Source organism: Neobacillus sp. K501 (assembly GCF_053749995.1).
In genome coordinates this window covers 115,343-173,013 of the sequence record NZ_JBSLYA010000007.1, presented here as the reverse complement: position 1 = coordinate 173,013, position 57,671 = coordinate 115,343, and the positions used below count along the sequence as shown (strand labels likewise).

Genomic DNA, 57,671 nt, shown 5'->3' with positions numbered 1-57,671 from the left:
TAACCTCGGCGATTTGGAAGGGAGCCTAGACCCTAAGTAGGTTAAAGGGACAGCGACAATGTCTAGTTAAAACTTCATCACTCCACCAGTATTAGCGGATGTTACTAACTTTGCATATTTTGCTAGATAACCAGTTTTAATTTTCGGTTCTGGTTTTTGCCATAAGCGTCGTCTTTCTGACAATATCTCGTCATCGACGACTAGCTCAATGGAGCGAGCCTCAAGGTCGATTAAGATTTTGTCACCATCTTCTACGAAAGCAATTGGACCACCTTCAGCAGCTTCTGGTGAAATATGGCCGATTGAAATTCCGCGGCTTGCACCAGAGAAACGGCCATCGGTAATGAGTGCCACTTCTTTATCAAGTCCACGTCCGGCAATTGCGGATGTTGGTGCGAGCATTTCTGGCATTCCTGGTCCGCCTTTTGGACCTTCATAGCGGATGACAACAACGTGTCCTGATTTTACAGTTCCGTTATTAATATTTTCTAAGGCTTCTTCCTGAGATTCAAAGACAATGGCTTCACCAAGGAAGGTTTTTATCGATGGATCAACAGCACCCACTTTGATGACACCGCCATCAGGAGCAATGTTTCCAAAGAGGATGGAAAGACCTCCAACCGGACTATAAGGATTTTCTTTGGGACGAATGACCCGCTCGTCTGTGATTGTTGCTTCTTTCACATTTTCTTCAAGAGTCTTGCCAGTAATGGTTATACAATCCTTATGCAATGCACCCTCAACCTGATAAAGTTCGTTGATGATGGCACTGACACCGCCAGCTCGATGGACATCAGACATGGAGTAATCGGATGCTGGCATGATTTTTGAAAGATATGGAACCTTTTCAGCAATTTTATTAATATCACGTAAATCGTATTCAATTCCCGCTTCATGAGCAATGGCAAGGGTATGTAGAACAGTGTTGGTCGAACCACCCATGGCCATATCTAGAGCGAATGCATTATCAATTGCTTCACGTGTGATAATATCCCGAGGGCGAATATCGTTTTTCACTAATTCAATTAAGTGTCTTGCAGCCTGTCGAATCAATTCATGTCTTTCTTCAGAAGTAGCAACAATCGTACCGTTTCCTGGTACGGTCATTCCCAAAACTTCCATGAGACAGTTCATCGAATTCGCCGTGAACATGCCTGAACATGATCCGCAGGTAGGGCATGCATTTGTTTCAATGTCGAGCAATTCCTGCGCAGTCATTGAGCCTTTATGGTAAGCACCCACACCTTCAAAAACGGAAGTGAGGGAAAGGTTCTTTCCAGTTGAGGAAATACCAGCTTCCATCGGACCGCCTGAGACAAAAACAGAAGGGACATTGGTTCTGGCTGCAGCCATTAACATTCCAGGTGTGATTTTGTCACAGTTCGGGATGTAAAAAACACCATCGAACCAGTGAGCATTAATTACTGTTTCTGCACTATCGGCGATAATCTCACGGCTTGGAAGGGAATAGCGCATCCCGATATGTCCCATGGCAATTCCGTCATCGACACCAATGGTGTTAAACTCAAATGGTATACCGCCGGCTTCCCGGATTGCTTCTTTGACAATTTCACCGAAATGATTAAGGTGTTTATGTCCAGGGATAATTTCGATAAAGGAGTTACAGACCCCGATAAACGGTTTATCTAAGTCCTTCACTGTTACCCCAGTTGCGTATAGTAGACTGCGGTGGGGGGCACGGTCAATCCCCTTTTTAATCATATCGCTTCGCATTACTTGACTGCCTCCTAACTAACTACTTCAAGGTTTGAAGTGTCAGGGTAGCATTTTACCCCGTCTGTTGTAACGATTCGTCTAAATTCTTCTAATAATTGGTTTGTAACCTCACCAGGTTTCCCACCATTAATGACACGGCGGTCGACTTCAATAACCGCAATGACTTCAACGGCTGTTCCCGTTAGGAATACTTCATCTGCAACATATACATCGTGACGAGTGAAAGGTGTTTCCTTTACTTCAAAACCTTTTGCTCTAGCCACATCGATAATGGCATTTCGGGTAATTCCTTCTAATGCCCCTAAATATACAGGTGGAGTGTAAACAACCCCGTTTTTCACAATAAAGATATTATCCGCAGAACCTTCAGTAACATAGCCTTGATCATTCAGCATTAATGCTTCATCGACTCCAGCCTGATTAGCTTCCAGTTTTACGAGGATATTATTAAGGTAATTTAGCGATTTTACTTGTGGACTTAAGACATCCGGGCGATTCCTTCTGCTAGCAACAGAGGCAATTTTGATGCCGCGCTCATAAAATTCTTTTGGATACAAGGCTAATTGCTCTGCGATAATAATGACATTTGGCTTGGAGCAGGAGGAAGGGTCCAGACCGAGATTTCCTTTGCCTCGTGAAACAACGACACGAATATAGGCACTTTCTAGTTGATTCTTTCTTATCGTTTCGACGATTAAGTGTGTCAATTCTTCCTGTGTGTATGGAATCTCCAGCATAATGGATTGTGCTGATTCAAATAGTCTTTTTAGGTGTGCATCGAGTCTGAATACATTTCCGCTATAAACACGAATGCCTTCAAAGACTCCATCACCATATAAAAAACCATGATCAAAAACTGAAACGACAGCATCTTCTTTCTTGACGAAATCTCCGCCAAGGAATATCCATTGACTTCCCAACTCAACCACTCCTTTTACGATAAGACGCTTTAAATGATTAAACATTTATTTTAAAAAGAATTGCCTTCTTCATCTCCATTAGGTATTGAACAAAGGCTGTGTAAACTTATGGAAGATTATTTTCGATAATCATACAACCAAATAGGAACATGGTCAACACAAAAATCTGACAATTCAAATAAATCAAAATAATTGTTAGCGTTTACATTCTTGTCGTAATAAGGTTAAGGGGAGAAAAAATTTTTTAAAAAATTTTTTCTGAGAAATGGAAATTTTAAGTTTAGTAGGGGAAAAGCGAAGGGGAAAGATAGATTAGGTGATAAAAATCTAATTGAATGGTCAACGTAATGAGAAGGCTTTTACTATACTGATATTGTGATTCTATTTCGAGGCAAGGAATTCATAAACTTCTCGAAGATCGTGATAGCCGAGCATTTTGGCACGTTCTACATAATAACTCCAAATTTCTGCCGTCATGATCGCATCTCCAAGGGCGTGGTGGCGCCTTCGGATTTCAATCCCGCATTCTATGCAAACATCCTCAAGTGACATTGATTTTAGCTCGGGATTTGAAAGTCTCATGAGGAAAGATGTATCAATAATCCGATGCTCAAATCTTGTTTTAAATAAATCCCAAGATAATTTTTGCATAAAGGATTGTTCATGCTTAGAGTGATGGGCGACAAGAACATGATTATCTACAAATCTTAAAAATTGCATAAACACATCAGGTGCTGAGGGGGCAGTTTGTAAATCCTCCGCATGAATATTGGTTAAGGCCGAAATCTCCTTAGGTATTGGAACCTCTGTTTTTACAAGAGAATAAAATGTTTCTGTTCTCTTGATTTCATGTCCGGCCATTTTTACTGCTCCAATGGAAATAACTTGATCGCCTCTCTCTGGATAAAAGCCAGTAGTTTCAATATCAAAAACGACAACATTTAATTCGTGGAGAGGGGCCTCTAAAGCATCCTTTTTCCGCATTTCTTTTTGCAGCTGCCGAAGGAATGAAATGTTTTGAGGGGTGGATTGACCTTGGACGCCGGCATAAATACCCGATCCGAGTTTTCCTGATATCTGTCTGAAAAATTGAATCATATCATTCATTCCCATTTTCCTTCTCCTTTTCAATGAATTTTTTTACATACCGGTAAAGGGCTTCACCATTTTTAAGGATTTCTCTAAAGTCTTTTTTCTGTTGTTTTGTTAGGCTGCTAATTCGTAAATAATGTCCAGTTACATAGGTTTTATGGTCACCCAAGGCTAAACGGAAGTTTAATAATCGTAGAAACTGTTGTTTCCATAAATGTTTTTTGGTAAGGGGGAGGTATTTCACTGGTAACAGTTCTAATCTTTCCAACGTGGAGCTCTCGATGATATTTGCTTTGATTGCTAAGATTCGAATGGCATTCACATATGGAAGAAAGGCTGTTTCTTTCATGTTGATTGCACCGGTATTCAGTCCATGTGTTTCCGGTAAAAATTGACCAAGCACTCCCATTCCTCTTTTATGGTATAGGGTATTTTGAAGAATCTTCCTTAAGAGATGTTCCTTCGACACATATTGATAGACATATTCTTTTAAGTGTTTAACGAAACTCGGCTCTCCAAAAATAGAACGGGCGTCGATAAAAATTAATAAGTGTCGAATGGATTCCCATGAGGATTCGAGCATCCAGTTTGCCAGCTGCTGCTGCCATTCTAATAGGGATTTACACCATAATGGATTGTTCGCCATAACCGCACCGTCGCAAAATGGATAGCCGGCATGATTTAATCCATTTGAAATTTCTTCGCCTAAGGCTAAAAAATAGGCTTTCGTTTCTTCCGTTTGCTCGTGATAAATGATTCCATGATCTTGATCGCTCCAAATCGATTGTTCAAATCTACCCGCACTGCCCATGACGAAAAAGGAAAAAGAGCAGGGAGGGGGGCCGTATTGTTCTTGTATTCGAGAGATGGCTAGTTTCACAACTTGTATAATGATGTGATCATGGTGTTGATTTAGTAGAAAGTGATCCAAGGAAACGGCAGACTGCTGTTGCTCTCTTAGTTTTCTAATCAATAAATAGCTGTTGTTATCCAATATCCTCACCTCCTAAAATGAAAACAGCACCTACCATCGAGAGAATGGTAGGTTTTGAATAAGTGTCTGTTTAAACTTGATCGTTGATTTCCGCTCCAATCAACTAAGTTAGAAAAACAAGTTTGACCTTTAACACGTCCATTTTAAGCATTAAGATTTGTTTTAGCCTTCATTAATGCTTCAGCGGTATTTCTATTTTGTTCTGCTTTTACGATTTCTGGGTAGCCGTAGCTTCCGTGTTCGCTCATATCGAGACCGATGATTTCTTCTTCTTCTGTAACCCTTAATCCATTCATAACAGCTTTCATGATAGAGAGCAGGATATAAGATACGATAAAAGCGAAGGCCCCGCAAACGACAACTCCTAATGCTTGAACACCAAGCTGATGGAAACCGCCACCATAAAATAATCCAGGCTCACCGACAGCTGCTAATTCTGGAGTAGCAAAGAATCCAGTTGATAATGTTCCCCATATGCCCGCAGTTCCGTGTACAGACAAGGCGGCAATCGGATCATCAATTTTTCTGCTTTCAAAGAAACGAATGCTATAAAATACTAAAATTCCGGCAATAAATCCGATAAGAACAGCAGCCCATGTATCGACAAAAGCACAGGATGCGGTGATAGCAACTAAACCTGCTAACGCACCGTTTAACATCATTGGTACATCGGCTTTTCCTAAAACAATCCAAGAGATAATCATCGCTGCGATGACACCTGCACCAGCTGCTAAGTTTGTATTGACAGCAACAAATCCAAAGAATGCGCCATCTACTGAAACTGTACTACCAGCGTTAAATCCAAACCAGCCTACCCATAAAAGTAATACACTTAGCGCGGTAAATACTTGGTTATGGCCTGCAAGGTTATTAGCGGAACCGTCTTTATTGTATTTTCCAATCCGTGGTTTTAGGATTAACGTTGCTGCAAATGCCGCCATCGCACCGGTTAAGTGAACAACCGTTGAACCTGCAAAGTCTTGTTTGCCATGCTCTGCTAACCAGCCGCCACCCCAGATCCAATGGGCAATAGGTGGGTATACAATGACGGAGAAAAGGACTGCAAATACAAGGTAAGCTCCAAGTTTTGCTCTTTCAGCAAATCCGCCAAAGGCGATCGTTAAAGAAATTCCTGCAAAAGCTAATTGGAATAAAAAGAAAACGGCTCCGGAAAGAGATAAGCTTTCGATATCATATCCTGAATAGAAGAAGTCTGAGAAACCTAGAAACGCATTTCCTTCTCCAAAGATTAATCCAAAACCAACTGCCCAAAAGATAATCGAACCAATACCAAATGTTAGAATGGTTTTTCCAGCGATATGTCCGGCATTTTTCATTCTTGTTGATCCTGTTTCAAGCAGGATGAACCCTCCGATCATTAGGATAACAAGTACTGCGCTTACCATAACCCATAAACTGTTCATTAAGAAAGTTGTATCCATCATTTCTCCTCCTTTTTATAATGTTAATTTTCTTAACATTCTTTGTATTTGTATTTTTACATGGATACTCATCGTTATCTACATTCTTGTGAGGATATCTAACATTGTTTTTGGAGGAGAACGTAAAAAAGCCCGCTTCTGGCTAAGAAGACGGACCTTTTCGTAAACCGAATTGGGCATTCAATTGTCCTTGGATCATTTTTCTTCTGACATCCTCTTGATTTTGTTTCTTTTGAGCTCGGAGCATTTCTTTCCTGATTTCATGTGTTTGGACACCATCTTCAATTTTGTTGGCAATTTCCACTAATAATTCAACATCTGAAAAGGAGTACTTTCTGCTCCCGCCGGATGATCGTTCGGGGAAAATTAGCTTTCTTTCCTCGTAATAGCGGATTTGACGTTCTGACAAGCCAGTTAGGTCTCTCACGATTCCGATCGTAATTACCTTTTTATCTTTATAAGAAGAATCATTTCCCATTGTATCACCACGCTCTATTGTTAGTTTCCTATATTTATAAATATGTCAAATTTCCTTACATTGATTGGATTTGTGTACGATGCTTGATGTATTAGAGGGGAATAACTTATTAAAAATCGTTTCAAGTTCACTTAATGTGAGGGAGTGCAATTGATGTTTTGAAGCGTTAAACTCACCAGATTCCATTAATCGATTAATGTAAAATAGTTTAAGTGTTTCGACTCCTTTACGCAATTGATTTGTCATAAGATCACCACCCTCTTTTAATGATTTTGAAGTGCTCTTAGTAACTCCACGGCCCGTGAGCCAAGTTTTTTCATCAGTTCTTCATATAATTCATCTCGTAATTGATCTAACTGAAGAATTTTTTTCGCGAGGTTGATCTCATTTGTCTTATACATCGGCAAACTCCCTTTCTTTTAATAAAAAATTACCTAATTTCTTTCATTTTGTCAGTGGATGTGTTAGAAACACTGACATCATTTTTGGATTGATAGCAGGAAATCTAACTATGTACAAATAAAAGAACCGGGCAGCACCCGGTTCCAATAATTCTTTAATATTCGCCATCAAATGGTGAGAACGGGAAGTTAAAGCGTCTTTCTACTGCGCGTAGACGTTGGTTGACACGTTGGAGCCGGCGTTGCAGCTGATTGACATCACGTTGAAGTTGATTGATTTCTCTTTCTTGACGCTCATTTTGTCTTTCAAGCTGATTGACTCTCCGCTCCAGCTGTTGAGGCTGTCGATCGGGATCATACTGATCTGCTTGTGCATATGGATCATATTGATCATAAGGATTGTAATCATATTGCGTTTGCGGAACCTGTGGTACTTGATAATAGCCATAAGGATACATTAGGCAACTCTCCTTTTTTGGATTAATACCCTATACAATATGTTGATGTATTTGGGGAGTGTGGGCATTCGCCTAAATCGTTTATAAATTTTGGGTTTTATTATTGGCAATATACTAATTCACCGTATTAGTATAGTAATCTATTAAAGTTTTTAATTAGAATATTGAATATTTAATGATTAAAAGTTATAATTACCTATATTCAAAAAATTTGAAATGTTTTAAAGATTAATTTTCCAAAAAAGTATTCGGGGGGTCAAAAATGAAGAAGTTTAAAGTTTTAGCAACGGTTATGGTTTTAGCATTCATGTTTGTGCTAACAGCTTGTGGGACAAGCGAGACAAGTAGTAATGGTTCTGGTTCTGAGGATGAGAAGAAAAAACTTAAAGTTGTAACCGATGCAGCTTACGCACCATTTGAGTATCAGGATAAAGGAGAAGTTGTCGGCTTTGATATTGATTTCATTAAAGCAGTGGCCAAAGAGGCTGGATATGAAATTGAAATCGCTCATACTGGATGGGACCCTCTTTTTGTAGAATTAGAGAAGAAAACGGCGGATATTGGTATTTCAGCGATTACGATTAATGATGAGCGTAAACAAACCTATGATTTCTCTGTACCATATTTCTTATCTACTAATAAAATTATGGTTCCAGAAGGCAGTGATATTAAAAGTGCAGAAGATTTGAAGGACAAAACGGTTGCGGTTCAAAACGCTACAACTGGACAGGAAGCAGCTGAGGCTCTTCTTGGTAAAAACAGCAGTCAGATAAAAAAGTTTGAGAACAATAACTTAGCGATCCTAGAGCTTAAAGCAGGCGGGGCGGATGCCGTTGTTGCGGATAACACAGTTATTGAAGAATATGCAAAGAATAATCCAAATGATAAATTCGTTATCATTGAAGATAAGGATGCATTTGCTCAAGAATTTTACGGTTTGATGTTCCCTAAAGACAGCAAATTAAAAGCTGATTTTGACAAAGCAATAAATGAAGTTCTTGACAATGGCACGTATGCTGAAATCTACAATAAGTGGTTTAAGGTTGATCCAGACGTTCAGACATTAAAAGACCAACAATAAAAGCAAAGAAAAAATTGCGTAACTCTCAAATGCTAGCAGTTACGCAATTTTTGGTTTAATAGTCGCTTTTACAAAATTTAACTACATAGAAATGGATTAACGTTTTTATAGGGGGATCAATATGGATATTCGATGGGACATATTAGCCGAATACGCACCCTTTTTTCTAAAAGGGACATTGTTGACAATAGGGCTATCAATTGCTGGTATTTTAATAGGAACGATACTAGGCTTATTTGTCGGCTTAGGTAAAATGATGAGAAACAAAATTCTTGCCCTGCCATTTGGCATATATATCACCTTCTTCCGCGGCACACCATTACTCGTACAAATTATGCTTATCCACTTTGCGGTTGTCCCGCTTTTCTTAGGTGAAACAGATGCGATTATCGCATCGATTGTTACACTATCCCTTAATGCCGCTGCCTATATTGCTGAAATCTTTCGTGCGGGAATTCAATCCATTGATCGCGGGCAGATGGAAGCTGCACGCTCCTTAGGAATGAACCATGTACAAGCAATGCGTTATATCATTCTTCCACAAGCATTTAAACGGATGATCCCGCCACTTGGAAATGAATTTGTTGTTCTAATTAAAGAATCATCATTAGCATCACTAGTAGCTGCTCCAGAACTACTTTATTGGGGACGAGCCATGCAAGGACAGTATTTCCGTGTTTGGGAACCGTACCTAACAGCTGCACTAATCTACCTTGTGTTAACACTTTCCTTAAGCTATCTGTTAACACGTCTTGAAAGGAAGCTGGCGACAGAATGATTCAAGTAAAGAATTTAAAAAAGTCATTTGGAAAAAATGAAGTCTTAAAGGATATTAATGTAGCGGTGAAGCCTCAAGAGGTTGTTGTGGTGATTGGTCCATCTGGATCTGGTAAATCTACCTTTTTACGTTGTATCAATCTATTAGAAACGATTACCGATGGTCATATTTATATTGAAGGTGTCGATCTAGCCGATAAAAAGACGGATATTAACAAAGTCCGTACTGAGGTAGGAATGGTGTTCCAGCAGTTTAATCTTTTCCCGCATAAAAGTGTGATTGAGAATATTATGTTAGCTCCGATGAAGGTAAGAAAGGTATCTGCAGAGCAGGCTAGAAAAAAAGGCTTGGCACTTTTAAGAAAAGTAGGCTTGGAGGAGAAGGCCGACGCCTATCCAGATTCCTTGTCAGGCGGACAAAAGCAGCGCGTTGCAATTGCGAGAGCATTAGCGATGGAACCGAAAATTATGCTGTTTGATGAGCCGACTTCAGCACTTGATCCAGAAATGGTCGGTGAGGTATTAGAGGTTATGAAGCAGCTAGCGAAAGAGGGCATGACCATGGTTGTGGTCACGCATGAAATGGGCTTTGCCAGGGAAGTTGGCGACCGTGTTATTTTCATGGATGGCGGCCTTGTCGTTGAAGAAAATCTTCCAACTGAATTATTCGATAACCCTCAAGAAGAGCGTACAAAAGCCTTTTTGAGTAAGGTTTTGTAGCAAGGAGGGAGACTGATGCAGGTCTCCCTTTTATTCATACTTAAACATAGATAACTCGACTTTGAGAATGGTCTAGCTCCAGTCTAAACGCCACTGACCAGGGCGCTTCCGCTTTTCTTTTTTGTCTCCAAAATGAAATATAACTGAAACGGGTTTTAAAAATTCCTTTGATAAAATTGTAATATTGGGACTTAAAATAGGTCTATAGTTCGAATCGTATAAGGAATAATTCTGCCTCTTTTCCATATGAATGACAAAGAAGTGGTGGTTATTGGGGGGAAAGTCATGACAATAGAGAGTCAGTTAATTAACAAAACCTATTATAAAATGTACATAAATGAACATGAAGAGGTTCATCCGATTCGTGTCTTAGGGGACGTATATCAGGAGGAACTGCAGAAGGATATACCCGATTTATCGTCCATTCGTTTTGCACAAGGAGAAGTTTATTTCCATCATCGAGATTATGAAGCAGCCATTTTTAAATGGGAAAACATTGCAGGGGATCTCGAAGCTTGGGCGAAGAAAAATATTGCTGATGCCTATTTTGAAACAGAGCTTCTTTCCAATGCCGAAGATCTTTACTTATCGATTGAAACGGATAATCTTACATTAAACACGGAAATCGCACTGCATTTATTTTCGTTATATATTAGACGAGGAAAACTGGATGCGGCAGTTGATATAATCAAAAAAACCATTCAATCAAATCCAGATTATCCAGATGTGACTAGACTTGCCAAGGAATTTTTTGAGGAGCAGAGAGACTGGGATAACGCGATTGAACTGGCTGTAAATGAGGCAAAGCGGACATACTCCCTTGATTGGTATGAAACGGTGACAAATTATGTGGGGAGAGGGTTAACTAAAACATTAGCACCAAACTATTTTTCCCAAGCATTATTTGAATTGTACAGCATAGACCGGGAACAGTTTGAAAAACTCGCAGCGGCCTTATGGAATAGTTATCAAGACGAAGATACCCGTTTTACATGGTTAAATGAAGTAAGTCATCTCCTTTTAAATCTTGATATTGACCGGAATGAAAACTTCTACCAATTATCCATGCTTCATAAAGAAGTCTATTTTAACTTGATTAATGGTAAGTATTTTATTAAACAGCTGGAGGATATCATACCTGATCTTTTAACGAATTGGCTGCGATTATCGGTTCCAGAACACATTGTGCTGGCAACTGCTTCCGTCTTAGCGTGGAATGAGCTATTTCCAGCAAGCATAAGTATGACCATTGTAAGGGAGGCGGAAAATCTTCTTGCTGAATCCGAAGATCTTATCGAAGAACTTGAGGAGTGTTTAAAGCTATTTGCTGCAATTTTGAAATGGGCAAGAGAACATGATATGGGTGAGAACAATCAGTTACAATGGATGGTACAGCAATTAAGTAACTTTGATACCCATCATTTGCTCATTTCAGGGCTAAGCGGTACGGGAAAATCGACCTTCGCAAATGTCATTCTTGGCGGGGAATTTCAGGACAGTCCAACATCGTCCATTGTGATGTTTAAAGATGATGAGGAATTAAATATTTGCGAAATTACTGATCAAGAGACGGTTGGTCTTGCAGAGTTTTCACAGTTCCAGGAGCGGATGGATCGACGGAGGAATGCGCTAGAATCGATCATTGAATTTAGACAGCCGTTGCCTTTCTTATATGAGCAGCGCCTAGCCCTTATTGATACACCAGGCTTAAAAGGAAACTACGAGGATCGTTATGAAGTACTAAAGTATTTGCATATGGCTGATACGCTTGTATTTGTATTAGATGCCAATGCGCCGTTTACGGATAAAGAGAGATCCATCCTATCACAAATAAGTGATTTAGCACCTGATATTCCAGTCCATTTTCTTTTAAATAAGATGGATACTATTGCGGATGAACAGGATGCCGTCAGGGTCTTTGAAGAAACAAGGACAGCGATCCACTCCTATTTACCGGATGCAAAAATATTTCCTTTCTCTGCTCAATACGAAAGCGGTCAGCAATTAAGTGAGCTAAAAGGATTTATTCAATCGATCAAAAACACGAGGAATATCGCGGATAAACGTCTGGCAAAGCTGCTATTTTATATCCGAACAACGATTTCAAGTCTGCTGCAAAAACGGATTGATGTCGAGAATCAATTAGTAGAATCGGTCCGCTGGAATGAATCGCTCGTAATGAAGTTAAATGGTGCTCTTAATCAGTTAATGGATACCGAGGCACAAAAGATAAAGGCAATTACAAAATCGTATCGTTCCATCAAGGAAACGATAAGAAACGATATTTCTGGAGAGGTCCCGAAAATGCTTCAGGAATGTTCTGAGTTAATCAAAGAAGACAGTAATTTCAGCACTATCCATACAGACTTAAATGATGAAATGAATCGGAGAATTCAGGATTATTTAGAAAGTGAAGTTATGCCGGCGTATTTCACAAAATTGCAAGGATGGATTGAAAATTCTAAAGAAGTATTTGAGGAAAGTAAATTGTTTTTAGATGAAATGGCCGAGGGCTTTAATAGTCTATATGGGGAAGAAAAGATTAACCCTGTATGTGATTTTAAAGTTTTAGATGATTGGGGCCGGGATACAGACCGGATGACTAGCCGTTTCCGAATGGAAAAAGTGAATATCTTGCTGCGCAACACGCCAGCACAATTATTGCTAAAAAGCGCAGGGAGGCTGTTAGGCGCCATCTCCCAAAATAAAGCGATGATCTTTAACAAATACAAATCATTTGTAAAAAATGAGGAGTATACAGAAGCGACAGAAAATGTGATTGAACAATTTTTTCAGCAGTTTGAGCTGTTTGAAAAATCGATTGAGCGCGATATTACCATGTTCTTTAAACAGCCATTGAGTATCCTTTCTCAAGCGATAGAAGAATCACGTTCTGAAATTACGACGAATCAAGATATCTTGAAAAAAATGAACACCAATCCTGAAATGTTCCGTGATCCGCTGACGCTATTCGAAGTAAGATTACGCCAATTCGAATGGATGACCCTAGCGGGCAAAGGTGTGCAGACGACAAGCTATTAAATGGTAAAAAGAGGCTGATCCAAACAATCAATTGGATCGGCCTCTTTCATTTTTTATTAAACAAACGCAGCGATAATAATGCCCATGATGGTTAATGACACAATATGATAGCCGGCACTAATAAAAAATAAAGTATAGCTGCGGCTTTCAAAGTAAGTTGGAGACAGTTCTCTAAACGAGGCAATCAGCCCGATGAGAAAACCAAATAAGGCACCATCTAAGATGGTGACGGTATTTAATAAATGAATAAAAAGTGATAGGACAATAGCGGTAAAGATACCACCGAGAGTGGTTAAGCCATAACCAACCTTTGCACCTTTCGGGTCAATATCCTCCATCTTCTTTCCAAGGGCTTTCACCCAAATATCTGAAAATAGAATCGGAGAATACCAAAGCGCTCCAATTCCCATATTAGCCATAACTGCTAATATAATCGCTATAATGCTGACATTCGTAAAATCCATCCGAAACCTCCCCTTTTAAATTTCATTATTTACCTTTATTCACGATTTCAAGCAATAAATCAGGTCGATTGGTCAATATTCCATCTGCACCAGCATCAATCAGTTTTTTCATTGTTTCGGGATCATCAATCGTCCAGTAATGGATGTCCATACCAAGCCTGTGGGCACCATCGATTAATTTTTGATCGGTTAAATCAAAGCCGCTATCCTCAGTAGGGATTTGGAAGGAATCGACTTTAGGGGAATAAAGATTTCGCAGGAAGAATTTATGGAAAACAACAAAGCTTTTTACCTCAGACCTGCCTCCAGAGGTAGCAACTTGCCCTTTTGAATAGTTTTCAAAGGTATTAAGAATCTCCTGGTCGAAGGAGCCAATAATGATTTTATCTTCCATTTTGTATTTTTTTATGAGCTCCCAAAGTTTTTCTGAAATTTCTTTTATTCGTTCCGGAGGATTGTCATCTTTAATTTCAATTTCTATTTTAATATCCGTAAAAGTCTGAAACATTTCTTCGACAGTAGGGATATAGACACCTTTACCACGGAAACTGAAATTCCCATCTAAATCCTTAAAATGGTATCCGGCATCTAGTTGTTGAATTTCTGCTAGTGTCATTTCTGCGACTTTGCCAGTACCATTTGTTGTTCGGTCAACGGTTGGATCATGGATCGTAACAAGATGGCCATCCTTTGTGATATGGATATCCGTTTCAAGCACGTCAACTCCCATTCCAGCCGCATTCGTAAATGCCGCCATTGTATTAGACGGAGCTAATTTCTCACCACCTTGATGAGCAATCACCATCGGACCATCGTTGTTAAAAAAGCTTTTCTCTTCAATTTGTTTTACAGGGAAAAAGTTTACCATTAATAAAAAAATAATAAGGACAGAAAGAAATATTTTTAATATAAGATACTTTCTTTTCTTTCTTTGGACTGTAACAGGCTGCATTAAGTTCTCCTTCCATTTAAATGTTATTTTCTAAATAAATGATAACATGTTTACTTCCCGATTACTTATTTCTTAATTTCCTTTTTCGAGCTTTTGTGGTATTATTTAGGAAATCGAAATAAAAATAAATTGGCCCAATCTTCATTAGGAAGATTTTTTTTTTGATAAAAAGGGAGTGGTATTTTTGAAGGAGCGCTTATGGACGAAATCCTTTATTATGCTCATGTTCGGAAATTTATTTGTGTTTATGTCCTTTCAAATGCTTATTCCTACGCTGCCGCCTTACATAAAATCGATTGGTGCTTCAGGTCTGGAAATCGGATTAGTTACCGCATTGTTTTCCATTGGGGCCGTACTAATACGGCCATTTATCGGATATATGCTCAGTTACAGAACGAGAAAAGCACTTGTTATATTTGGGGCGATTATTCTTTTCGCCATCACCATTCTTTACCCCATTTCGCAGTTAGTGATGATTTTCCTCTTAATTCGCATTGTTCATGGTCTTGCATGGGGATGGTCGACGACCGTGAATGGTACGGCAGCAGTTGATGTAATTCCGTTTTCCCGGCTAGGTGAAGGGATGGGTTATTTTGGACTGTCAACGACAATTGGAATGATTATCGCTCCCAGTCTGGGTATCTTCTTATATAATGTTACGTCCTTTACGAATCTGATTATCATCTCAAGTATATTAGGCTTCATCGCCATTATTCTGCTAGCACTTGTGCATTACAATACACCAGAAGCGGTTTTAAAGACAAAGAAAGAGGATGTAAAATTTACTTACCTCGGTTCGCTTGTAGAAAAATCAAGCTGGTATCCTTCATTCATTACGATTGTTATGTGTCTTGGTTACGGTTCAATCACTACCTTCATCGTAATCTTTGGAGAGGAAAGAGGACTTGATCAAATCTTTTTATTTTATATTTTTAATGCAATCCTCGCTACGGCTGCAAGACCGATGGCTGGTAAATGGTTTGATGATAAGGGTCCAATTGGGCTGGTTTTATTCTGTATTACTACTACTTTTGTAGGTATGTGGATTCTGTCCTTTGCTCATTCTAATTGGATGATTGCCGTTGCTGGCGGATTGTTTGGCTTAGGTTTTGGCTGTGCCTTGCCGACCTTACAATCCTGGACACTATCAATGACACCAGAAAACAGACGTGGTGTGGCGAATGGAATGTTCTTCTCGGCCATTGATTTAGGTATTGGTTTGAGTGGTCTTATCTTTGGTGCCCTAGCACAATTCGTTGATACGGCAAACCTCTTCCGCCTTGCCAGTCTCTTTCTGATAGCTGCATTGATCCTAACCGTTACGGGAATAAGGAGAAAAAGAGTGGCAGCCAGCGAAAGGACGATTGCATAAAGAAAGGTCAGATCCTATGTTTCAAGGGTCTGACCTTTTTTCTATTAAACTTCTTGTCTACGTCTCTTTGCGATAGCCAGTGCAGCCAAGCCAGTTAAAGCGACAGCCGCTCCAATGGCGATGTAATTATATGCTGGAGTAGCTGTGTTTGGCAGAGCATTCCCTTTAACATTCTTTACTGGTACTGTTTTGATAGGTACAACAGGTGTTGCAGGTGTTGGTGCAGGTGTTGTTGGCGTTGGTGTTGGTGTAGTTGGTGGTGTTGTAGGATCAACCGGATCAACTGGGTCAACTGGATCAACTGGATCAACTGGATCAACCGGGTCAACTGGATCAACTGGATCAACTGGATCAACTGGATCAACTGGATCAACTGGATCAACTGGATCAACTGGCTTCGGCTTGATGCTAGTAATCGTGATTGATTTTACTTTTTCCTTTACTCCGCATTTGCAGCCATTATCAGCTAAAATATAAACGGTATATGTTCCGTTTTTAGTGACTTCAAATTGATTGTTAACGATTGGAGTTCCAGCATCGTTGGCGAAATCTGCAACTGATTTATCTCCTTCAAGCCACTTCATTGCTTGAACGTCCTTAGCATTGGTAGCAACTGTAATTGTTACAGGTCCAGTTTCTTCTTTTTGTGAAGCTGTTAAATTAATAGCAAAACTATTAATCTCTGGAAGAATAGCTGTTGCTAAACCTGCAAGAACTTGCTGACCTTTCGCATTTGGATGAATGAAGTCGTTTGAAATATATTCGGCTTGGTGGCCGTTGAATGCTGCATAGGCATCAGCTAAATAGATTCCGACATTTGGCAAGCTATCAATAAATCGAATAGCCTCATTAGCAGCAGGTATGAATGATTCGCCAGCTAAATGTAGGCTGTTTTTAATCGGATCTGCACTAGGTCCAAATGGATTGTAAAGAGTGTATAAAATAATTGGTGCCTCTGGATTCAGCTTTACTATTTCCCCGACAATCCGTGTTACATTTTCTGAAAGTGAAGCGATTGCAACCTTTACTTTTTCTTGGTCCACATTTATTGGTGCTTGACCAGTAAGGACTTCTTTTGAAACCCCTGCAGCTTGTAATAAATCATTACCACCGATATTAAGTGTGACAACATTAGCATCTTTAACAGCGGAAATAAATTCACTGTTAGACTTTACAGCCGTTAATAGTTGGCTTGAAGTCCAACCAGGTTGACCTAAATTGGTAACCTCAAATTCTCCCTTTTTAATCAAATAAGGGAAAGCTTCTTGAGTTCTGTTTGCAAGATTCGATCCATATGTAATAGAATCCCCAAGTGCAACTAGATTAGGTTTTACATTCGCTATAGCGAACGTGTTTGGCGAAAAAAAAGCACCCAGCATTAGCAGTAGTGTTAATAAAATTGATAGCTTTTTAAACTTCATTTCTAATCCTCCAAACTTTGATATATTCCTTGTCAAAAACTATTATAATCATGCAATTTTTGAATATTCAATCAATAAAAATCTACATTTATTGCAATAGAATCGTGATAAATGTAGTATGCTGTAGATTATTGGCAAAATTAGGAATAAATTGACTTCTGTTAAAATGTTCTAAAAATTTAGTATTTTTGTTATAATAGTTTGGAGTGATTTTAATACTAAAGGAGGAATGATGGTATGAATATTGGCAGCCTCTTATCACAAAATGCCCGTAAGTTTCCTGATATACTTGCAATTGAATGTGAGGGCAGGTGTTATACTTACCGACAATTTAATGAGCAAGTAAATCGGCTGGCGCATGGACTCCTGCAGCAAGGGTTTCAAAAGGGAGACAAAATTGCATTAATGATGAAGAATTCGGATCACTTTGTTTTCAGTTTTTTTGCAACTGCTAAAATTGGCGCTGTTGCTGTCCCAGTAAACTTTCGCTTGACCTCCATAGAAGTCCAATACATATTACAGCAATCAGAGGCAAAACTTGTGATTTGTGATTTAGAATTTGAAGAGACGATTGCCTCCGCAAGAGAGGAGACAGAGGTTCGTACAGTTATCACAATCGGCGAGCCAAAAACGATTGGCTATCTTTCCTATGAAAATGTGTTAATGGAAAATGGATCCGAGCCTGAAATCGAGGTTTCAGTATCCGATGATTTGGAAATTCTATACACTTCGGGTACGACAGGAAGGCCTAAAGGAGCATTATTTGATCATGATCGCATTTTTAAGGTAGGTATTGCTTGTACGATTAACATGGGTCTGCGTCCACATGAACGCATCCTACATGTTGCACCACTTTTTCACTCTGCTCAATTAAATCTTTTCCTTATTTCAGGTGTTGCCCTCGGCGCAACCCATATTATCCATCGTGATTTTCACCCTGTCAAAACACTTCAAGCAATTCAGGAACATAAAATTACCCACTTCTTTGGTGTACCAGCTATGTTTAATTTCATTCAGCAAGTCCCAAATGCTTCTGATTATGATCTATCCTCTATCCGTCGTTGTGGATACGGTGCCGCACCAATGGCACCAGAACTAGTAAAAAGAAGTATTCAGCTGTTTAAAACAGATCAGTTCTATAATCTTTGTGGTTTAACGGAAGGTGGACCTGGTGGCATACTCCTTGATCCAGAAGGACATAAGCAGCATCTTGGCAAAGGAGGAAAGCCAATCTTTTTTACTGAAGCACGAGTGGTGGATGACAAAGGCAGTGATGTTAAGCCAGGAGTAGTTGGCGAATTTATTATTAAAAGTCCAATGGTTATGAAAGAGTACTATAAGAAACCAGAGGAAACGAAAAGTACCATTAAAGATGGATGGCTTTATACAGGGGATTTAGCAACGATTGATGAAGAAGGTTATATCACTCTAGTAGATCGTAAAAAGGACATGATTATTACTGGAGGAGAAAATGTTTATTCTGTCGAGGTTGAGGGGGTGCTTTTTGAACATCCAGCCGTTCTCGATGCCGCCATTATTGGCTTGCCAGATGAAACATGGGGTGAGGCAGTGTGTGCTGTTATTGTTCCAAAAGAAGGCGTGGAACTTGATGAAGATGAAATACGGAGCTTCTGTCGTCAAAAACTTGCAGGATATAAGGTTCCAAGAAGATTTTTTATCGAGCAGCAACTCCCAAGAAATGCTTCTGGGAAAATACTAAAATATCAACTGCGGCAAAAATTGAACCAAGTTAACGTATAAAAGTAAGCGTTTGCAACTAGTAAAGGAGCGTTATGATGAAACATCCATATTTAAATGAAGAACATGAAATTTTTCGAAAGTCCTTAAAGAAATTTTTAGAAAAAGAAGCTTATCCCTTTTATGAAAAGTGGGAAGAGGAGCGGCTTATTCCTCGGTCTTTGTGGTTGAAAATGGGGGAACAGGGATTTTTATGTCCCGATTTAGAAGAAAAGTATGGTGGAAGCGGCGTCGATTGGGGTTATTCTGTTGTTATTAATGAGGAACTTGAAAGAGTGGGTTCTGGATTAGTGGGCATTGGGCTGCATAGTGATATTGTTGTCCCTTATATCAACACGTTTGGTACGGAGGAGCAAAAACAGCGCTGGCTTCCAAAGTGTGCAACAGGGGAATTAATCTCCGCGATTGCAATGACCGAACCAGGAACAGGGTCGGATTTGGCAAATATCAAAACTACCGCCATTCTTGACGGTGACCATTATATTTTGAATGGGCAAAAGACGTTTATTACCAATGGAATCCAGTCTGATCTAATTCTGGTAGCTTGTAAAACAGATCCAAAGGCTGAGCCGAAGCATAAGGGGGTTAGCTTGCTAATTGTAGAACGGGATACGCCAGGATTTTCACGAGGCAGAAAATTAAATAAAGTGGGTCTCCATTGCCAAGATACTGCCGAATTAATTTTTGAAGATTGCCGGGTTCCAAAAGAAAATCTAATTGGAGAGGAAGGAAGAGGCTTTCTTTACATGATGGATAAACTTCAACAAGAACGACTTGTTGTTGCCATTGCAGCTCAAACGGCAGCAGAGGTTATGGTTGATTTGACCATCGATTATGTGAAAAGCCGTGAAGCTTTTGGGAAATCGATTAGCCAATTCCAAAACACTCAATTTAAAATCGCTGAAATGAAAACAGATGTAGAAATGGGGAGAGCATTTTTAGATCAGTTAATCACAGAGCATATGGATGGGCAGAATGTTGTGACCAAGGTCTCGATGGCAAAGTGGAAGCTGACAGATACGGCAAAGAAGATTGCAACGGAATGTATGCAGCTCCATGGCGGCTATGGATACATGGAAGAATACGAGATTGCGAGAAGATTTCGTGATGTTCAAGTCTCAAGTATTTACGCAGGAACCAATGAAATTATGAAAACCATTATTGCTAAAAATTTAGGTCTATAGGGGGAATAATCATGACGACAACCATTGGGAAGGTATTTGATTTAACAGTGAAAAAGTTTCTGAATAAAGAAGCCATTTATGATGTACGGAAAAATGTCCGCTACACGTATAAAGAGTGGAGTGAGCAGGTAAATCGTCTCGCAAATGCACTTTTACAACAAGGAGTAAAAAAAGGTGACCGTGTGTCAACGTTTATGTTTAATACGGAAGAATTGGGAACTGCATTTTTTGCTTGTGCGAAAATCGGTGCAATCTTCAATCCGATTAATTTCCGCTTGATGCCTGAAGAGGTAGCTTTTATCTTATCGGATGCTACTCCAAAGGTTGTTATTTTTGAAAAAGCATTAGAGCCAGTCATTGCTGCAATTGAGAAACGTTTTGATGAGATTTCGTTCTGGTTTATTGATGAAGAAACACCAGCTTATGCTGCGAGTTATAAGGAGAAATTGTCAGCGTCTTCGGTTGAGGAGGTTCAAGCTGATGTGAATGAAGATGATATTTATGCGTTTATCTATACAAGTGGTACAACGGGAAGACCAAAAGGGGTTATGCACAGCCATCGGAATATGGTCGACCAGAGTGTTTTCTGTATCGCTTCGCAAAAGCTCGAAGCGAATGATGTCGGACTTGTAACCGCACCAATGTTCCATTGTGCTGAACTGCACTGTGCCTTTTTACCAAGGGTGAATGTTGGTGCGAGTAATGTTATTTTGCACCAATTTAACCCAAAAGTGATTCTGCAATTAATTGAGGATGAAAAGATTACAAAGTTCTTTGCCGCGCCAACGATGTGGAATATGCTTTTGCAAGAGGACTTGAGTCAATATAACACCGAAAGCTTGAAGCTTGGTCTATATGGGGCAGCCCCAATGGCACCGTCATTAGTTCACGCTTTGCATGACCGTTTTGGGATTGGTTTAATTCAAGCCTATGGAATGACTGAAATGGGACCAGCGATTACATTCTTGCCTGAGACCGAGCAATTAAGAAAAGCAGGATCTGCAGGTCAAGCAGCACTAAATCACGAAATCCGCGTTGTCCGTACACGGGAAGATGGACCATCTGAACCAGATGACATCATGCCAGTAGGTGAAACGGGAGAGATTATTGTTAGAGGACCATCGATGATGAAAGGTTATTTTAATCGTGAAGAGGCTACGGAAAAATCATTGTATAAAGGCTGGTACCATTCAGGTGATATCGGTTATTTGGATGATGAGGGATTCCTCTTTGTCAATGATCGAGTGGATGACATGATTATCAGCGGCGGAGAAAACATTTATCCTCGTGAAGTGGAAGATGTGCTGCATGCACATGAGGGAGTCTTGGATGTTGCGGTTGTTGGACAGCCAGATGATCGCTGGGGTGAAACCGTAACAGCCTTCATCGTGAAGAAGGATCCAAGCTTGACGGAGGAAGCTCTTGATGAGTATTGCTTAAACAGCAATAGTTTAGCAAGATACAAGCGTCCACGAAAATATATATTCTGTGAAGTACTACCACGAAATGCAAGTGGAAAAATCCTGAAATTTGTTTTGCGTAAACAGCTGGAAGAGCTATTTACTCAAGGTTAATAGGTGAAAACGGCTGCCGTACATGTAACGGCAGTCTTTTTATGCCTTCACTAGGGGCAAGGTAGGACTTGGTTGCGGATGGCGGAAAATACTTGCGGATAAAGAGAAGAATACCATCCATAGGATAAAGAAATTTCACAAGATATAGAAACCAATCTGAGCAATCTACTGTATAATGGAGTTGTTTGAAACAAATGAAAGGAGTGACTAGTTTGTTTGAAAAAGCCCAACAATTTCTACAGTCCTATTTTGGATATTCTTCCTTCCGCAGAGGGCAGGAGCAGGCAATCCGATCCGTACTATCGGGAAGTAACACCATCTGCGTCATGCCGACGGGTGGAGGCAAATCTATTTGCTATCAAATCCCCGCACTTGTCCTTCCAGGTACAACCATCGTAATTTCACCGTTAATTTCATTAATGAAGGATCAGGTTGATGCCCTCATACAGGTGGGAATTTCAGCAACCTTTATCAACAGCTCCATAAACTTTAAAGAAGCAAACGAACGTATCTCGGAAGCAAAGCAAGGAAAGTACAAGCTGTTATACATAGCTCCGGAGCGATTGGAATCACGTGAATTTATTGAAGACCTAAGACAAATGGAAATTCAGTTAGTTGCCGTCGATGAAGCTCATTGTATTTCGCAGTGGGGGCATGATTTCCGCCCAAGCTATCGTCACATTCACCAAATGATCGGCAGTCTTCCACAAGAACCAATTGTCCTTGCTTTAACCGCAACCGCAACGCCAAAAGTACGAGAGGATATCTGTAATCAATTAATCATCGATGAAGAAAATTCAATTATTACTGGCTTCGAGCGAGAAAATCTATCCTTTTCCGTTATCAAAGGACAGGACAGGCTTCATTACTTACTAGATTACTTAAAAAAGAATGAAAAAGAAGCAGGTATCATTTATGCGGCAACACGAAAAAATGTTGACCAGCTTTACGAAAAACTGAAAAAGGAGAAAATCAATGTTGCCCGTTACCATGCCGGAATGGCTGACACAGAACGAATCCGGGAACAGGACCGATTTTTAAAGGATCAGGCTTCCGTGATGGTTGCTACTTCTGCATTCGGGATGGGGATCGATAAGAGCAACATCCGATACGTTCTCCATTTTCAACTTCCGAAAAATATGGAGAGCTATTACCAGGAGGCAGGTCGTGCGGGGCGTGATGGACTCGAAAGTGAGTGTATTCTTCTCCATGCCTCACAGGATGTGCAAATTCAACGTTTTCTCATTGACCAATCAAGCGAACGTAGCAGAATGACACAAGAACTAGAAAAGCTGCAGCAGATAGTCGATTATTGTCATACGGAAAACTGTCTTCAGGAGTTTATCTTAAAATACTTTGGGGAATCAGAAACCGAGCCGTGCGGAAGGTGTGGAAATTGTCTTGATTCAAGAACGAGCATCGATGTGACAAAAGAAGCGCAAATGGTCATGTCCTGCATGATTCGGATGGGACAGCGTTTTGGTAAAACACTTATTTCTCAAGTATTAACAGGTTCAAAAAATAAAAAGGTTACTGAGTTGGGATTCGACAAGCTTACTACCTATGGAATTTTGAAAAACCAAGGGGCAAAAGAAGTCGGGGATTTTATTGAATTTTTGATTTCCCAAGAATTAATTGCAATCGAACAAGGACAATTTCCCACACTCTATGTTTCACCTAAAGGGAAAGAAGTCCTTCTTGGAAAAATACCGGTGCACCGTCGCGAAACCGTAAAGGTGAAAGAAATCAAAAACGATGACCCATTGTTCGAAGAATTAAGAGAGTTAAGGAGGAAAATTGCAGGAGAAGAAAATGTGCCACCGTTTGTCATTTTTTCTGATGCTGCCTTGAAAGACATGTGTGCCAAGCTGCCGAAAACAAGCGAAGAATTTCTCCAAGTAAGTGGTGTCGGAGAACATAAGCTTCAGAAATATGGTCTTGATTTCATTCAAATCATCCGCAGCTTTTCCGAAGTACATCCTGAACGAGAGCCTGAAAAAGGGACTACTGCAGTGGTGAAAAAATCCCCCAAAAAGGCTGTGACGGATTCTCATTTGGAGACATTTCATTTATATGAGCAACACTTATCAATTGATGAAATTGCTGATAAAAGGGATTTAGCACATAGTACGGTTGAAAACCATTTAATTCAATGTGCCCAACAGGGAATGGGAGTAGATTTTACTAGATTAATTCCTGCTGAATATATTCCACTATTGGAAAAAGCAGTGGAAGAGGCTGGTCGAAATAGCTTAAAGCCAATTAAAGAGCTACTTCCAGAAGCAGTAAGCTATTTCATGATCAAAGGGTATCTATATTTCTTAAGCAAAAAGGTTCAAAGTTAAATCTTTAGAATTGTCGACTAACGAGTTATTTTGTTGATATTTCCCGGGAATTTGTCGATGACAATCAAAAAAACAGCCGTTACGGCTGTTTTTATTCTTTTATTTCCTCATCTAAAAATGGCTTGTTAACAAAGTAGTACATCCATGCCATCAGTAAACCCCCACCAATTAAATTACCAATTGTCACAGGAATGAGGTTATGAATCACGCCGCCCCAAGAAATGGTTCCAGGATGGTTGAGAACTAAGGCGATCGCAAAGGTACACATATTTGCAATACTATGCTCATACCCGGAAATAAAAAAGCAGAACACAAACAGCATCATAGAGAACATTTTTGGCCCATCGCCCTTAAGATTCATCGGGATAAAGAAGGCTAAGCAGACAAGCCAGTTACAAAGGATCGCCCGGAAGAATAACTCCATTGTCGGTACATGCATTTTCTTTTCTACTACGTTTAGTAAAAAGCCATTGACTGTTGATTCTGCGAACAGACCGGTGGTATAAATTAGAAAGGCAAAGGCAGCTGCACCTAAAATATTTCCGATGTAGCTGCTAATCCATAACTTAGTTACTTCAAGCCAGGCCATTCTCCTACGAAGTGCGGCATATGTGTAATAGAACGTGTTTCCAGTAAATAGATCACCACCGCCATAGGCAATTAATATAATGGCTGCCCCAAAGGTAAGAGCAGCCATTGGGTATGCAAATGGAGAATGCTCGGTGTAAAAATAGTTTCCGGTTTTAAATGCCACAATAACACCAAAGCCAATAAACATACTGGCCAACATGGATCTTAAAATATATCGTAATAAACTCTGTCTAAAGATTTTTACCTTTTTTAATGCTAATTTTTCTACTTCGCTAAGAGGCTGCATTTCCATCTTTGGTTCCACCATTCATAAGTTTCCTGTAGTATTCTCCTAGTTTCATTCGAAAATCAATAAATTATGTATGCAATTAGAATAATAGGATGGATGTCATCATAAGTTTTTCTTACAAACCAATAGGAATAAATGGCGGAGTATGAATTATTAAGCTATAATAGAATGGTTTTTCTAATACTTGATATTAAGGAGTTCAGTATGTCCTCATTAAGGAAAATAACCCCTGACTATGACCCGTGGGAAGCCTATTTAGATATCGAACAATACGGTAAACCCCAGCTTACCAATATTGAATTTACAACGACAACACTTTGCAATATGCGATGCGAGCATTGTGCTGTTGGATATACGCTGCAAACTAAGGATCCTAAGGCGTTGCCACTAGAGATACTTTTAACCAGATTAGAGGAAATTCCTACACTTCGATCGCTCAGCATTACCGGTGGAGAGCCTATGCTTTCACTATCTTCCGTCAAGAACTATGTGGTGCCGATTTTAAAATATGCCCATGAGCGAGGAGTTCGAACTCAAATTAATTCTAATTTAACGATCGACCTTTCTCGGTATGAATTAATCATTCCTTATTTAGATGTTTTACATATTTCGCATAACTGGGGAACGATAGATGATTTCGTCGAGGGCGGTTTTGCGCGGATGGAGCATAAGCCTGACTATGCGCAGCGTGAAAAATATTTTAAGAGAATGATAGAGAATAGCCGTCAATTGGTGAAGTCTGGAGTAATGGTATCAGCTGAAACCATGCTAAACAAACGGACCTTGCCCCATTTGGAAAAAATTCACCGGCAAATTGTCGATGAAATGCTCTGTCAACGACACGAAGTACATCCGATGTACCCGAGTGATTGGGCAAGCAGCCTTGAATCATTGACACTGGAAGAATTAAGAGGTGCGATTCACCACTTACTAGAAGTTCGTGATGAAAATGTTTGGATGCTATTTGGTACACTGCCATTTTATGCATGCAGTAATAAGGAAGAGGATTTACAGCTTTTAAAAAAGCTTTATCAAAGTAAAAAAGTTACGGTTAGAAATGACCCAGATGGCCGTTCACGTTTAAATGTGAACATCTTTAATGGCGATATCATTGTTACCGATTTTGGAGATACACCGCCACTTGGAAACATCCAAACGACAAAGTTACTGGATGCCTATCAGACATGGCAGTCATCCAAAATCGCCAAGGAACTAAGCTGTCATTGTCCAGCCGTTTCCTGCCTTGGTCCCAATATTTTAGTAAAAAATAGCTATTATCAAGATATTGACTTTACCAAACTAAAATCGAATATAGGATAAAGTGTAAAAAGGGAGGAAGAATCACATTTCCTTCCTTTTTGTTTTACTCCTGTTGGGAATTCCCTATAATTAGAATTATCAAATTAGTTTAAATGAGAGGTAGATTATGAGAATTTTAGTTGTTGGTGCTGGTGCAGTGGGTGGTTATTTTGGTGGACGTTTATTAGAAAAGGGAGTGGATATTACTTTTTTAGTAAGAGAGAATCGAAGAAAGCAATTAGCTGAAACCGGGCTTGTCATCGAGAGCGTTAATGGAAACGCGAGGCTTACTCCTAAGATGATTATGGAAGGTGAGGAGGCAGGCCCGTTTGATCTCGTCTTACTTTCAACAAAAGCCTACCACTTGGAAGGGGCAATCGAAAGTTTACGTTCGTATATTGGCAAAGAAACAGTCATATTACCATTGTTAAATGGCATTTTACATTTTAATAAGTTGGAAGAAGAATTTGGTGAAGATAGGGTCATTGGTGGTCTTTGCTTTATTGAAACAACGCTAGACGAAGCAGGAAGAGTGATCCAAACAAGCAAAAGGCATGATTTGGTATTTGGTGAGAGAAATGGTGAAAAAACGGAACGTATCTTAAGAGTCGAAGAGGTCTTTAGTGGTACAAATTCAGGCTCCCGATTAAGCCATAATATTAATCAGGAGCTATGGCATAAGTACCTTTTTATCGCCGCCATGTCTGGGATTACAACGTTAATGCGTGCACCGATTGGTCCGATTCGTGAACAGGTTTATGGACGATCCGTTATTAAAGAGCTATTAAACGAACTTATCTCGATAATGAAACGATTAAATGCCCCGCTTGCAGATGATATTGAAAGCATTCAAATGAATCAAATTGAGGGGTTAGACTATACGTTTAAATCCTCAATGCAAAGAGATATGGAAAAATTGCTGTCTGTCGAAGCCGATCATTTACACGGATATTTATTAGGAATCGCAGAAAGGGAAAGAATTTCTGTACCTACTTTAGCTGCCATTTATACAAATTTAAAAGCTTATGAGCAACAGTTATAATCAAAATCAAAAGACCCAGGCAGGGTCTTTTTGATTTTAGACTGTATGCTTAACCAGTTTTGGATGACGCTGCATCGCGATAAAGAGGATGATACCACTTAATATTAGTAAAGCAGATGTACTGAAAAAAACAGCGGAAAATCCGAAGTAGCCGGAAATGAATCCTCCTAACATCGGTCCGATAATATTACCAAGGAAGCGTAGGCTCGTATTGTAGCCTAAAACTTCACCTTGCATCGCAATGGGTGCCTCTTGACGAATATAAGCAATTCGGACAGGGATAATCCCGCCAATGGCGATTCCCAGAACAAAACGAATAATAACTAGCTGCCATAAGTTGGTGACACCTGCCCCAGGTAAGTAAACTAGACCCGAAATGAATAGCAAAATAACAAGAATTTTAATATAACCGTGCCGATCGGCAATCTTACCCCAATTTCGCGACATCATCAAATTTCCCAAACCAGCTGCTGAAAAGGCAATTCCTGAATAAAAGGCGATATTCACTTCTCCATGTATTTTGCTGACAAATAAAGAGAGAATTGGCTGAATACTAAAGTGGGCAATTTGAACAAGAGTTGAAATCAATAAGACCGTTAATAAAACTGGATTCTTGATAATATGTACTAGAACCTCTTTACTTGAATAGTGTAATTTTGTTCCTTTACTAACTTCGATGACATACTCCTTTGTGGCAATAACCAACAGTCCAGAAATAAATATTGCGATTGACGTCCACTTAAAAGTCAGTGAATAACCGAGTGAATCCGCTAAGATTCCTCCAAACATCGGTCCTAACAGCGAACCGGTAATGCTCCCGGTTTGTAATGTTCCGAGGACACGTCCTGCAATTTCCTTTGGTGTCTGCGTTGAAATAAATGCCTGTGACATAGGAATAAAACCTGTGAAAAATCCCATGAAAAAACGAAGTAAAAAAAGCTGCCAGACAGAATGAACATATCCCATAAGAAATATGGATAGCCCCATCCCAAATCCTGAAATGATTAAAATTTTTTTTCGTCCGATGCGGTCACCAATTCTTCCCCAAATGGGTGAAAAGAGGAATGCGGAGACAAAGGTAACACCAAAGGTGATTCCTGACCAGTGCTGGACATATTTTTCTGAAAATTCACCCAATGTCTCTATGTACAACGAAATAAACGGCAAAACCATTGTCATACTTCCAGCAATAAAGAAGTTTGAAAACCACATGATTACGATATTCCTTTTAGCCAACTCTGAACTAGTCATGGAAGGTCCACTTCTTTCTGTCAAATATTTCGTTTCCCTAAATATTATCATAACGAAGTTTTATGAAAATTTGAACTAATCCTGTAAAACATCTCTTATTTATGCCTTTGGCCATGGGATGTTTATCACTACTTGCGAACATATGTATTATTTGCTGGAAATAAGTCATTTTTTTTACAAATAAAATTAGTCAAGCAGGTAATTAACGAAATAAACAGAAATATCATTATAGTAGTATCTTTTTTGAACAGGGGGCTTAAACATGATAGAGAAATATTCCGTTTTAGAAGGAGCAGAACCATTTTACTTTGAGGGAAACCAAATTGGTATTTTAGTTTCTCACGGGTTTACTGGCACAACACAAAGTATGCGTCCACTTGGAGAAGCTTATGCAAAAGCCGGATACACCGTATGCGGACCTCGTTTGAAGGGGCATGGAACCCATTATGAAGATATGGAGACAACAACATACGAGGATTGGGTTACATCGATCGAAGAAGGATTTCAATGGTTAAAAGAGCGTTGTGAAACGATTTTTGTCACTGGATTGTCAATGGGAGGAACTTTAACACTCTACATGGCGGAAAAACATCCAGAAATTCGTGCGATCATTCCCATCAATGCCGCGGTTGATATTCCAACAATGGAACAAGTTCAACAATTAAAGGATGTAAGATTTTTAGATGCAATCGGGTCAGATATCAAAAATCCGGATGTAAAGGAACTTGCCTATGAAAAAACACCGGTCCAATCCGTAAAGGAGATAATAAAATTAATGGATATGGTGAAAGTAGATCTCCACAAAATAAGCTGTCCTGCACTTATTTTCGTTTCCGAGGAAGATCATGTTGTTCCGCCAAACAATTCACTTTTAATTTTCGATAATATAGGTTCCGAAATAAAACTGATGCATGAAATGAAGGATAGCTACCATGTTGCCACACTTGATAATGACCAACAAACCATAATCGAAAAGACATTAACCTTCATTAAGAATAATCTGTAGTTTGTCACAAATAAACGCCTTCCACCATGGAATGGCGTTTATTTATTGATTATGTTTGTTGTTTTGATTAAACTTAGGAAATCATAAGAATAGTTGTGGTGAAATATGGATGGAAAATCAGAAAACAGTAACATACGAAATTATGGAGGTATGTTTACTTGCAGGGAAAATTATGCTGCAAAGCGGTGGGGAGACCTACCGGGTTGAGGATACGATGATGCGGATTGCTGCGGCATTTGGCATTGAAAAAACAGATAGTTATGTTACACCAACGGGAATCATCTTCTCAGCAGAAGGCTCGGAGCCTACGAAGACCAAGTTGATTCGGATCTTAACTCGTTCGACCGATTTGAAAAAAGTAGCAATGGTAAACAGTATCTCGCGAAGAATTACGAGCGGTGAGCTGAATCTACAAGAAGCCCTCAGTCTATTAAAGGAATTAGAGGTAAAAGACTTAAATTACCCACTATGGCTTCAGGTCGCGGCTGCGGCAATAGCAAGCGGCTGTTTCATGATCATGTTTCAAGGACAATGGGCCGATTTTATCCCTTCGATGATTTCTGGCGGTTTAGGTTATTTCGGATTCTTATACTTTCATCGCTTTTTTACAATCAGGTTTTTTTCTGAGTTTATGGCCTCGTTCCTAATTGGTTTGCTTTCATTAATTTTTGTTGAAATAGGAGTGGGTCAGCAGTTAGACAAGATCATTATTGGTTCTGTAATGACATTAGTCCCTGGGCTGTTATTGACAAATGCCGTAAGAGATTTAATGGCTGGCCATTTGGTATCGGGCTTATCAAAAGGTGCAGAAGCCCTGTTAACCGCCTTTGCGATTGGCTCCGGGATTGCCGTTGTTTTATCATTTTTATAAAGGAAGAGCAAAAATATGGAGATTTTAGGACAATTAATTACAAGCTTTATAGCTACGGCCGCCTTTGGAGTCATCTTTAATGCTCCGAAAGAGACGTTAGTGAAATGTGGGCTTGTTGGGATGGGTGGTTGGCTCATCTATTATCTTCTAGAAGATTATTCTAGAGATGCGGTATTGGCGACATTGACTGCTACAGTATTTGTTGGAGTAGTGAGCCAAAGGCTGGCAAAGTTTTATAGAACACCTGTTATCATTTTTAGTGTAGCGGGAATAATTCCCTTAGTACCAGGTGGTCTCGCCTATGATACGATGCGGAATTTTGTGGAGAACGACTATCAGTTAGCATTATCCTTAGGGGCAAAAGTGACTTTGCTTTCAGGATCTATTGCTTTTGGTCTGGTTTTTTCTGAGGTTTTTAATCAAGTGGTCCGAAAGATTACTCATGATACGATGAAAAATAGACAATTATAATAAAATTGACGAAGGCAGAGGAACTATCCTCTGCCTTCATTTGCTTTTGATCCAAATCTGGGATCGCTATTGTAACTTGTTAATGGTAATATCTTTCATTAGCCATCGCAAGGTAAAAATTTCTATATAATTAATGGTTATAAGATACCAATTTGCCGCGGTTACTGTTCCACCTGATGGTTTTATACCTAAACGACGTAAGCCCTACCTCTCTTACATCCTTACGGCTCCGAAGCCGATCCAGTGTGAATAAGTTTATCTTTAAAACATAAGCAGAATGCCAGAATAAATTCTTACATTGCGTATTTTCGTTAATTACAAGTTACAGATTTTGTAAAGCACAATATTGAATAATACAGGAGATTTAATCATTTGTCAACGGAATTGTAAATTAAAGGGATTGCCGCATTTTGGTAGAAATATTAAATATACATGTTTTGAAAGCGGGTGATAAAGGGATGGATGGTTTTGTTTACAAAAATTATGATGGACTTGGCATAGCAGAATTGGTGAAGAAAAAAGAAGTACAGCCCAAAGAGGTGTTAGCCGAAGCAATTAAAATGATCGAAGAGCATAATCCTAAACTTAATGCGGTTATCAATAAATTCTATGAAAAAGCAGAAGCAATGGCTGAGAAGGTAGATTTAAATGGCGTATTCGCTGGCGTACCAATGCTGGTAAAAGATATTTCACAAGAAATAGAAGGTGAACGGATCACATTAGGTTCAAAGGCATACCAAAATCATATTGCAAAGGCAGATTCTAATTACATAAAACAAGTGAGAAAAACAGGTGCTGTTTTCGTTGGACAGACGAATGTCCCTGAATTCGCATTAATGGGAATTACGGAGCCAGCATTTTACGGCCCTGCAAGAAATCCATGGAATCCTAACCATACACCAGGCGGTTCCAGTGGCGGTTCAGCTGCCGCTGTGGCCAGCGGGATGGTGCCGATTGCTGGGGCGAATGATGGAGGCGGATCGATTCGCATACCTGGCGCATATTGTGGATTATTTGGGATGAAACCGACCAGGGGGAGAACACCAGTCGGTCCATTTTACGGAAGATACTGGCAGGGGGCTTCCGTCGATTTAATTCTATCGAGGTCTGTTCGCGACAGCGCAGCGATGCTAGATGCAATAAGTATATATGAAAAAGGGGCAGCTTTTCATATTCCATCATTTCACGGTAGTTACCTTGATCAACTGCAGCAATCTTTAGACAAAAAACTAAATATTGCTTTTACCGTGGAATCACCATTAGGAACAGAGGTCGATCCTGATTGTAAAGAAGCTGTATTGAAATCAGCAAAATACTTAGAATCGCTTGGTCATAACGTGGTTGAGAAATCAGCACCGGTAAATGGAAGTAAATTGGCGAAAAACTACTTAACTATGTATTTTGGTGAAGTGGCAGCTACCATTACTTCCCTGGAGGAAATTCTTGGCAGGAAGGCTAGAATGAGTGATATTGAACTGACTACGTGGATCCTTGGGTTAGTTGGTAAAGCTACCTCTGCTGAAGAATTTGTCTTGAGCATTAGAGAATGGGATAAAGCCGCACTTGAAATGGAATCCTTCCATGAAAAATATGACTTATATATGACACCAACAACTGCGATGCCTCCTGCAAGGATTGGTGAACTTGAGCCAAGCAGTTCTGAGAAAACTGCAATGCAAATAGCTGGTAAGCTAGGGATTGGGGGAGTTTTGAAAAAAATCGGCATTGTTGAGCAAGTGGCCGAAAATAACTTAAAAAGGACACCATTTACACAACTAGCAAACCTTACTGGTCAGCCAGCAATGACGGTACCTCTACATCTTTCAAAGGAGGGTCTTCCGGTTGGAGTGCAGTTTATGGCCGCAAAAGGAAGAGAAGATTTGTTGTATGCATTAGCTGGCCAGTTTGAACAATCAGATTTATGGGTGCCGGTTCAAAACAATCCAATTTATTAAGAAAGGGGGGCTTGTTATGCTTTTTTTCCGCAGACTGTTCTTAACGGCATCGAGGTACCGGTATCGGACAGTACTCATATTTACGCTTTTATTCATTATTGTTAATGCCCAAGTTATGAGATTACTAGAGCCAGAGACCTTTGAAAATACGCTGCATGCAGTATGGTGGATATTAACAACGATGACAACGGTAGGCTATGGAGATGTGTATCCGACATCAGAAGTAGGAAGGACTTGGGCCATGTTTATCGTATATACACTTGGTATCGGGTTATTTGGAACCGTAATTGGTATTATTGTCGATGGAGTTTCTCAGTATAAAAGGCGAAAGGAGGAAGGGAAAATGTCTTATAAGGGGGAAAAGCATTTTGTGATTATTGGCTGGACAACGAAAAGCAAAAGTACCATCAAGGAGCTATTCATGGGGGATGCCAAAACAGAGATTGTATTAATTGATGAATTTGAAAAGACACCCTATGAACACGAACGTTTTCATTACATACAGGGCAGCCCAACCGATGTTGAAATTTTGCGAAAAGCAAGGATTGAAAAATCCAGGGCTGTATTATTATTTGCAGCAGATGGGATTAACAATCCGGATTTAGCGGATGGAAAAACGCTGTTAACGGCTTCCTCCATTGAACGATACGATGAGGAAGCGGCTGGAAATATTTATACGATTGCGGAAATTCTAAATGAAAAGCACGTCGATAATTTCAAGCATGTCAAAATTGATGAATTTATTTTATCAAATGGTTCTGTTTCAAACTTAATGGCGAAATCAGCTCAAACAAAAGGAGCTAGTCATCTCTTTACACAATTGTTAAGTCGTCAGGATGATGGCAGTGATCTATGGGAAGTCAGCCTGCATCCTGAATGGAAGACATACGGTGATGCCTATGAGGCGCTAAAGGAAAAAGGCGCTCAGCTTATTGCTGATCGAGACGATTTAAACATACTGAAGAAATGGAATACCCCAATTCCAGTAGAGGCTCGATTGATGGTAATATGCGACAAGCATACATACAATAATCTCTAAACAACCTGGCTATACGTGCTCTAAAAACGAAAAAGGAAGAAGAAATGGTCACGTAGAGAGGTTGTACGTGCCCGAATACCGAAAAACGAAGAAGAAACGGTCACGTAGAGAGGTTCTACGTGACCGAATACCGAAATACGAATAAAAAAGGTCACGTAGAGAAGTTCTACGTGACCGGTCATCTTAAATAATAGCAAAAATGGTCATTAGTAAGTTAAACAACCTGCAATGACTACCCCAATCGATACGGATAATAGCAAGAGAAACAGCCCGACAGCTTGGTTGTCTTCTTCAATACTTTGAGTGACATTAAAGCGGGGAGTTAGCCACTCAGCTAGATAGAATACGATAATCTGAGCAACGATTCCAACTGCTCCCCAGATTGCCATATCGATAAGGGAAATAGAATTAGCTGCAGCTGAGTATAAAACAATTGCCAAACCGAGTAATCTTCCTCCGAGGACATAGCTGGCGGCTTTATTTCCCTTCGCCATTAAAGAAAATTCCTTCACCTTAGTGGTGATTTCCATTAATAAAAGCCCGACTAATAATAATGCCAGTGAAACGCCTAAATAAATCAAGAAATTGATCATTAACAATCCTCCTCTTTAGTAATTGTCTAGCTACACCGCCTTGGGGCTCGGGGTCATAAGCCAATCTGTCAAGAAGGTTAAAAAGCAACCTTCTCGCCAGCTCGTCTTATGCCTGTCGCCCCTGGGCAAGGCGCTTCCGCTTTTCTTATGCCAACCGGTAAATAATACGACTCATTGCCGGTAATTTTTCCACCTGCTCGAATCCCGATGCTGCTTGGTTTCCCAGCTATTAAGAACGACCCAAACACATATGATAGCTCCTCAATGCCTTTTTCCGTTTCAAGCGAAACAACGGGAAGTGGCACATAGGATTGAAAGACAGGAAGTTCCTCTTTATAGGTTTCGAAAGAATTTCGATATTCCAAATGGGCATTGTTATCCCAAATGGTAATCGTATCTCCTTCCCTGCCGAAGGATGGTTTTTTTACATAAGAATCTGTTCCGAGGAATGGATCAGCTTCTAAAAATGTAGGAAGCATATACTCTTTAATCCATTGTTGTTCTTCCTCGGTATAATAGGCCCTTGCTTCTGCTAATCCCCATATCAAGCATTGAATTGATTTCGGCTGTAGCAAAAAGGCCGATACAGGATTGACAATCGAAATACTTCCTTCTTTTACTAACTGTAATAATTCAACTCCGACTAGGTCTCCTGTTTCTGGGTCCCGGTCTTCTACCAAGTGTTCAAGAGGATATGTCTGACGATATAAAACATCAATGCCAATGCCATCTGAATCTAATAGGACACCATCGGAAATTTTTAGTTGGGACATTGGTACAACTTTGTTTTGTACCTGACAAAGCTGACTTAAATAACAGGTGGTATTCCAGTCTTCCATATGGTCATGATGGGCAGTGAACACGACATTTGGCGTTGTCTTCCCGTTCGCTGCCTCAAGGACAGCCCTTGTAATCCCTGAAGATAGAAGCCGTTCTTGATTCTCGTTTGGATCCCAAAATCCTAATTCAGAGCAAACCTTCCCATTAATATGAAAGCACTCAACAATAAAAGTGGGTGTATCACTATTAAATTCAAGCATCTTAACACCATTGCTCGTAACTACAAAATCAAACCGAGCGATTACCGTTTCGGGAAAAATAGATTTCATTCGAATAAACGGAAGACTTGCAGCAGGAAAACCTAGCTCCAAAAGCTGATTATCTTCAAGACTGCGAAGAAGATTGGCTGTTTTGAAAAATACTTTTCCCATCCGCTCAGACGCTGTTTGCAAAAGCTTATGGGTTTGTTCCGTTATCGAAAATACATGATAAAGTCCGTATTCACCACCATACAAATCGGACCAAAAATCAGGATATTTTGAATAAAATTGATTCCGTTCTTTTGCATAAATGGACATTAACCACCAAATCCACCCTTCGAGCCGCTGCCAAATCCTCCTTTAAAGCTCGAAGAAGATTTATAGGATTTATAAGCAGAAGAATTCAAGAGAGAGGACTTACTCTTATAAAACGTTCCCCCGTAAAAGTAATGTCCATAATATCTAGAGGACTTTTCATCACATTCCCATACGCCTTCCTCATCATCCCAATCCCAATCTGAGCATCTGTTATCATCAGGTTCAGGAGGTAAATCCTGTTGTGTACAACCGGCGAGCGACCCTGCCATAAGGCTTGTAATAACTCCTGTGATTAACCAATGAGTTTTCTTCACCTGCCACACTCCTTTTCGAGTTATATACTTATTATAAAAGTAAATGTTAGGAAAACAATGGTAAAATAAGAAGAAAAAAGAAAGAAGGATGACAATGAGGTTGGAGTACCGGCTTGATGACGAATTAAAACAATATCCTGCCTTGTGGAATTACCCGAACATCAACACTACTGAGGCTGTAGCAAGAATGACATGTGAATACTTTGTAAAAGATGGAGTAACATACAGTGTCACCGCAACATCAATGGATCCAGATGGAACAGCGGTGTTATTTGTGAAAAAAGAATATTTCACAAATGATTTATCAGAAACCATTTATTCTAATATAGGCTTTGAGGTAAGAGAACTGCATGGTGGAACATCTACTCTTTTGGAAAGTAAGGATGTATGGGATCATGAAGATATTTTGACCGTGCTTCATTCCGATTTTCTTTATATTAAACGAGATGGAAAGTTTTTAGAGCTAGGATTGGATTCGCGGGAGATTGATGAAGATCGTAAATGCTATGTTTTTTATGGAAGTTTTACAGGTAAAAATCGCTAAAGGTTGAGAAAGTACACTAGTGACTAGTGTGCTTTTTGTTTAGATAACATTATTGTAAGATAAAAAAATTGACGATAATTTTGTGAAAATGAAGGATATTTGCATTATTTTGTCGTATAGTTAACTGTAGTATATGGGTGTGTTGGGGGAAATGAAATGCTGGCAGAAAAACTTCTTTTGAACTTATTAATCACAATCTCACCGGTCCTGCTTCTTAGTGTTTTTACGGAGTATAGGAAGAAACTTAGTTCTCCAATCATTCATGGAATCTTTTATAGTATAGCGGCCCTTTTCTGTATGATCTTTTCCTATGGAAACTATGGATTTACCTGGGATCTTCGCTATGTTCCGCTAATTTTAGCCTATCTATACGCAGGTCCAGTTTCTGGAACAATCGTTTTTGTTACGATTTTTTGTTCCCGGATATTATTAGGCGGAGAGACCGTAGTTTTTGGTCTGGTAAATACTGTTCTCATCGTAATCTTGCCGCTCCTTGTTTTTAAGAAATTTTGGAGTCAATCATCGAATAACAGGGTGTTAATCGCTACCTTAATTGGTGCATGTTCATTATTGTTCATCTTTTTTTCTTTCACTGTTTACCAAAGTATAGAAGGCAAAGCATTTACTTTAAATTTAAATATTCCTGATATCATAATTGTTGGCATCATTGATACCATCGCCATTATGATTGGGGCTAAGCTGAATGAGGGAATTATTGAACGGACAAAAATGAAGGACGAAATTCAAAGGGCGGAGAAGTTAAATACATTGGGAGAACTTGCAGCTTCCATTGCCCATGAGGTTAGAAATCCACTTACCGTTGTAAAAGGGTTTTTGCAGCTCATGCAACAAGAGGAGAAAGGGGAAAATTATCAATATTTAGCCCTTGTTTTAAGCGAATTAGGTCGAGCAGAATCAATCATTAATGATTATCTGAATTTTGCCAAACCAAAATTTGAAAAATTTGAAGATTGCTCCTTGGGTGAAGTACTATCCGAGGTGATTATGCTTCTCGATCCACTGGCTGTTAAACAAGGTGTTGAATTGGAGAGTGACATAGATCCAGTCGATTTCCACCTTATTACTGATCGAAATCAATTGAAGCAGGCACTGGTTAATCTTATAAAGAATGCGATAGAAGCTACGCCAGAAATAGGTAAAGTCACAGTACGTTTGAAACCTAACGGCAGCCAAGCATATGTATACATATCTGACACTGGTAAAGGAATGACCGATGAACAGCTTTCGCGGATTGGTACTCTGTTTTACACAACGAAAGAAAAAGGAACTGGCTTGGGAACCTCTGTTTCGCTAAGAATTATTGAAACCATGCACGGCAAGGTTTCTTATAAAAGTAAACCTGGTGTTGGAACAGAAGTAACCCTGACTCTTCCAGAAGGAAAAAGAGAATTGCTAAGCTAGAAGAAGCTAACCATTGATGAAATGGTTGGCTTTTTTTATACAAAAAAGAAAATTAATTTATTGAAATAATAAAAAACGAAAATGGATAGATTTTAGGATATAGAAAAAACTAGATTAATCAGACTTTTTGTGCTGGAATAATATAGAATATAATTTATTTTCAAAATAATATTGCTTTTTACGAAAAATGATTATATTATTCGAATATAGATTTTGCGATCTATCTTTTCAGAACATTTCGACAATTGGTCGTGGAGGTATAGTTATGAGTTTATTTAGAAAAAAGTCGATTCAAGAGTTAATGAAGGAAGTCGGACAGAAAGATGTCACTTTAAAAAAGGAATTAGGGGCATTTGATTTAACAATGCTGGGGATTGGAGCAATCATTGGGACAGGAATCTTCGTCCTTACTGGAGTGGCAGCTGCGGAACATGCCGGACCGGCGCTAATCATTTCTTTTATTTTATCAGGTTTGGCTTGTGTATTCGCAGCCCTTTGTTATGCAGAGTTTGCTTCAACAGTTCCCGTTTCAGGTAGTGCCTACACATACAGTTATGCAACATTTGGAGAGATTATTGCTTGGATATTAGGGTGGGTACTAATCCTAGAATATGGGCTAGCCTCATCAGCAGTTGCAAGTGGATGGTCTGGATACTTTCAAGGACTTCTATCAGGATTTGGAATTCACTTTCCAAAGGCGCTAACCAGTGCCTATGATCCTGCAAATGGAACATATATCGATGTTCCTGCAATCATTATTATTTTATTAATTACGTTATTATTAACACAAGGTGTTAAGAAGTCTGCTCGTTTTAATGCGATTATGGTTATTATAAAAATTGCTGTTGTTTTATTATTTATCGCTGTTGGTGTTTGGTATGTGGAACCAGCAAATTGGACACCATTTATGCCATTTGGGTTCTCTGGAGTTGCAACAGGTGCAGCGACCGTATTCTTTGCCTATATTGGCTTCGATGCAGTAGCGACAGCAGCCGAAGAAGTTAAAAATCCGAAGCGAAATATGCCAATTGGGATCATTGCTTCTCTGCTGGTTTGTACAGTATTATATATCGTGGTTTCTGCCATTTTAACAGGAATTGTTCCTTATACAGAGCTTGGTGTGAAAAATCCAGTCGCATTTGCACTGAACTATATTAATCAGGATTGGGTTGCTGGTTTCATTTCTCTTGGGGCAATTACAGGTATTACAACTGTCTTACTTGTAATGCTTTATGGGCAAACAAGACTTTTCTACGCAATCAGCCGTGATGGATTATTGCCAAAGATCTTTTCTAAAGTGGACAAAAAGAAGCAGACGCCTATCATAAATTCTTGGATTACTTCTGTATTAGTAGCATTTTTCGCAGGTGTTGTTCCATTAAGTAAGTTAGCTGAATTAGTAAACATTGGAACATTATTTGCTTTTATGACCGTTTCAATTGGTATTTTATATTTAAGAAAGAATAATCAAGCTCCTAAAACAGGATTCCAAGTACCATTTGTGCCATACGTTCCTATATTAGCCTTCCTATTCTGTGGATACTTAGCGTTACAACTTCCTGTGACAACATGGATCAGCTTCTCGGTTTGGTTGGTGATTGGTTTGTTTGTCTACTTTGGATATGGCCGAAAGCATTCGAAACTAAACAAAACTGATAATAAAATAAATCAAGCTAGCTGATCAAAAAGAAAAGGGTACTTGCGCAAATGTGCAAGTATCTTTTTTTAGGAAAAAGAAGGATTTTGTCGAAAAAAATCGAATTCCATTAAAAATTAACAGTAATTTTCTAGAAAAAATGGTAAAATGGTATGAGAATTATATTAGAAAAATAAAGGGAGAAACATTTTATGCAAGATGGCCTCAGGAACCCGAAGTTAATAATAGAAGAAACTAAGGCAGTAAAGTTTTTTATTTGGCTATTTTATATTTTTTTACTAGCATATGATATTTTTAATTATTTTTTAATGCCCTTTTATATTACAAAAGAGGAAATTGGACTTCCAAGAAATAGTTTGGGTATATTTTATTACTTAGTTATTTTTATGTTCCTACCATTTTCTAACTACCATATAAAAAAAGGAAACCCTTATATCGTAAAATATTTATATTTATTCGGGTATATGTTTATTGAAATTATTAATAATCTTTTTATTTATTTGGGTACTGATATTCCATATGGTTCGGGAAACATTGTAGAATTGTTGTTTATTTTTTTTGCTCCTATTTTTGTGAATAAAAAATATCTCTGGATAGCCTCCAGTTGTATGATTGTAAAATATATGTTCTTAGGTAGTATTTTACGTGACACCCGGGTTGTATTACCGACTATAACGTTTCTAATTTTATCTGTAATAGCCTATTTTCTTTTAACACGTTTTATATCATACATTAATGCCTTAATCTCTGTTCATAATGAACTTAAACAGAAAGAAAAACTGGCTGTTATGGGTCAAATGGCTGCAGCTATTGGGCATGAAATTAAAAATCCATTATCCTCCTTAAAAGGATTTACTCAATTACAGCATGAACGGTATCCAAATACTAATGAATTTTATCCAATCATGATTCAAGAGATTGATAGAATAAATTCTATTGTTAATGATCTGATGTATATAGGTAAACCGAAAGAAATTTGTTTTTCTAAGGCTAATATAGAAGAAATTATTGCTTATACTTTATCCATTACTCAACAACAGGCAGAAAGACAAGGGGTCTCTGTTGAAACAACAATTGCTGGGCCATTACCGCCATTAGATTGTGATTCTAAACAACTAAAGCAGGTTTTTATCAACTTAATGAAAAATGCAATTGAAGCCATGCCGGATGGCGGAAAGTTAATGATAAAAGTAAAAGTTCTAGAGGGAAATAAAATGAACATTTTGGTGCAGGATGAAGGGTGTGGGATTGACTCAGCTATTATAGATAATTTAGGTGAGCCGTTTTTTACAACAAAAAAAGAGGGTACAGGACTGGGATTAATGGTTACGAATCAAATTATTAAAGACCATAATGGTAAACTAAATATTGAAAGCAGTCTTGGTAAAGGTACGAAAGTAAATATCATGCTGCCAATTTTACAAAGCTGAAAAATAAATTCATATTTAGCCAAAATTCAGCAAGTTTCTGTATTACAACTGTACTATCTATGAGATATAATGTAGAGGAACAATGAAAAATAATAGATTTTGTAACATCTTCGTACATATATTAAATTAAGGGTGCCGAGGTTAGTTATTATTTTCGGTACTATTGATACGGAAAATTGAATTGGACATGTATTAGAAAACCTGGAGGAAAATATGTTACCACTAGAAGAAAAACAGACAGTCAAATGGTTTCTTTTAATATCCTATATTATATTGATTGGTTATGATTTTTTTTATTACTACCTAGTACCTGAGTATATAACAAAAAAGCAGGGCGGTTTACCTGGTGATTTTTGGCCTATTAACTATGTAGTATTAGCTATCTTAATTCTAGTTGCTTTTTATTTGAATAAAGTGCAAAAGCAATATTGGATTAAATATGTATTTATAGTCAGCTATTTAGTAACTGCTTTTCTAATTGATATAATAACCTATTATGGAAGTGGAGATACGTATACTAGTGGAAATGTTGTGGAGGTATTTTTGATTTTATCGTTACCACTTTTCTTAAATAAAAAATATTTTTGGGTAGTTAGTATAGGAATTGTGACTAAATATGTCTTTTCAGCCATTTTATTGAAGGCTTCTTTTCTAATTATGCCAATCATATTAGTAATTATATTATCAATTATGTCTTTCTTTTTATTAGTTCGCTTCCAAGGATATGTTAAAGCAATAAGAACCTCTTACGACAATCAGTTAGAAGGGATTGTAAAAGGGGTGATTGCAACATTAGAATTGAAAGATCCATATACAAGAGGGCATAGTGAAAGGGTTGCAAGCTATGCTCTAATATTCGCTAAAGAAATTGGCAAGCTTTCAATAGAAGAACAAAAATCGTTTTATTATGCTTGCTTACTTCATGATATAGGTAAAGTAAATATTCCAGATCATATTTTAACTAAGCCAGGAAAATTAACGACAGAAGAATTTGAAATAATAAAAGCTCACCCAGCCGTTGGTGCCGATGCAGTACAAAATGTTGAAGGTATTAAGGATTGTATCTCAGTTATCAGGTCTCATCATGAGCGTTGGGATGGTAAAGGATACCCTGATCAATTAAAAGGCGAGGAAATCCCTTTACTCGCTAGAGTATCATCGATTGCCGATGCTTTTGATGCCATGACTTCTTCAAGGTCATATCGAGAAGCCATGCCAGTTGAAGAAGCATATCGTCGTATTCTTGAAGGAACGGGTTCACAATTTGACCCAGAATTGGTAGAACAATTCAAGATGGTTTATCCAGCTTGGGTCAAATTTCATCAAAAATATCCATGGACAAAAAAGTTTGAATTACTTAGGGAGGTGGAAAAATGAAAATCCGCAAGCTTAAGAAGGTAAAAACAACTTGTTGGTGGTGTGCTTATATTGGAATAAAACCATAAAAAATGGGATGCTAGCGAATGCTATGCATCCTTCTTTATTTTAGATTTTTGTTAGGAAAGGTGTTAAAATGGGCATTTATTTACATATGCGTCTTTCATTGAACCCCGTCAAAATCCGTAAAGATAAAAAACATTATATCATCGAAGACAAAACCACAGGTGAATTCTACGAAATGCCTGAGGTTTGTATCGACGCGATTAATTTGATGAACAATGGTATGCTATTAGGTGCTATCGAAGAAATATTAATAGAAAAATATCCAGATGAGGACGTCGACCTTTTAGATTTTGCCAACCAGCTTCTAGAGTTGGGTTTGATTGCTGAAATTGATGGTGTAAAGGTAGAAAAAAGCCAGATAAAAAAAGAAACATTGGGATTTCAATGGATATCCCCGAATCTAGGGAAATTCTTTTTCAATCGATTCACATATATATTATATTTTGTAATTTTTATAGGTAATCTTTACTTATTTATTACCGAACCTTCTTTGTTCCCGCATCATATGGACATCTTTATTTTTGATACGATGGTGTTTAATGTGATTGTATGGATGTTATTTACATTTATACTTGTGCTTATCCATGAGTTTGGGCATGTATTGTCGATGAGGGCACATGATCTTCCAACAAAAGTAGAGGTTGGTCATCGATTGTTTTTTGTTGTTCTAGAAACAGATATGTCTTCGGTTTGGAAATTGGCTCCGAAAGAGAGAAATGTACTGTATCTTGCAGGTCTGTGTTTTGATAATGTCATCCTTTTTATTGCGCTCTTATTTCAGTTATTGTTTCCGAGTAGCTCAGGAATCGCCATGGGTTTAATGAGCCTCGCTGTATTTGATATTGTGTTAAGGATGCTTTATCAATGCTGTATTTACGTGAAAACTGATTTATATTATGTATTTGAAAATGTATCGGGCTGTTATAATTTGATGGAAAATGCGCATCAAATTATAAGACAACGGCTCCCTTTCCTGAAGCCGAAATCCTCAGAAGAGGTTGTTTTTTCAGCTGAGAGGAAAACCGTTTTCCGATTTTCTATCTTCTATTTTCTAGGGATTGCGATATCGATAGCGTTATACTTTATTTATTATATCCCTGAAGTTATCCATGCTGGAAAACAGCTTCTCCCTGGATTTGGGCAACCGCCTACAAGTCTGGCTTTCTGGGATGCAATCGTATTTTCGTTGCAAGTCGGGGTCTTTGTTCTGTTGCTTCTATATTCATGGAGGAAAAAGTACATTCAAAATTAGAGTTGTCTAGCTCCAGCGCCTAGGGGCTCGGGGTCATAAGCCAATCCGTCAAGAAGGTTAAAGAACAACCTTCTCGCCGGCTCGTCTTATGCCTGTCGCCCCTGGACAAGGCGTTTCCGCTTTTCTATTTGTGACAGTTGTTTGTCTAAAATAATAATTCTAAGGGTTTTTCCTCCTGAGGATGGGGGAGTTCCCTGATATTTGTAACACTAGCGTTTTTCTTACAATAAGAGTAAGAGAAAACGTTAGTGTTATTTTTTTATATAGGAGGGGCTGGAAATGCAGGCTACAAATAAATCTCAAGCAAACACGGCAGCGAATAAGAAATCAGGAAGCACCATAAATGATGCCTTCGCTTCAAAATTTGCTAAATCAATGTTTTTATCTGTCACTGGAATTGTGATTTTAATGTTTATTGGAACAAGAATGTTTACACATATTGACCTGAACCTTTATGGCTATATGGTTGGAACGATCGTGTTCATCGGTGGATTTTTTTACCGCTTTATTGCTTGGGGAGAAAGACCGCCAACGAAAATTTTTATTAAAAAAGGCTTAAAATTGCTCTTTAGAAAAAGCACTCCAAAAACAGCAGTTAATCATTTAGCTATCTACGATTTTATTAAAAACCGCGGTTTGTACCGTTGGATTCAACATATTTTAATTGGCTGGGGCTGTGTACTTGCTTGTTTAGTTACTTTCCCACTTGTATTTAGCTGGATGTATTTCACGATGGAAGACAATGGCTACTATACGATCGTCCTGATGGGGATGGACTTAATGCAGGTAAAGGCTGATGGAATTATTGCTTGGTTTTCTTATAATGCCTTAAATATTTCAGCTATCATGGTTATCACAGGAGTTTGTATGGCATTGCACCGCCGCTTGAAAAATATGCAGGCAAGAGCAGAGCAAAAATTCATTTATGATTTCTTACCACTTTATCTATTACTTTTAATTTCCGTTACAGGACTGTTGCTAACTGTTCAAAACGTATTTTTACATGGCTGGATGCAGCCGCAAATGTCTTTAATTCACCAATTTTCCGTTATCGTAACGTTAATTTACTTGCCATTTGGTAAACTTGCTCATATTCCATTCCGTCCCGTGAGTGTCTTTGCCCGAAACTATCGTGAGCACTACGGTGAGCAAGCAATGAAGGAATGTAAAGTGTGCGGTGATCATTTCGTATCAGTAGAACAGTCTGATGATGTTATTCAAGTATTGGGTGTTAATGAGATGGAATTCAATATGCAGGACGGCTTTAATCTCGCTGAATTATGCCTTCCTTGCCGAAGAAAATACAGAATTTCTAGATTCTCAGGCTTTGCAACCCATCAAGTGAAGGTTAAGGAGGCAAACCAGAATGCAAAGGGATAAGTTTTTTAAAGAAATAGAGAATGTGCGTCATCCAAATGAGACGCTCGTAAAAACACACTGCAGCTATTGCGGAATGCAATGTGGAATGAACCTACGTGTTAATACCAAAACAAATAAAATTATCGGGGTTGAACCTCGTTATGACTGGCCGGTAACGGTTGGGAAAATGTGTCCAAAAGGGGTTACTGCCTATCAGCAGACAAACCATGATGACCGGCTTTTGAAGCCTTTAATTCGTGATGATGCTTCCCTTAAAGGAACTAAAGAGGGTTTCCGCGAAGCTACTTGGGAAGAAGCATATGAGTTAATTGCGAAGAAATTCACTGAACTTCAAGAGAAATATGGTAAAGATACATTGTCTGTATTCAGTGGTGTATCGATGACGAATGAAAAATGTTATTTAACCGGAAAGTTTGCAAGGGTTGCCCTTCAAACACGCTATATCGATTATAATGGCCGTTTCTGTATGTCCAGTGCGGCCGGCGGCTTCCTTCGTTCATTCGGGGTTGACCGTGGTTCGACCTTACCTTGGACGGATATCCATGAAACAGATTGCTTATTTATTGCCGGAAGTAACACGGCAGAGTGTCACCCAACTTCGATGTTCCGTGTTTGGTCCGTTCAAGAACGAGGAGGCTACTTGATTGTTGCGGACCCTCGTGAAACACCAATTGCAAGAAGAGCAGATGTTCATTTGGATTTAAGACCAGGAACAGACTTAGCTCTAGCCAATGGAATTCTAAATCTATTAATCCAAAACGGCCATGCTGATGAAGCATTCGTTAACAACCATACCAATGGTTTTGAAGAAACAAAAGAACTAGTTAAAGCATTTACACCTGAATATACTAGTGAATTAACGGGAGTTGCTCCTGAAAAAATCATCCGCGCAGCTGAAATTTATGGTAAGGCTCCAAATGCTATTGTGATGTTCGCCCGTGGTATTGAGCAACAGCATAAAGGAGTAGATAATGTTTCCGCTTATACGAACATGGCATTGGTAACAGGTAAAATTGGTCGTCCTAAATCTGGTGTTGCAACTTTTACAGGTCAGGGAAATGGTCAAGGCGGACGTGAGCATGGACAAAAATCGGATTTACTGCCAGGATATCGTAAAATTACCAATCCAAAACATGTTGAGGAAGTATGTCAGGTTTGGGGAATCACTCCAGAGGAAATGCCACAGCCGGGAGTCTCTGCTTATGAAATGTTTGAATTAATGGAGCAAAAAACAATTCGTGCTATGTACCTGCTATGCTCGAATCCAGCAGTATCAGCACCGAACTTAAACTTTGTCCGTAAAGCAATGAAGGGTCTAGACTTTATGGTTTGTGCAGACTTTTATTTATCCGAATCTGCAGAGTTTGCTGACGTAATCCTTCCAACGGTTACATGGTCTGAAGATGAAGGGACAGTAACAAACCTTGAAGGCCGTATCATTAAAATCAATAAAGCACAAGAACCACTTGGTGAATCAAAGCCTGATTGGCAAATTCAAGCAGAGCTAGCTGAATATCTTGGAAGAGGAAAGTATTTCTCCCACTTAAAAACGGCAAAAGATGTTGCGGATGAGTTCCGCTTAGCAACGAAAGGCGGCTACGCAGATTACTACGGAGCTACTTGGGATAAAATCGACAAGCAAGATGGTGTTTTCTGGCCATGTAAAGATGAAAATGACGAAGGAACACCGCATATGTTCTTAGATAAAAAGTTCTACCATCCAGATGGAAAGGCAAAAATTTGTGCGCTTCCATATCGTCCACCAGCTGAGGAGCCTTGTGAGGAATATCCACTCCGTCTAACAACAGGACGTGTGGTTTATCACTATCTATCAGGTAACCAAACTCGCAGAATCCAATTTTTACGCGATATGTGCCCGGAACCATATGTCGAGGTTCACCCGGAAACAGCTGAGAAATATAACATTGCTCATGAAGAATATGTCCGCCTCTTTACACGAAGAGGAGAAGCTGAATATAAAGTGAAAATCACGGAAGCGATTCGTAAAGATACCGTATTTGTGCCATATCACTTTGGCCACGATAAATCTATTAATCTGTTAACGATTGCAGCGCTTGACCCTATGTCACGGATGCCGGAATTTAAAGCGTGCGCAGCACAGATTGAAAAACTAGAAATGAAGAAGGTGCAGTAAATGAAAAAGAGGCTATACCTAGAACTAGAAAACTGTATCGGGTGCCGTTCTTGCTTAGCGGCATGTACGCAGTGCGGCGGGCATGAGGAGCGTAACCGTAACTATGTTTACGATGTTAACCCGCTTGTTAACCGTCAAACGATGCCTCTAATGTGCCTTCACTGTGTGAATCCAGCCTGTGCAAGAAGCTGTCCGGCTCAGGCAATCCAAATTCATGAAACAGGAGCCGTTCTTTCAGCTCTTGTAGAAAAATGTATTGGCTGTCAAAACTGTACAATCGCTTGTCCATATGGAATTCCGAAGTTTGATACAGAGCAAAACCTAATGTACAAATGCGATCTTTGTATAGACCGTACAAAAGATGGTATTCCGCCAATGTGTGCAAGTGTTTGCCCATCTAACACATTACAATGGCTAACAGATGAAGAAATTGAAGCAAAACAAAAGCAATTTAACCTTGATAATGGTAAATGGGTTACAAGCATGCCTTATTTAGAAGGCGAAACGAATGTTAGAGTGAATCTCCCTGGAATCCTGCAGGGTGTCACTAAATTGTTCTAGGAGGGATTAGGATGTCTGATAAAAATAATAAGATCCCGTTTAATGAAGATAATTACACACATAATATAAACCGTAATAACGAAAGAAAGCTTGACCGCCGCGGCTTCATGAAGACGCTTGTCGGTGCAGCGGGAGTATTTGCTGTATCTTCCCTGCCATGGGGTGTTGTCGCAGCAAAAGAATTGGCTGGCTTAGGCGATAAAAAATATCCGAAACAAAAAATTACCGATGTGAAGTCGATTCCAGTCGGAGATTCTGTTGAATTTCACTTCCCAGGCGAGCATGATAGCGCCATTTTAATCAGACTGTCCGAGGAAAAATATGTGGCTTATCAAAACGCTTGTACACATCTCCGTTGCCCAGTGTTTTGGCAAAAAGAGGAGGGAGATTTGCTCTGTCCTTGTCATCATGGTAAATTCGATGTCGAAACAGGTGCGCCAACTGCAGGACCACCAAGACGCCCGCTTCCAGAAATTTATGTAAAAGTGGAAGACGGTGCGGTTTATGCCGTGGGGGTGAAGCGTTATGAAGCGTAGTTACCTTCCAGTTGCCCTGCTTCTAGCGGTTTTAATGTGTAATATTATTGCTACTCAATACATGGTTCATCAATACTTTTTTGAGAATTATACGAATACGATTATTGCTGGAGTTATCAATGTCCTGTTATTCCCAACTGCCTTTCTTATCTATAAAAAAGGTGTGAATGTCCATGACTAGTGAAACGTTTATTGACTTTTGTTTTATGCGGGCACAATCGGGAGGATTTACAGCAGAAATCGATGAGTTATTGAAAGAGACTTTTGGAAAGAAACGCTTGAATTGGTTTCTTGAAGAAAAGACGGTTGATGGTGCTGAAGTGGTTGTCGCTGAAATAAAAGGGATGAGTGATTGGCAATCAGAAGAAGAATCGATCCAATTCATTGAAGAGAATGCCGGCGAAAGATTTTGGAAATATCTTCAAGGCTATAAAATGTTCATTTATCCAGTTAAGAGAGGATGTAACAGCTGTGGTACTCATTAATCTAGATGATTTACAGCATTTTGTCGGGGCATCCGTTGAAATTGGGATTCATGATGAGCAGGGGAAGGATCAAGCCCCCGCGGTAAAAAAGGTAGTCAAAAAAGTACAGCTTTGTCCTGACGAAACGCATGTCCGTTTCTATTTTGATCATTTGTATTTCCTTGCAGTGCCACTAAATAGTGATGTAACGGAAACAGAACAAGAATGGTCCGCTTCAGACCCCGAAAGCGGCTTAACATATAAAATAAAAAAGGACCAGGTTTCTTTCTAAGAACCTGCCTTTTTTTTACAAAAATGTAGAGGAGGGTAAAAGAATGGAGTTATCAGAATCAAAGCAGCGACTAAATAATTATATGATTCAATCAATGGAAGAAGAGATTAAACGAATTGCTCTAGACCTCCATGAGGGAGTAGGACAAAACCTATATAGTATCTTAACAGGATTACAATTCGTTGAATCAAGTGCAGATCAGCCGGACATCAAGGATTATTTACATGAAATGACTCAGCTGATTGAAAAGACGATTCAAGAGATCAGACTGCTTTCTGTTGAACTGCACCCTCCAACCTTAACAACGCTCGGTTTATGGCCAGCAATGAAGAGCTATATTAAGTTATACACCTCGACTTTTGGCATTATGGTTGATTTGAAAGCTACTGGGGCAGAAAAGCAGATTTCGGAGCAGGAAAGTATCGCTGTTTTTCGGGTTTGTCAGGAGGCTCTTGCAAATATCGCTAAATATGCCGACACCTCACATATTAATATCTACTTTTTATGGGAGGAAGATGAATTGAAAATTTCAATTTTTGACTTTGGTAAGGGATTTCAGCCCGAGGAAATTGAAAACAATCATCGCGCATTAGGAATTGCGGCGATGAAAGAAAGAATGCTTTTGACTGGCGGACAGTGTGTTATATCCTCTAAAATAGGAGAAGGTACATCTATCGAAATATCTCTTCCCTTATAGGGAGTAAAGGAGAGAAGCATGATTAAAATCCTATTAGTCGATGACCACGCAGTTGTAAGAATGGGCCTTAAAATGCTCCTCAACACGAATCCAGAAATGGAAGTCATTGGAGAAGCATCCGAAGGGAACGAAGGAATTAAAAAGGCGCAGAAGCTTAAACCTGATGTAGTGGTAATGGACTTAAGTATGCCGCACGGAAAAGATGGTTTATCAGCGACAACAGAATTAAAAAAGCTTATGCCAGAGATCAATATACTTATTTTAACGATGCATGATGATGAGGAATACCTCTTTCGCGCGATACAGGGAGGGGCATCCGGCTGTATCTTGAAAAGTGCCCCGCATGATGAACTCATGTCGGCGATCGAATCGGTTTCAAAAGGGGATGCCTATCTTCATCCATCTGCACAAAAGAGGTTAATGGAAGAGTACTTGGCTGGTGTAAAGCACGATGGGAATGATATATATAATCTCTTGTCGGATCGGGAAAAAGAGGTGCTTACCCTAATTGCAAAAGGATATTCCAATAAAGAAATCGCAGAGCAGCTAGTTATTAGTGTAAAGACTGTTGAAACACATAAAAGCAAAGTAATGGAGAAACTGCAAATGAAAACCCGGCCTGAATTGGTGGAATATGCCGTAAAAAAGGGGTTATTAGGTTATGGTATATGATAAGGAGAATCACCAGGCATGACAGAAATAAGGGAAATAGCAGATGTGATTAAAATTTGTAATCAGTTAAAAGAAAATTTAGACTGTGAATTTGTTGGTCTTGCCTTTCAAAATGAAGTAGGACCAGATGTCAGATGGCATTATGCTGCCGGTAATTTAAATGATAAATATAAAAGAATAACCGTTCGTTTTGGAAAAGGAATCGCTGGAAAGATTATTTCAAGCGGCAGTCCGATGATGTTGAGTAATTTTCCTGATGATATTTATGGAAAGATTACCGATTATCCGATTATGCTAGCTGAAAAACTTGTTTCCTGTTTTGCGGTCCCTTTATTTTTTAATTTTGTACCCAAAGGAGTATTACTTGTTGGAAAAAGAATTTCCCATACTTATACTGAAAATGATCAGGAAAAGGTAAAAGAGTCAGCGCTTACTTTGGAGAAAATACTTAAGGTGTATTCATGAACTTGATGCTGGGGGAAGGATATGGACAGGGAATTTCAATTAACGCAAAATGAACTAACTGATTATAAATTTGCCCTCGATGCATCATCGATTGTCGCAATAACAAATGCCAGGGGGACCATAACTTATGTGAATGACCAATTTTGCCAAATTTCAAAGTACTCAAGGGATGAACTTCTAGGGCAGGACCATCGCATTTTAAATTCAGGATTTCATTCTAAAAGTTTCTTTAAGGAAATGTGGTCAATAATCGGTTCTGGAAAAGTGTGGAAGGGAGAAATTCGCAACCGTGCTAAAGATGGTACCTTTTATTGGGTGGATACTACCATTATTCCCTTTTTAAATGATAAAGGAAGGCCTTATCAATATTTAGCCATTCGCTATGAGATTACTGAAAGAAAACGAGTGGAGCAAGAATTGCAAAAAATGATGACTAAGATCATTGAAGTACAAGAAGAGGAGCGTAAACGGTTATCGAGGAATTTACATGATGGCATCGGTCAGAATTTATATAGTCATCTCATTACGATTAACCGCTTGCTCTCTGAAATGGACCATCCATTGCTTCAACAAATGCAAAAGGAAGCCACTCAATTGATTGAGGAAATTCGTGATATTTCTTGGGAGCTGCGACCTTCCGTATTAGATGATCTTGGACTTGTTCCTGCGATTCGCTCCTTTCTATCACGTTTTTCAGAGAACTATGGCATTGATGTTTATTTTGAATGTGTGTTAAGCTGCCGTCTCGATATCAATATTGAATTGACCATTTACCGTATAATTCAGGAAGCATTAACGAATATTCGAAAGTATGCAGACGTATCTGAGGCAACCGTGACGGTTAGAGAGATAGATCACACAGTAAGAGTGATGATTGAGGATAAGGGGGTAGGCTTCGAGCTTAGCTCTCAGCCACGTGGAGTGGGGCTTTTCAGTATGGATGAACGAGCCAGGGCTGTTAACGGCGAGCTCACGATCAATTCTACTCTTGGAAAAGGAACAAAGATCATATTAGAAATCCCAAGCACAAGATACGAGAACAAGTAAAAGAACCAGACAAAATCGCCTGGTTCTTTTTCTTTAAATTTTAAATGAACTTTTCAAAGAAACAATTCGGTTAAAGACTAGTTTATTGACGGTTGTATGCTTTGGATCTACGTTGAAATAACCATGTCTAAAGAATTGGAACTTATCATGTGGCATACTATCTTTCATGTTAGGCTCAACAAAACCTTGCAATACTTCAAGTGAATTTGGATTTACATTGTCCAAGAATGATTTTCCTTCATCGCTATCTTCATCCAAAATCAGCGGCTCATATAAACGGAACTCAGCAGGCACGGAATTAGTTGCCTCGACCCAATGAATCGTACCTTTTACTTTACGACCAGTAAAGCCGGTGCCGCTCTTCGTTTGTGGATCATACGTGCAACGTAGTTCAACCACTTCGCCGTTTTCATCCTTTATCACTTCCTCACATTTAATGAAATAAGCATGCTTTAGGCGTACTTCATTACCAGGGAAGAGACGGAAATATTTATTTGGCGGGTTTTCCATAAAATCATCTTGTTCGATATAAATTTCACGGGAAAATGGAATCTTGCGCATTCCCATTTCTGGTACCTCAGGGTTAATCTCAGCATCTAATAATTCAATTTGTCCCTCAGGGTAATTAGTGATAACCACCTTTAAAGGCTTCAGGATTCCCATTGTCCGCGGTGATTTTAGTTTCAAATCTTCTCTCACATAGTGTTCGAGCATTTGGGAATCAACTGCGCCAGAGCCTTTTGAAACACCTGTTTCACGGACGAAATTCCGAATCGATTCAGGAGTAAAACCTTTTCGTCTCATCCCTGAGATTGTCGGCATCCGCGGGTCATCCCAGCCATCGACAAATCCTTCGTCCACCAATTGCTTTAGTTTACGTTTGCTCATGACGGTATTTGTTACATTTAAACGGCCAAATTCAATTTGTTGCGGCTTGCTTTCCATTTCGCAATTTTCCACGATCCAATTGTATAACGGACGTTGATCTTCAAACTCAACCGTACAAATGGAGTGGGTCACATCTTCGATCGCATCCTCAAGCGGGTGGGCAAATGCATACATTGGATAAATACACCATTTATCTCCTGTGTTATGGTGAGTAGCGTGAGAAATCCGGTAAATAACAGGATCACGCAAATTAATATTAGGAGACTTCATATCAATTTTAGCACGAAGAACTTTCTCGCCATTGGCAAATTCTCCATTACGCATTCGTTCAAATAAATCTAAGTTTTCTTCAATTGAACGATCGCGATAAGGACTATCCTTGCCAGGTTCGGTTAAGGTACCTCTGTACTCACGAATCTCATCAGCAGATAGATCGTCGACATAGGCAAGTCCCTTATTAATTAAGAGAACGGCACGCTTGTACATTTCCTCAAAGTAATCAGAAGCGAAATGTAAATTATCCCATTCAAACCCCAGCCATTTCACATCTTCTTTAATCGAATTAACATATTCAATATCTTCCTTTAGCGGATTCGTATCATCAAAACGTAAGTTTGTTTTCCCATTAAAATCATCGGCAAGTCCAAAATTAATAATGATGGATTTAGCGTGTCCAATATGTAAATAACCATTTGGTTCTGGAGGGAACCGTGTCACGATTTTATCGTGCTTACCTGATTCCAAATCCTTAATCATAATCTCTTTTATAAAATTAGAATTTTGATTGTCCACTCTATCCAACCTCTTTCACAAATCTATTTATTAATAAATACCATAAATATTGATATTTTTCCATTGTTCCCATCAAATCAACGGAAAAATAAGCATTTGCATTAGTATTTGATTTGTATTTAAAATGATTTAAGGCTAAAATATATTTTTGTAAATAGGAAAGGGGAATTGTGATGATTAACCTAGGAACTGTTGGAACTAGTTGGATTACAACTGCCTTTATTGAAGCTGCCAAACATAGCGGGAAATTTCATCTTGCAGGTGTTTATTCGCGAAACGTGGATAAAGCTGAAAAAATGGCTCATACATATCAAGCTGATACATTCTTTACGGATTTAGAAGACATGGCGAAAAGCTCAGAAATTGATGCAGTCTATATCGCTTCACCTAACTCGGTTCATTATGAACAAGCGATTACTTTTTTGAAAAATAAGAAGCATGTTATTTGCGAAAAACCAATTTTTTCAACGACCGCAGAACTGGAAGAAGCGCATCGAATTGCCGAAGAAAATGGGGTATATTTATTCGAGGCAATTCGAAATATCCATACTCCAAACTTTGAAATCTTAAAAGAAAATCTGTCAAAGGCTGGGAAGCTTCGAAGTGCCATCCTGCCATATATTCAGTATTCTTCCCGCTATGATATATTTTTACAGGGAGAAGAACCAAATATCTTCTCTAGCAAGTTCTCTGGAGGAGCATTAGTAGATTTAGGGGTGTATCCGCTATTTCTAGCAATTGGTCTTTTTGGAGAGCCTAAGAAGGCTAGCTATCACCCTGTGATCCTAAGAAGTGGTGTCGACGGAAGCGGTACATTGGTTCTAGAATATGAAGACTTCGTTGTGACTGTTCTTTGTTCCAAAATCTCTCACTCGGTAATGCCATGTGAAATTCACGGTGAAGCAGGAACCTTTGTATTACAGGATGCAGCGCCAATCTCTGAAATAAAGTTTTATGACAGCCATACAAAAGAAAGTGACATCTTCAGTGTTGTCCAGGAAGAGCAGGATATGGCTTATGAATGCCTTACTTTTGCTGATATTATCGAATCAAAGAACGATACGAAATATAAGCAGTTGAAGGAATTAAGCCAAATTGTCCTTCGAATCACAGAGGGTGTAAGAAAACAAAACAATATCGTCTTTGCAGTTGAGAAATAGATAGAGATTTTTTATAAAGGACAGTAAAGAGCAGCTTATTATTAAAATGAGCTGCTTTTTCAATTATCACCGGGTGCCCATTTTTTTCATATACATAGTTAAAAAGATAAATGGGGTAGTATGTATGTCTAAAGAGTTGGAGAATTGGATTCAATACCTTCTAACTTTATCAAGGGCGGTATATCTTTATCCTGCAGCGGTAAAAGAAATTGGCGGCAGCAAATGGGGTTATATTGATAATAAGGGAAAATTCGTTCTCTCTCCCATCTTTGAGGATGCGCGGGATTTTCAGGAAAATGGACTAGCGATCGTCGAGAGCAATGGTCTTTTTGGGATCATCAATTCTGATGGCTATTTTATTGTAAAGCCAAAATATGAATCGATCCAAGCTTTTTCGGAGGGGCGGGCAGCTGTTATTGACGACCCAGGCTTTAACGTAATCGATGAAAGCGGCAAGGAAGTGACTTCGAAGCCATACTCTTTTATTTCAAGTTACAAGGAAGGAAGGGCTGTGGCTGCGAACACTAACGAGGCTGGTAAGTATTTATATGGTTATTTAAATCGGTGGGGGAAGGAAGTTATACCATTATCCTATGAATCTGCTGATGAATTTATAAACGGCAAGGCACTCGTAAAACTTCAGGATGGCAGCTATGCTTTAATTGATTTAACCGGAAGAACCATAATGAAATTTTCCTATCCTTTTGTAGATAGCTATGGTGATGGATTGCTAGCTTTTAAGGAAAAAGAGGACGGAAAATGGGGATATATCGATGAAAAAGGGAATGTGGTCATTAAACCTCAGTTTTCAGGGACAATGCCGTTTGAAGCTGGTTATGCGATCGTAAATATGTCGGATAATTATATGGATAAGTACGGTCTGGTAGATCGTCAAGGGAATTTTACGATTAAACCACAGTACAATACGGTGCTTTATCTTGAAGAAGGGCGTTATGCTCTCGGAAAGGCAGAAAAACCTGATAAGCCATATCTTCCTTCGAAATATGCTCTTGCTGACGCAAAGGGGCATATTTATACTGGGTTTATTTTTAATGGTATCTCACCGTTTAAAGATGGAATTGCCTCCGCCTATGATGATCAATTTACATTCTTTATTGATCAGAAGGGGCGGAGAATCGATCATCTTCCAAAGGTTAGCGGCAGTGGGACACTATCGTTTGACAAAACATTAATTAAAGGAGATATCGATTTTCGAATTCTTTATTTTGATAAAAAAGGTCAGGTCGTTTGGAAGCAAAATCATTTTATTCCATTGAGCAAAGAAACCGCCGTGATTGAAAATAAATATAAGCCAAATAAAGATTATTTAGTTTACTATCCACAGCTAAAAGGGATTGAAAAACAAGAAGAAGTAAATCAGAAACTCAAGGACCTTTCAGCCGTGAAGCCGATTCCTCCCCATACACAGCTTGATTCTAACTATGTTGGTGACTTTAATGTTTCGTTTTATAAGAAAAACCTGCTGGTTATCGAGATCAATGGTTATGACTATCCTTTTGGAGCTGCACATGGGATGCCCGTTAGAAAATATGCTCATATAGACCTCAAAACAGGTGAATTCTATCAATTAAAAGACTTATTTAAGCCTAGTGCTGATTATGTAAAAACCATTAGCGATATCATAGCTGATCAAATTAAAAATGACGAAAAATACTCATACGTTTTTCCTGATTCCTTTAAAGGGATTCAACCAGACCAGCCGTTCTTTATCAGCGAGAATGCCCTAAATATTTATTTTTTCCCTTATGACATCGCCCCATATGCTGCAGGATTTCCAACCTTTACAATTCCATTTGAACAAATCAATCACATTATCGCTAGGAACAGAAGCTTTTGGAGATCGTTTCATTAATTGACAGTACCCCCACAAGAAGATATTTTTGAGGTAGCTTGATTTTTAATTAGGGGTGAGCGACTGGATGAAAATTTATGATATTTCAAGAAGGCTTGAAAATGGCATGCCGGTATGGCCAGGAGATACTCCTTTCCATTATGAAGTTTCATGGTCAAAGCTGGATAGTGGTTCAGTGAATGTTGGCAGCATGACAATGAGTGCCCATACGGGTACACATGTAGATGCTCCATTTCATTTTGATGATAATGGGAAAAAAATTATGGAACTGGATCTGGATTTATATGTTGGAACTGTACGAGTAATTGATATGATCGGCAAGGAGAGCATTGGTGTGGATGATCTCTCAGGAATAAATCTTGAAGGCTGTAAAAGGGTAATATTTCGTACGCTAGCCTGGGAGAATCCTAGAGAATTTCCAGAAAGGATTCCTTATTTAAGAGCGGACCTAGGGCCATTTTTAGCAGGGAAGGGAATTCGTTTAATTGGGGTGGACCTACCGTCTGTGGATCCACTTGAGAGCAAGGATTTATCGGCGCATCATGCTTTAAATAAAAATGGCATTCATATCTTAGAATCTGTTCGTCTGGATGATATAGACCCTGGTGATTATGAATTAATTGCTCTGCCGCTTCCCCTCGTTGAAGCAG

At 39.0% G+C, this 57,671-nt stretch carries 54 protein-coding genes (1 of these 54 cut by a window edge); 36 read left to right on the top strand and 18 right to left on the bottom strand.

Annotation, left to right across the window (positions count from 1 at the left end):
- Window positions 1–66: 66 nt before the first annotated feature.
- The 9 genes from ilvD to ACWM35_RS16575 form a co-directional block, all read right to left on the bottom strand.
- A complete protein-coding gene (gene ilvD / locus ACWM35_RS16615; RefSeq protein ID WP_454819919.1) occupies window positions 67–1,734 on the bottom strand; it encodes a dihydroxy-acid dehydratase in 1,668 nt (555 codons plus the stop codon).
- Window positions 1,735–1,748: 14 nt separating this feature from the next.
- Window positions 1,749–2,657 carry a branched-chain-amino-acid transaminase gene (gene ilvE / locus ACWM35_RS16610; RefSeq protein WP_454819917.1) on the bottom strand — a complete coding sequence of 303 codons (909 nt, stop codon included), beginning with the start codon at window positions 2,655–2,657 and terminating at the stop codon, window positions 1,749–1,751.
- A gap of 381 nt (window positions 2,658–3,038) precedes the next feature.
- Window positions 3,039–3,770: an exonuclease domain-containing protein gene (locus ACWM35_RS16605; RefSeq protein ID WP_454819916.1), complete on the bottom strand. Its 732-nt coding sequence runs from the start codon at window positions 3,768–3,770 to the stop codon at window positions 3,039–3,041.
- On the bottom strand, window positions 3,757–4,743 hold the full coding sequence (locus ACWM35_RS16600; RefSeq protein WP_454819915.1) for a DUF294 nucleotidyltransferase-like domain-containing protein: 987 nt from the start codon (window positions 4,741–4,743) through the stop codon (window positions 3,757–3,759). The genes ACWM35_RS16605 and ACWM35_RS16600 overlap by 14 nt, the downstream gene beginning before the upstream one ends.
- 143 nt (window positions 4,744–4,886) lie before the next feature.
- Window positions 4,887–6,185, bottom strand: coding sequence for an ammonium transporter (locus ACWM35_RS16595; protein WP_454819914.1), 1,299 nt, complete (start codon window positions 6,183–6,185; stop codon window positions 4,887–4,889).
- Between the two features lie 142 nt (window positions 6,186–6,327).
- A complete protein-coding gene (locus tag ACWM35_RS16590; protein WP_454819913.1) occupies window positions 6,328–6,663 on the bottom strand; it encodes a MerR family transcriptional regulator in 336 nt (111 codons plus the stop codon).
- Window positions 6,664–6,708: 45 nt separating this feature from the next.
- Window positions 6,709–6,909 (bottom strand): Fur-regulated basic protein FbpA, encoded by a 201-nt coding sequence (locus tag ACWM35_RS16585; protein ID WP_454819912.1) that lies wholly within the window; start codon window positions 6,907–6,909, stop codon window positions 6,709–6,711.
- Between the two features lie 17 nt (window positions 6,910–6,926).
- A complete protein-coding gene (locus ACWM35_RS16580; RefSeq protein ID WP_454819911.1) occupies window positions 6,927–7,064 on the bottom strand; it encodes a hypothetical protein in 138 nt (45 codons plus the stop codon).
- A gap of 155 nt (window positions 7,065–7,219) precedes the next feature.
- On the bottom strand, window positions 7,220–7,522 hold the full coding sequence (locus ACWM35_RS16575; protein WP_454819910.1) for a hypothetical protein: 303 nt from the start codon (window positions 7,520–7,522) through the stop codon (window positions 7,220–7,222).
- 262 nt (window positions 7,523–7,784) lie between these two features.
- Between ACWM35_RS16575 and ACWM35_RS16570 the strand changes: the two genes are divergently transcribed.
- The 4 genes from ACWM35_RS16570 (at window position 7,785) to ACWM35_RS16555 (ending at window position 13,142) form a co-directional block, all read left to right on the top strand.
- Window positions 7,785–8,603: a basic amino acid ABC transporter substrate-binding protein gene (locus ACWM35_RS16570; protein WP_454819909.1), complete on the top strand. Its 819-nt coding sequence runs from the start codon at window positions 7,785–7,787 to the stop codon at window positions 8,601–8,603.
- Window positions 8,604–8,724: 121 nt separating this feature from the next.
- The gene (locus tag ACWM35_RS16565; RefSeq protein ID WP_454819908.1) at window positions 8,725–9,381 is read left to right on the top strand and encodes an amino acid ABC transporter permease; all 657 of its coding nucleotides are present in this window, start codon (window positions 8,725–8,727) and stop codon (window positions 9,379–9,381) included.
- Window positions 9,378–10,100 (top strand): amino acid ABC transporter ATP-binding protein, encoded by a 723-nt coding sequence (locus ACWM35_RS16560; protein ID WP_454819907.1) that lies wholly within the window; start codon window positions 9,378–9,380, stop codon window positions 10,098–10,100. Before ACWM35_RS16565 ends, ACWM35_RS16560 begins: the two co-directional genes overlap by 4 nt.
- A 285-nt stretch (window positions 10,101–10,385) precedes the next feature.
- Window positions 10,386–13,142 (top strand): dynamin family protein, encoded by a 2,757-nt coding sequence (locus ACWM35_RS16555; RefSeq protein WP_454819906.1) that lies wholly within the window; start codon window positions 10,386–10,388, stop codon window positions 13,140–13,142.
- A 56-nt stretch (window positions 13,143–13,198) separates the two neighbouring features.
- Here ACWM35_RS16555 and ACWM35_RS16550 read toward each other — a convergent pair whose 3' ends face one another.
- Window positions 13,199–13,606, bottom strand: coding sequence for a DUF1761 domain-containing protein (locus ACWM35_RS16550; RefSeq protein ID WP_454819905.1), 408 nt, complete (start codon window positions 13,604–13,606; stop codon window positions 13,199–13,201).
- 25 nt (window positions 13,607–13,631) lie between these two features.
- Window positions 13,632–14,558, bottom strand: a complete 927-nt coding sequence (locus ACWM35_RS16545) for a glycerophosphodiester phosphodiesterase (protein WP_454819904.1) — start codon at window positions 14,556–14,558, stop codon at window positions 13,632–13,634.
- 184 nt (window positions 14,559–14,742) lie between these two features.
- On the opposite strand from ACWM35_RS16545, the gene ACWM35_RS16540 reads away from it, so the two are divergent.
- A complete protein-coding gene (locus tag ACWM35_RS16540; protein ID WP_454819903.1) occupies window positions 14,743–15,930 on the top strand; it encodes an MFS transporter in 1,188 nt (395 codons plus the stop codon).
- Between the two features lie 44 nt (window positions 15,931–15,974).
- Here the strand turns inward: ACWM35_RS16540 and ACWM35_RS16535 are convergent, their stop codons facing one another.
- Window positions 15,975–17,351 carry a GDSL-type esterase/lipase family protein gene (locus tag ACWM35_RS16535; RefSeq protein WP_454819902.1) on the bottom strand — a complete coding sequence of 459 codons (1,377 nt, stop codon included), beginning with the start codon at window positions 17,349–17,351 and terminating at the stop codon, window positions 15,975–15,977.
- 237 nt (window positions 17,352–17,588) lie between these two features.
- On the opposite strand from ACWM35_RS16535, the gene ACWM35_RS16530 reads away from it, so the two are divergent.
- The 4 genes from ACWM35_RS16530 to recQ all read left to right on the top strand — a co-directional run bounded on the left by ACWM35_RS16530 (window position 17,589) and on the right by recQ (window position 24,212).
- Window positions 17,589–19,112 (top strand): acyl-CoA synthetase, encoded by a 1,524-nt coding sequence (locus ACWM35_RS16530; protein ID WP_454819901.1) that lies wholly within the window; start codon window positions 17,589–17,591, stop codon window positions 19,110–19,112.
- A gap of 35 nt (window positions 19,113–19,147) precedes the next feature.
- Window positions 19,148–20,293, top strand: a complete 1,146-nt coding sequence (locus tag ACWM35_RS16525) for an acyl-CoA dehydrogenase family protein (RefSeq protein ID WP_454819900.1) — start codon at window positions 19,148–19,150, stop codon at window positions 20,291–20,293.
- Window positions 20,294–20,304: 11 nt separating this feature from the next.
- Window positions 20,305–21,867 (top strand): fatty acid--CoA ligase, encoded by a 1,563-nt coding sequence (locus ACWM35_RS16520; RefSeq protein WP_454819899.1) that lies wholly within the window; start codon window positions 20,305–20,307, stop codon window positions 21,865–21,867.
- 212 nt (window positions 21,868–22,079) lie between these two features.
- Window positions 22,080–24,212: a DNA helicase RecQ gene (gene recQ, locus ACWM35_RS16515; protein WP_454819897.1), complete on the top strand. Its 2,133-nt coding sequence runs from the start codon at window positions 22,080–22,082 to the stop codon at window positions 24,210–24,212.
- A 91-nt stretch (window positions 24,213–24,303) separates the two neighbouring features.
- Here recQ and ACWM35_RS16510 read toward each other — a convergent pair whose 3' ends face one another.
- Window positions 24,304–25,095 (bottom strand): formate/nitrite transporter family protein, encoded by a 792-nt coding sequence (locus ACWM35_RS16510; protein ID WP_454820088.1) that lies wholly within the window; start codon window positions 25,093–25,095, stop codon window positions 24,304–24,306.
- 201 nt (window positions 25,096–25,296) lie between these two features.
- On the opposite strand from ACWM35_RS16510, the gene yfkAB reads away from it, so the two are divergent.
- Window positions 25,297–26,412: a radical SAM/CxCxxxxC motif protein YfkAB gene (yfkAB, locus tag ACWM35_RS16505; RefSeq protein WP_454819895.1), complete on the top strand. Its 1,116-nt coding sequence runs from the start codon at window positions 25,297–25,299 to the stop codon at window positions 26,410–26,412.
- Between the two features lie 106 nt (window positions 26,413–26,518).
- Window positions 26,519–27,433: a ketopantoate reductase family protein gene (locus ACWM35_RS16500; protein WP_454819893.1), complete on the top strand. Its 915-nt coding sequence runs from the start codon at window positions 26,519–26,521 to the stop codon at window positions 27,431–27,433.
- A gap of 36 nt (window positions 27,434–27,469) precedes the next feature.
- On the opposite strand, the gene ACWM35_RS16495 is transcribed toward ACWM35_RS16500, so the two are convergent.
- Window positions 27,470–28,684: an MFS transporter gene (locus ACWM35_RS16495; protein WP_454819892.1), complete on the bottom strand. Its 1,215-nt coding sequence runs from the start codon at window positions 28,682–28,684 to the stop codon at window positions 27,470–27,472.
- A 262-nt stretch (window positions 28,685–28,946) separates the two neighbouring features.
- Here ACWM35_RS16495 and ACWM35_RS16490 point away from each other — a divergent pair, with 262 nt between their 5' ends.
- The 5 genes from ACWM35_RS16490 (at window position 28,947) to ACWM35_RS16470 (ending at window position 34,026) form a co-directional block, all read left to right on the top strand.
- Window positions 28,947–29,690, top strand: a complete 744-nt coding sequence (locus ACWM35_RS16490) for an alpha/beta hydrolase (RefSeq protein WP_454819891.1) — start codon at window positions 28,947–28,949, stop codon at window positions 29,688–29,690.
- Between the two features lie 109 nt (window positions 29,691–29,799).
- Entirely contained in the window at window positions 29,800–30,561 is a 762-nt protein-coding gene (locus ACWM35_RS16485; protein WP_454819890.1) for a threonine/serine exporter family protein, read from the top strand.
- A gap of 15 nt (window positions 30,562–30,576) precedes the next feature.
- Complete coding sequence (locus tag ACWM35_RS16480) at window positions 30,577–31,032, top strand: threonine/serine exporter family protein (RefSeq protein ID WP_454819889.1); 456 nt, start codon at window positions 30,577–30,579, stop codon at window positions 31,030–31,032.
- Window positions 31,033–31,490: 458 nt separating this feature from the next.
- Window positions 31,491–32,987: an amidase family protein gene (locus ACWM35_RS16475; protein ID WP_454819888.1), complete on the top strand. Its 1,497-nt coding sequence runs from the start codon at window positions 31,491–31,493 to the stop codon at window positions 32,985–32,987.
- Between the two features lie 16 nt (window positions 32,988–33,003).
- Window positions 33,004–34,026 (top strand): potassium channel family protein, encoded by a 1,023-nt coding sequence (locus ACWM35_RS16470; protein WP_454819887.1) that lies wholly within the window; start codon window positions 33,004–33,006, stop codon window positions 34,024–34,026.
- A 206-nt stretch (window positions 34,027–34,232) separates the two neighbouring features.
- Here the strand turns inward: ACWM35_RS16470 and ACWM35_RS16465 are convergent, their stop codons facing one another.
- The 3 genes from ACWM35_RS16465 to ACWM35_RS16455 all read right to left on the bottom strand — a co-directional run bounded on the left by ACWM35_RS16465 (window position 34,233) and on the right by ACWM35_RS16455 (window position 36,291).
- Complete coding sequence (locus tag ACWM35_RS16465; protein WP_454819886.1) at window positions 34,233–34,619, bottom strand: DUF350 domain-containing protein; 387 nt, start codon at window positions 34,617–34,619, stop codon at window positions 34,233–34,235.
- A 77-nt stretch (window positions 34,620–34,696) separates the two neighbouring features.
- Entirely contained in the window at window positions 34,697–35,977 is a 1,281-nt protein-coding gene (locus ACWM35_RS16460; protein ID WP_454819885.1) for a glutathionylspermidine synthase family protein, read from the bottom strand.
- A complete protein-coding gene (locus ACWM35_RS16455) occupies window positions 35,977–36,291 on the bottom strand; it encodes a hypothetical protein (RefSeq protein ID WP_454819884.1) in 315 nt (104 codons plus the stop codon). Before ACWM35_RS16455 ends, ACWM35_RS16460 begins: the two co-directional genes overlap by 1 nt.
- 94 nt (window positions 36,292–36,385) lie before the next feature.
- Between ACWM35_RS16455 and ACWM35_RS16450 the strand changes: the two genes are divergently transcribed.
- The 17 genes from ACWM35_RS16450 to ACWM35_RS16370 all read left to right on the top strand — a co-directional run bounded on the left by ACWM35_RS16450 (window position 36,386) and on the right by ACWM35_RS16370 (window position 52,308).
- Complete coding sequence (locus tag ACWM35_RS16450; RefSeq protein WP_454819883.1) at window positions 36,386–36,835, top strand: hypothetical protein; 450 nt, start codon at window positions 36,386–36,388, stop codon at window positions 36,833–36,835.
- 156 nt (window positions 36,836–36,991) lie between these two features.
- Window positions 36,992–38,257, top strand: coding sequence for an ATP-binding protein (locus tag ACWM35_RS16445; RefSeq protein ID WP_454819882.1), 1,266 nt, complete (start codon window positions 36,992–36,994; stop codon window positions 38,255–38,257).
- Window positions 38,258–38,522: 265 nt separating this feature from the next.
- Window positions 38,523–39,938 carry an amino acid permease gene (locus ACWM35_RS16440; protein WP_454819881.1) on the top strand — a complete coding sequence of 472 codons (1,416 nt, stop codon included), beginning with the start codon at window positions 38,523–38,525 and terminating at the stop codon, window positions 39,936–39,938.
- Window positions 39,939–40,105: 167 nt separating this feature from the next.
- The gene (locus tag ACWM35_RS16435; protein WP_454819880.1) at window positions 40,106–41,344 is read left to right on the top strand and encodes an ATP-binding protein; all 1,239 of its coding nucleotides are present in this window, start codon (window positions 40,106–40,108) and stop codon (window positions 41,342–41,344) included.
- 213 nt (window positions 41,345–41,557) lie between these two features.
- The gene (locus tag ACWM35_RS16430; protein ID WP_454819879.1) at window positions 41,558–42,721 is read left to right on the top strand and encodes an HD-GYP domain-containing protein; all 1,164 of its coding nucleotides are present in this window, start codon (window positions 41,558–41,560) and stop codon (window positions 42,719–42,721) included.
- A gap of 136 nt (window positions 42,722–42,857) precedes the next feature.
- Complete coding sequence (locus ACWM35_RS16425; RefSeq protein ID WP_454819878.1) at window positions 42,858–44,039, top strand: hypothetical protein; 1,182 nt, start codon at window positions 42,858–42,860, stop codon at window positions 44,037–44,039.
- Between the two features lie 339 nt (window positions 44,040–44,378).
- Window positions 44,379–45,419, top strand: a complete 1,041-nt coding sequence (locus ACWM35_RS16420) for a hypothetical protein (RefSeq protein ID WP_454820087.1) — start codon at window positions 44,379–44,381, stop codon at window positions 45,417–45,419.
- Window positions 45,406–47,574 carry a molybdopterin oxidoreductase family protein gene (locus ACWM35_RS16415; protein WP_454819877.1) on the top strand — a complete coding sequence of 723 codons (2,169 nt, stop codon included), beginning with the start codon at window positions 45,406–45,408 and terminating at the stop codon, window positions 47,572–47,574. Before ACWM35_RS16420 ends, ACWM35_RS16415 begins: the two co-directional genes overlap by 14 nt.
- Window positions 47,575–48,135 carry a 4Fe-4S dicluster domain-containing protein gene (locus ACWM35_RS16410; RefSeq protein WP_063253156.1) on the top strand — a complete coding sequence of 187 codons (561 nt, stop codon included), beginning with the start codon at window positions 47,575–47,577 and terminating at the stop codon, window positions 48,133–48,135.
- An 11-nt stretch (window positions 48,136–48,146) separates the two neighbouring features.
- Window positions 48,147–48,671, top strand: coding sequence for a QcrA and Rieske domain-containing protein (locus tag ACWM35_RS16405; protein ID WP_454819876.1), 525 nt, complete (start codon window positions 48,147–48,149; stop codon window positions 48,669–48,671).
- Complete coding sequence (locus ACWM35_RS16400) at window positions 48,661–48,852, top strand: hypothetical protein (RefSeq protein ID WP_454819875.1); 192 nt, start codon at window positions 48,661–48,663, stop codon at window positions 48,850–48,852. Before ACWM35_RS16405 ends, ACWM35_RS16400 begins: the two co-directional genes overlap by 11 nt.
- On the top strand, window positions 48,845–49,156 hold the full coding sequence (locus ACWM35_RS16395) for a hypothetical protein (protein WP_454819874.1): 312 nt from the start codon (window positions 48,845–48,847) through the stop codon (window positions 49,154–49,156). The genes ACWM35_RS16400 and ACWM35_RS16395 overlap by 8 nt, the downstream gene beginning before the upstream one ends.
- The gene (locus tag ACWM35_RS16390; protein WP_454819873.1) at window positions 49,143–49,427 is read left to right on the top strand and encodes a hypothetical protein; all 285 of its coding nucleotides are present in this window, start codon (window positions 49,143–49,145) and stop codon (window positions 49,425–49,427) included. The genes ACWM35_RS16395 and ACWM35_RS16390 overlap by 14 nt, the downstream gene beginning before the upstream one ends.
- A 43-nt stretch (window positions 49,428–49,470) precedes the next feature.
- Window positions 49,471–50,124 carry a sensor histidine kinase gene (locus ACWM35_RS16385; RefSeq protein ID WP_454819872.1) on the top strand — a complete coding sequence of 218 codons (654 nt, stop codon included), beginning with the start codon at window positions 49,471–49,473 and terminating at the stop codon, window positions 50,122–50,124.
- Between the two features lie 18 nt (window positions 50,125–50,142).
- Window positions 50,143–50,796: a response regulator gene (locus ACWM35_RS16380; protein ID WP_454819871.1), complete on the top strand. Its 654-nt coding sequence runs from the start codon at window positions 50,143–50,145 to the stop codon at window positions 50,794–50,796.
- An 18-nt stretch (window positions 50,797–50,814) separates the two neighbouring features.
- A complete protein-coding gene (locus tag ACWM35_RS16375; RefSeq protein ID WP_454819870.1) occupies window positions 50,815–51,261 on the top strand; it encodes a GAF domain-containing protein in 447 nt (148 codons plus the stop codon).
- Between the two features lie 21 nt (window positions 51,262–51,282).
- Window positions 51,283–52,308 (top strand): PAS domain-containing sensor histidine kinase, encoded by a 1,026-nt coding sequence (locus ACWM35_RS16370; RefSeq protein WP_454819869.1) that lies wholly within the window; start codon window positions 51,283–51,285, stop codon window positions 52,306–52,308.
- 33 nt (window positions 52,309–52,341) lie between these two features.
- On the opposite strand, the gene ACWM35_RS16365 is transcribed toward ACWM35_RS16370, so the two are convergent.
- Entirely contained in the window at window positions 52,342–53,988 is a 1,647-nt protein-coding gene (locus ACWM35_RS16365; protein ID WP_454819868.1) for a glutamine--tRNA ligase/YqeY domain fusion protein, read from the bottom strand.
- 176 nt (window positions 53,989–54,164) lie between these two features.
- Between ACWM35_RS16365 and ACWM35_RS16360 the strand changes: the two genes are divergently transcribed.
- The 3 genes from ACWM35_RS16360 to kynB all read left to right on the top strand — a co-directional run.
- Entirely contained in the window at window positions 54,165–55,148 is a 984-nt protein-coding gene (locus ACWM35_RS16360) for a Gfo/Idh/MocA family protein (protein ID WP_454820086.1), read from the top strand.
- Window positions 55,149–55,272: 124 nt separating this feature from the next.
- Window positions 55,273–57,021 (top strand): WG repeat-containing protein, encoded by a 1,749-nt coding sequence (locus ACWM35_RS16355; protein WP_454819867.1) that lies wholly within the window; start codon window positions 55,273–55,275, stop codon window positions 57,019–57,021.
- Between the two features lie 67 nt (window positions 57,022–57,088).
- A protein-coding gene (kynB, locus tag ACWM35_RS16350) for an arylformamidase (protein ID WP_454819866.1) crosses the window boundary here: on the top strand, window positions 57,089–57,671 show its 5' portion. 44 nt of this gene lie beyond the right edge of the window; the window shows 583 of its 627 coding nt (coding positions 1–583); the start codon lies at window positions 57,089–57,091; the stop codon falls past the right edge of the window.

What these genes read in the sequence shown, in the direction of transcription:
- ilvD (WP_454819919.1), bottom strand. Translation starts at nt 1,734, where the DNA reads ATGCGAAGCGATATGATTAAAAAGGGGATTGACCGTGCCCCCCACCGC.
- ACWM35_RS16605 (WP_454819916.1), bottom strand. Translation starts at nt 3,770, where the DNA reads ATGGGAATGAATGATATGATTCAATTTTTCAGACAGATATCAGGAAAA.
- ACWM35_RS16595 (WP_454819914.1), bottom strand. Translation starts at nt 6,185, where the DNA reads ATGGATACAACTTTCTTAATGAACAGTTTATGGGTTATGGTAAGCGCA.
- ACWM35_RS16590 (WP_454819913.1), bottom strand. Translation starts at nt 6,663, where the DNA reads ATGGGAAATGATTCTTCTTATAAAGATAAAAAGGTAATTACGATCGGA.
- ACWM35_RS16585 (WP_454819912.1), bottom strand. Translation starts at nt 6,909, where the DNA reads ATGACAAATCAATTGCGTAAAGGAGTCGAAACACTTAAACTATTTTAC.
- ACWM35_RS16580 (WP_454819911.1), bottom strand. Translation starts at nt 7,064, where the DNA reads ATGTATAAGACAAATGAGATCAACCTCGCGAAAAAAATTCTTCAGTTA.
- ACWM35_RS16575 (WP_454819910.1), bottom strand. Translation starts at nt 7,522, where the DNA reads ATGTATCCTTATGGCTATTATCAAGTACCACAGGTTCCGCAAACGCAA.
- ACWM35_RS16570 (WP_454819909.1), top strand. Translation starts at nt 7,785, where the DNA reads ATGAAGAAGTTTAAAGTTTTAGCAACGGTTATGGTTTTAGCATTCATG.
- ACWM35_RS16565 (WP_454819908.1), top strand. Translation starts at nt 8,725, where the DNA reads ATGGATATTCGATGGGACATATTAGCCGAATACGCACCCTTTTTTCTA.
- ACWM35_RS16560 (WP_454819907.1), top strand. Translation starts at nt 9,378, where the DNA reads ATGATTCAAGTAAAGAATTTAAAAAAGTCATTTGGAAAAAATGAAGTC.
- ACWM35_RS16555 (WP_454819906.1), top strand. Translation starts at nt 10,386, where the DNA reads ATGACAATAGAGAGTCAGTTAATTAACAAAACCTATTATAAAATGTAC.
- ACWM35_RS16550 (WP_454819905.1), bottom strand. Translation starts at nt 13,606, where the DNA reads ATGGATTTTACGAATGTCAGCATTATAGCGATTATATTAGCAGTTATG.
- ACWM35_RS16545 (WP_454819904.1), bottom strand. Translation starts at nt 14,558, where the DNA reads ATGCAGCCTGTTACAGTCCAAAGAAAGAAAAGAAAGTATCTTATATTA.
- ACWM35_RS16535 (WP_454819902.1), bottom strand. Translation starts at nt 17,351, where the DNA reads ATGAAGTTTAAAAAGCTATCAATTTTATTAACACTACTGCTAATGCTG.
- ACWM35_RS16530 (WP_454819901.1), top strand. Translation starts at nt 17,589, where the DNA reads ATGAATATTGGCAGCCTCTTATCACAAAATGCCCGTAAGTTTCCTGAT.
- ACWM35_RS16525 (WP_454819900.1), top strand. Translation starts at nt 19,148, where the DNA reads ATGAAACATCCATATTTAAATGAAGAACATGAAATTTTTCGAAAGTCC.
- ACWM35_RS16520 (WP_454819899.1), top strand. Translation starts at nt 20,305, where the DNA reads ATGACGACAACCATTGGGAAGGTATTTGATTTAACAGTGAAAAAGTTT.
- ACWM35_RS16510 (WP_454820088.1), bottom strand. Translation starts at nt 25,095, where the DNA reads ATGGAAATGCAGCCTCTTAGCGAAGTAGAAAAATTAGCATTAAAAAAG.
- yfkAB (WP_454819895.1), top strand. Translation starts at nt 25,297, where the DNA reads ATGTCCTCATTAAGGAAAATAACCCCTGACTATGACCCGTGGGAAGCC.
- ACWM35_RS16500 (WP_454819893.1), top strand. Translation starts at nt 26,519, where the DNA reads ATGAGAATTTTAGTTGTTGGTGCTGGTGCAGTGGGTGGTTATTTTGGT.
- ACWM35_RS16495 (WP_454819892.1), bottom strand. Translation starts at nt 28,684, where the DNA reads ATGACTAGTTCAGAGTTGGCTAAAAGGAATATCGTAATCATGTGGTTT.
- ACWM35_RS16490 (WP_454819891.1), top strand. Translation starts at nt 28,947, where the DNA reads ATGATAGAGAAATATTCCGTTTTAGAAGGAGCAGAACCATTTTACTTT.
- ACWM35_RS16485 (WP_454819890.1), top strand. Translation starts at nt 29,800, where the DNA reads ATGGAAAATCAGAAAACAGTAACATACGAAATTATGGAGGTATGTTTA.
- ACWM35_RS16480 (WP_454819889.1), top strand. Translation starts at nt 30,577, where the DNA reads ATGGAGATTTTAGGACAATTAATTACAAGCTTTATAGCTACGGCCGCC.
- ACWM35_RS16475 (WP_454819888.1), top strand. Translation starts at nt 31,491, where the DNA reads ATGGATGGTTTTGTTTACAAAAATTATGATGGACTTGGCATAGCAGAA.
- ACWM35_RS16470 (WP_454819887.1), top strand. Translation starts at nt 33,004, where the DNA reads ATGCTTTTTTTCCGCAGACTGTTCTTAACGGCATCGAGGTACCGGTAT.
- ACWM35_RS16465 (WP_454819886.1), bottom strand. Translation starts at nt 34,619, where the DNA reads ATGATCAATTTCTTGATTTATTTAGGCGTTTCACTGGCATTATTATTA.
- ACWM35_RS16460 (WP_454819885.1), bottom strand. Translation starts at nt 35,977, where the DNA reads ATGTCCATTTATGCAAAAGAACGGAATCAATTTTATTCAAAATATCCT.
- ACWM35_RS16450 (WP_454819883.1), top strand. Translation starts at nt 36,386, where the DNA reads ATGAGGTTGGAGTACCGGCTTGATGACGAATTAAAACAATATCCTGCC.
- ACWM35_RS16445 (WP_454819882.1), top strand. Translation starts at nt 36,992, where the DNA reads ATGCTGGCAGAAAAACTTCTTTTGAACTTATTAATCACAATCTCACCG.
- ACWM35_RS16440 (WP_454819881.1), top strand. Translation starts at nt 38,523, where the DNA reads ATGAGTTTATTTAGAAAAAAGTCGATTCAAGAGTTAATGAAGGAAGTC.
- ACWM35_RS16435 (WP_454819880.1), top strand. Translation starts at nt 40,106, where the DNA reads ATGCAAGATGGCCTCAGGAACCCGAAGTTAATAATAGAAGAAACTAAG.
- ACWM35_RS16430 (WP_454819879.1), top strand. Translation starts at nt 41,558, where the DNA reads ATGTTACCACTAGAAGAAAAACAGACAGTCAAATGGTTTCTTTTAATA.
- ACWM35_RS16425 (WP_454819878.1), top strand. Translation starts at nt 42,858, where the DNA reads ATGGGCATTTATTTACATATGCGTCTTTCATTGAACCCCGTCAAAATC.
- ACWM35_RS16415 (WP_454819877.1), top strand. Translation starts at nt 45,406, where the DNA reads ATGCAAAGGGATAAGTTTTTTAAAGAAATAGAGAATGTGCGTCATCCA.
- ACWM35_RS16410 (WP_063253156.1), top strand. Translation starts at nt 47,575, where the DNA reads ATGAAAAAGAGGCTATACCTAGAACTAGAAAACTGTATCGGGTGCCGT.
- ACWM35_RS16405 (WP_454819876.1), top strand. Translation starts at nt 48,147, where the DNA reads ATGTCTGATAAAAATAATAAGATCCCGTTTAATGAAGATAATTACACA.
- ACWM35_RS16400 (WP_454819875.1), top strand. Translation starts at nt 48,661, where the DNA reads ATGAAGCGTAGTTACCTTCCAGTTGCCCTGCTTCTAGCGGTTTTAATG.
- ACWM35_RS16395 (WP_454819874.1), top strand. Translation starts at nt 48,845, where the DNA reads ATGACTAGTGAAACGTTTATTGACTTTTGTTTTATGCGGGCACAATCG.
- ACWM35_RS16385 (WP_454819872.1), top strand. Translation starts at nt 49,471, where the DNA reads ATGGAGTTATCAGAATCAAAGCAGCGACTAAATAATTATATGATTCAA.
- ACWM35_RS16380 (WP_454819871.1), top strand. Translation starts at nt 50,143, where the DNA reads ATGATTAAAATCCTATTAGTCGATGACCACGCAGTTGTAAGAATGGGC.
- ACWM35_RS16375 (WP_454819870.1), top strand. Translation starts at nt 50,815, where the DNA reads ATGACAGAAATAAGGGAAATAGCAGATGTGATTAAAATTTGTAATCAG.
- ACWM35_RS16370 (WP_454819869.1), top strand. Translation starts at nt 51,283, where the DNA reads ATGGACAGGGAATTTCAATTAACGCAAAATGAACTAACTGATTATAAA.
- ACWM35_RS16355 (WP_454819867.1), top strand. Translation starts at nt 55,273, where the DNA reads ATGTCTAAAGAGTTGGAGAATTGGATTCAATACCTTCTAACTTTATCA.